This window comes from Phycisphaeraceae bacterium (genome assembly GCA_019454185.1).
In the GTDB taxonomy this organism is placed as follows: domain Bacteria; phylum Planctomycetota; class Phycisphaerae; order Phycisphaerales; family UBA1924; genus JAHBWV01.
This window is the reverse complement of sequence record CP075368.1, coordinates 1,383,218-1,440,888: the sequence shown is the minus strand read 5'-3', so window position 1 is coordinate 1,440,888 and position 57,671 is coordinate 1,383,218. Positions and strand designations below refer to the sequence as shown.

The 57,671-nt window shown below is 63.7% G+C and carries 43 protein-coding genes and 1 pseudogene (2 of these 44 running past the window's edge); 18 read left to right on the top strand and 26 right to left on the bottom strand.

What is annotated here, in order from left to right; genetic code table 11:
- The 22 genes from KF838_06060 to ispH form a co-directional block, all read right to left on the bottom strand.
- On the bottom strand, positions 1-605 hold the 5' portion of the coding sequence (locus KF838_06060; GenBank protein QYK49413.1) for a hypothetical protein. Its footprint begins 199 nt before the window's first position; the window shows 605 of its 804 coding nt (coding positions 1-605); the start codon lies at positions 603-605; its stop codon lies beyond the left edge, outside the window.
- A gap of 157 nt (positions 606-762) precedes the next feature.
- Positions 763-978 (bottom strand): helix-turn-helix domain-containing protein, encoded by a 216-nt coding sequence (locus tag KF838_06055; protein ID QYK49412.1) that lies wholly within the window; start codon positions 976-978, stop codon positions 763-765.
- Positions 979-1,041: 63 nt separating this feature from the next.
- Positions 1,042-1,995, bottom strand: coding sequence for a hypothetical protein (locus KF838_06050; GenBank protein QYK49411.1), 954 nt, complete (start codon positions 1,993-1,995; stop codon positions 1,042-1,044).
- A 30-nt stretch (positions 1,996-2,025) separates the two neighbouring features.
- Positions 2,026-3,735, bottom strand: coding sequence for a DUF262 domain-containing protein (locus KF838_06045; GenBank protein ID QYK49410.1), 1,710 nt, complete (start codon positions 3,733-3,735; stop codon positions 2,026-2,028).
- A gap of 48 nt (positions 3,736-3,783) precedes the next feature.
- On the bottom strand, positions 3,784-4,824 hold the full coding sequence (locus KF838_06040; protein ID QYK49409.1) for a hypothetical protein: 1,041 nt from the start codon (positions 4,822-4,824) through the stop codon (positions 3,784-3,786).
- 50 nt (positions 4,825-4,874) lie between these two features.
- Positions 4,875-6,329 carry a hypothetical protein gene (locus KF838_06035; protein ID QYK49408.1) on the bottom strand — a complete coding sequence of 485 codons (1,455 nt, stop codon included), beginning with the start codon at positions 6,327-6,329 and terminating at the stop codon, positions 4,875-4,877.
- A gap of 109 nt (positions 6,330-6,438) precedes the next feature.
- Positions 6,439-7,563 (bottom strand): hypothetical protein, encoded by a 1,125-nt coding sequence (locus KF838_06030; protein ID QYK49407.1) that lies wholly within the window; start codon positions 7,561-7,563, stop codon positions 6,439-6,441.
- A gap of 2 nt (positions 7,564-7,565) precedes the next feature.
- On the bottom strand, positions 7,566-9,188 hold the full coding sequence (locus KF838_06025) for a restriction endonuclease subunit S (protein QYK49406.1): 1,623 nt from the start codon (positions 9,186-9,188) through the stop codon (positions 7,566-7,568).
- Positions 9,185-10,702 carry an N-6 DNA methylase gene (locus KF838_06020; protein QYK49405.1) on the bottom strand — a complete coding sequence of 506 codons (1,518 nt, stop codon included), beginning with the start codon at positions 10,700-10,702 and terminating at the stop codon, positions 9,185-9,187. Before KF838_06020 ends, KF838_06025 begins: the two co-directional genes overlap by 4 nt.
- A gap of 63 nt (positions 10,703-10,765) precedes the next feature.
- Positions 10,766-13,129, bottom strand: coding sequence for a DEAD/DEAH box helicase family protein (locus KF838_06015; protein QYK49404.1), 2,364 nt, complete (start codon positions 13,127-13,129; stop codon positions 10,766-10,768).
- 236 nt (positions 13,130-13,365) lie between these two features.
- Positions 13,366-13,707 (bottom strand): hypothetical protein, encoded by a 342-nt coding sequence (locus KF838_06010; protein QYK49403.1) that lies wholly within the window; start codon positions 13,705-13,707, stop codon positions 13,366-13,368.
- Positions 13,708-13,787: 80 nt separating this feature from the next.
- Entirely contained in the window at positions 13,788-14,846 is a 1,059-nt protein-coding gene (locus KF838_06005) for a DUF368 domain-containing protein (protein QYK49402.1), read from the bottom strand.
- 131 nt (positions 14,847-14,977) lie between these two features.
- Positions 14,978-17,188: a hypothetical protein gene (locus KF838_06000; GenBank protein QYK49401.1), complete on the bottom strand. Its 2,211-nt coding sequence runs from the start codon at positions 17,186-17,188 to the stop codon at positions 14,978-14,980.
- A gap of 192 nt (positions 17,189-17,380) precedes the next feature.
- A complete protein-coding gene (locus KF838_05995; GenBank protein QYK49400.1) occupies positions 17,381-18,382 on the bottom strand; it encodes a DUF481 domain-containing protein in 1,002 nt (333 codons plus the stop codon).
- Between the two features lie 100 nt (positions 18,383-18,482).
- A complete protein-coding gene (locus KF838_05990; GenBank protein ID QYK49399.1) occupies positions 18,483-19,118 on the bottom strand; it encodes a nucleoside monophosphate kinase in 636 nt (211 codons plus the stop codon).
- 79 nt (positions 19,119-19,197) lie between these two features.
- On the bottom strand, positions 19,198-19,920 hold the full coding sequence (locus tag KF838_05985; GenBank protein QYK49398.1) for a helix-turn-helix transcriptional regulator: 723 nt from the start codon (positions 19,918-19,920) through the stop codon (positions 19,198-19,200).
- A gap of 158 nt (positions 19,921-20,078) precedes the next feature.
- The gene (gene fusA / locus KF838_05980; protein ID QYK49397.1) at positions 20,079-22,202 is read right to left on the bottom strand and encodes an elongation factor G; all 2,124 of its coding nucleotides are present in this window, start codon (positions 22,200-22,202) and stop codon (positions 20,079-20,081) included.
- A gap of 343 nt (positions 22,203-22,545) precedes the next feature.
- Positions 22,546-25,215 carry an O-antigen ligase family protein gene (locus KF838_05975; GenBank protein QYK49396.1) on the bottom strand — a complete coding sequence of 890 codons (2,670 nt, stop codon included), beginning with the start codon at positions 25,213-25,215 and terminating at the stop codon, positions 22,546-22,548.
- The gene (locus tag KF838_05970) at positions 25,212-26,357 is read right to left on the bottom strand and encodes an undecaprenyl/decaprenyl-phosphate alpha-N-acetylglucosaminyl 1-phosphate transferase (protein ID QYK49395.1); all 1,146 of its coding nucleotides are present in this window, start codon (positions 26,355-26,357) and stop codon (positions 25,212-25,214) included. The genes KF838_05975 and KF838_05970 overlap by 4 nt, the downstream gene beginning before the upstream one ends.
- A gap of 7 nt (positions 26,358-26,364) precedes the next feature.
- A complete protein-coding gene (locus KF838_05965; GenBank protein QYK49394.1) occupies positions 26,365-27,096 on the bottom strand; it encodes a TIGR02206 family membrane protein in 732 nt (243 codons plus the stop codon).
- Positions 27,097-27,133: 37 nt separating this feature from the next.
- Entirely contained in the window at positions 27,134-28,273 is a 1,140-nt protein-coding gene (gene rlmN, locus KF838_05960) for a 23S rRNA (adenine(2503)-C(2))-methyltransferase RlmN (protein ID QYK49393.1), read from the bottom strand.
- Complete coding sequence (gene ispH, locus KF838_05955) at positions 28,270-29,322, bottom strand: 4-hydroxy-3-methylbut-2-enyl diphosphate reductase (GenBank protein ID QYK49392.1); 1,053 nt, start codon at positions 29,320-29,322, stop codon at positions 28,270-28,272. The genes rlmN and ispH overlap by 4 nt, the downstream gene beginning before the upstream one ends.
- Before the next feature lie 93 nt (positions 29,323-29,415).
- On the opposite strand from ispH, the gene KF838_05950 reads away from it, so the two are divergent.
- The 5 genes and pseudogenes from KF838_05950 to KF838_05930 all read left to right on the top strand — a co-directional run bounded on the left by KF838_05950 (position 29,416) and on the right by KF838_05930 (position 35,047).
- The gene (locus KF838_05950) at positions 29,416-30,630 is read left to right on the top strand and encodes an endonuclease/exonuclease/phosphatase family protein (GenBank protein ID QYK49391.1); all 1,215 of its coding nucleotides are present in this window, start codon (positions 29,416-29,418) and stop codon (positions 30,628-30,630) included.
- A 117-nt stretch (positions 30,631-30,747) separates the two neighbouring features.
- Positions 30,748-30,903: pseudogene (locus tag KF838_05945) on the top strand (prepilin-type N-terminal cleavage/methylation domain-containing protein).
- A 985-nt stretch (positions 30,904-31,888) separates the two neighbouring features.
- Positions 31,889-32,398, top strand: a complete 510-nt coding sequence (locus KF838_05940; GenBank protein QYK49390.1) for a PepSY domain-containing protein — start codon at positions 31,889-31,891, stop codon at positions 32,396-32,398.
- Positions 32,399-32,822: 424 nt separating this feature from the next.
- On the top strand, positions 32,823-33,482 hold the full coding sequence (locus KF838_05935) for a PEP-CTERM sorting domain-containing protein (protein QYK49389.1): 660 nt from the start codon (positions 32,823-32,825) through the stop codon (positions 33,480-33,482).
- Between the two features lie 131 nt (positions 33,483-33,613).
- Complete coding sequence (locus KF838_05930) at positions 33,614-35,047, top strand: M20/M25/M40 family metallo-hydrolase (GenBank protein QYK49388.1); 1,434 nt, start codon at positions 33,614-33,616, stop codon at positions 35,045-35,047.
- 11 nt (positions 35,048-35,058) lie between these two features.
- Here the strand turns inward: KF838_05930 and KF838_05925 are convergent, their stop codons facing one another.
- Positions 35,059-35,292 carry a hypothetical protein gene (locus tag KF838_05925; protein ID QYK49387.1) on the bottom strand — a complete coding sequence of 78 codons (234 nt, stop codon included), beginning with the start codon at positions 35,290-35,292 and terminating at the stop codon, positions 35,059-35,061.
- A 49-nt stretch (positions 35,293-35,341) separates the two neighbouring features.
- Here KF838_05925 and KF838_05920 point away from each other — a divergent pair, with 49 nt between their 5' ends.
- The 3 genes from KF838_05920 to KF838_05910 all read left to right on the top strand — a co-directional run bounded on the left by KF838_05920 (position 35,342) and on the right by KF838_05910 (position 41,096).
- Complete coding sequence (locus KF838_05920; protein QYK49386.1) at positions 35,342-37,825, top strand: hypothetical protein; 2,484 nt, start codon at positions 35,342-35,344, stop codon at positions 37,823-37,825.
- A gap of 42 nt (positions 37,826-37,867) precedes the next feature.
- Entirely contained in the window at positions 37,868-38,830 is a 963-nt protein-coding gene (locus tag KF838_05915) for an ABC transporter ATP-binding protein (GenBank protein QYK49814.1), read from the top strand.
- A gap of 106 nt (positions 38,831-38,936) precedes the next feature.
- On the top strand, positions 38,937-41,096 hold the full coding sequence (locus KF838_05910; protein ID QYK49385.1) for a S9 family peptidase: 2,160 nt from the start codon (positions 38,937-38,939) through the stop codon (positions 41,094-41,096).
- Between the two features lie 78 nt (positions 41,097-41,174).
- On the opposite strand, the gene KF838_05905 is transcribed toward KF838_05910, so the two are convergent.
- Both KF838_05905 and KF838_05900 read right to left on the bottom strand, forming a co-directional pair.
- On the bottom strand, positions 41,175-42,809 hold the full coding sequence (locus KF838_05905; GenBank protein ID QYK49384.1) for an HD-GYP domain-containing protein: 1,635 nt from the start codon (positions 42,807-42,809) through the stop codon (positions 41,175-41,177).
- Positions 42,806-43,204, bottom strand: a complete 399-nt coding sequence (locus KF838_05900; protein QYK49383.1) for a response regulator — start codon at positions 43,202-43,204, stop codon at positions 42,806-42,808. The genes KF838_05905 and KF838_05900 overlap by 4 nt, the downstream gene beginning before the upstream one ends.
- Before the next feature lie 199 nt (positions 43,205-43,403).
- Between KF838_05900 and scpB the strand changes: the two genes are divergently transcribed.
- From scpB to KF838_05865, 7 genes are all read left to right on the top strand, one after another.
- On the top strand, positions 43,404-43,982 hold the full coding sequence (gene scpB, locus KF838_05895; GenBank protein ID QYK49382.1) for an SMC-Scp complex subunit ScpB: 579 nt from the start codon (positions 43,404-43,406) through the stop codon (positions 43,980-43,982).
- Positions 43,979-44,398, top strand: a complete 420-nt coding sequence (locus KF838_05890) for a hypothetical protein (GenBank protein QYK49381.1) — start codon at positions 43,979-43,981, stop codon at positions 44,396-44,398. The genes scpB and KF838_05890 overlap by 4 nt, the downstream gene beginning before the upstream one ends.
- On the top strand, positions 44,395-45,594 hold the full coding sequence (locus tag KF838_05885; protein ID QYK49380.1) for a DUF58 domain-containing protein: 1,200 nt from the start codon (positions 44,395-44,397) through the stop codon (positions 45,592-45,594). The genes KF838_05890 and KF838_05885 overlap by 4 nt, the downstream gene beginning before the upstream one ends.
- Entirely contained in the window at positions 45,591-47,777 is a 2,187-nt protein-coding gene (locus tag KF838_05880) for a DUF3488 domain-containing protein (GenBank protein ID QYK49379.1), read from the top strand. Before KF838_05885 ends, KF838_05880 begins: the two co-directional genes overlap by 4 nt.
- Before the next feature lie 103 nt (positions 47,778-47,880).
- A complete protein-coding gene (locus KF838_05875; GenBank protein ID QYK49378.1) occupies positions 47,881-48,744 on the top strand; it encodes a hypothetical protein in 864 nt (287 codons plus the stop codon).
- 404 nt (positions 48,745-49,148) lie between these two features.
- The gene (rny, locus tag KF838_05870) at positions 49,149-50,741 is read left to right on the top strand and encodes a ribonuclease Y (GenBank protein ID QYK49377.1); all 1,593 of its coding nucleotides are present in this window, start codon (positions 49,149-49,151) and stop codon (positions 50,739-50,741) included.
- A gap of 116 nt (positions 50,742-50,857) precedes the next feature.
- Positions 50,858-52,264, top strand: coding sequence for a hypothetical protein (locus tag KF838_05865; protein ID QYK49376.1), 1,407 nt, complete (start codon positions 50,858-50,860; stop codon positions 52,262-52,264).
- A gap of 7 nt (positions 52,265-52,271) precedes the next feature.
- Here KF838_05865 and KF838_05860 read toward each other — a convergent pair whose 3' ends face one another.
- Complete coding sequence (locus tag KF838_05860; GenBank protein QYK49375.1) at positions 52,272-52,610, bottom strand: L-rhamnose mutarotase; 339 nt, start codon at positions 52,608-52,610, stop codon at positions 52,272-52,274.
- A 71-nt stretch (positions 52,611-52,681) separates the two neighbouring features.
- Here KF838_05860 and KF838_05855 point away from each other — a divergent pair, with 71 nt between their 5' ends.
- The 3 genes in view from KF838_05855 to KF838_05845 are tightly spaced (at most 3 nt apart) and all read left to right on the top strand, a layout consistent with a single transcriptional unit that may run on beyond the window.
- Positions 52,682-53,758: a substrate-binding domain-containing protein gene (locus KF838_05855; protein QYK49374.1), complete on the top strand. Its 1,077-nt coding sequence runs from the start codon at positions 52,682-52,684 to the stop codon at positions 53,756-53,758.
- Entirely contained in the window at positions 53,755-54,744 is a 990-nt protein-coding gene (locus KF838_05850; protein ID QYK49373.1) for an ABC transporter permease, read from the top strand. Before KF838_05855 ends, KF838_05850 begins: the two co-directional genes overlap by 4 nt.
- Positions 54,745-54,747: 3 nt before the next feature.
- Positions 54,748-57,671, top strand: partial view of a hypothetical protein gene (locus tag KF838_05845; GenBank protein ID QYK49372.1) — the 5' portion only. It continues 28 nt past the right edge of the window; the window shows 2,924 of its 2,952 coding nt (coding positions 1-2,924); its start codon is at positions 54,748-54,750; its stop codon lies beyond the right edge, outside the window.

The following is a 57,671-nucleotide window of genomic DNA, read 5'->3' as shown; positions in this document are numbered from 1 at the left end:
AGTCGCCCGGAGGCCACGAGCGCGTCGAGGTTGGGACCGGCGATGCCTTGCCTCATGAGCTCCGCCCGGAGATCGGGCGAGTCATGCCCATCCATCCATGCCGCGCTAGCTGATTCCTTTCCGGGCTCGGGTGCTGCGGTGAATGGTCTGTTCGACTGGTGTGATGGATGGTCTGTTTGTTCGCACTGACCTCGGGGTTCATTCTCGTTCGGTTCTGGGTTCACGCGCCCACGTTTCGAGGTAAACCCCGCAATCCCTTCGGGGTTGATAAGCGACTCCAACATGTCGATGTCCAGCCGATAGACGTGCGTGATGCCGCGCCCGTCGCCAGCACGCCCGCCCCGAGACTTGCGATCGAAGTGCAGGATGTTCTTCTCGTGTAATCGGCGGACAATCTCTGAAGTCTGTCGCTCTGAATAGCCCGCGCTCTTCGCGATGGTCACGATGGAGGGAAAGCACGTCCAAGTTTCGAAGTTCACGTTGCGACCGATCGCGTGTAGGATCGCCTTCTCACCTCGCGCGAGTGTGGCGTTGCCGATCGCGGCGTCCAGTCGCAATGGGCCGGTGAGTTTGCGCTGCGTGTTGCCGCCGCTTCCGCGGCTCATGGCGCACGCTCCTCGATGTAGCCCCTATCACGAATGCAGCATTGAAGGGCGATCGTTCTCCAATCATGGGCTGGGGGCGTAGACTGGATACAGACGTTTTCGATCCTGACGCCTGCCCCGGTTGCCGCCGGGGCCGCGTCGTTGATAGGGGGCTCCCTCATGCCGCGCCTCCCTTTGTTCGGGCGGAGATCCACTTGTCGAGAGCTCGGGCGTTTATGAGCACGCGCCGGCCGATTCGAACTGTGGGGAGCGTGCCCTTCTTAGCCATCTCCCAAACCGTCCGGTGACTCAGGCCGAGGCGTTGCGCGGCCGTGTGCAGATCAAGCAGAGCTGGGTCGGTGGGGGAGGGACGTGCAGAGGTATCGCTTCGCATTCTGTGTCTCCAGCACGCGATCAGCCGCGTGTGCGAGACTTCAGACGCGAGTTCATGTCAGGTCTAGCCGGTGCGTTGGCCTTTCCGCATATGTCCGGAGTTGTCCGGGCACAATTTTTGCTTTCTCATTCCCGGTGTTGTGTCCGTCCTGAAGTTCTTGCCTGGCCATGCATTCTCAAGGTCCGAGAGTCGATAGCAGCGCATTCTGCCCGCCCCTCTGGTTGGCCATTCCTCGCGCTTGCTTCGCTTGAGGATGGTGTCGGCGGCTATCCCGGAGCGCCTTGCAGCGTCCTCGGAGCGAATCCACTGGCTCGCGTCTACGAGTGCCGCGGCGGAGTTGAGATAGTCCACGACGGCCTTCACATCCGCGCTCAGTTGTGCCCGAATCCCGGCGATCTCGCGATCGGCATCCGTGAGAGCAACCCAGTACCGGGACGCCACTTCCTTGGCCGATCTGGGACGTTTGGGTGGGCCGATGGATGTCTGGTATCTGGAGACTCGTCCTCCCGATTCGATCGCCTTTGCGAGAGCGCGGCGTCGTTGCGGCGTTCCACCAATCGGACCGTCAGGATCGAGTGCGACTCGCAAGGACTCGGCGGTGAAAAGGTATGTGCGCCGGCGACGCGACCGGACGCCAAGCCACTGCAGGACCAGCTTGTTGGCCTCACTGATCGCAGCCAATCTGCACGACTCGATCGCGTCCACAGCGGCATCGAATCGATTCCGAAGTCTCGTCTCGTGCTCTCGCAGCGAGGCGGTTACGGCTTGCAAATGCGCCGCGTCGATGCCTGCGGCCAGTCTCTGGAATGAATTGTCGGAAAGCGTGGCGAGACAAGCGTCGAGCGCGGGGCGAAGCGGGGGCAGCGGTTCATCGTCTCCTTCATGTCCGAGGCCCCTTTCGAAGTACCAACATCGTTCGGGATGCGTCGAGAATCGCTCGGCTGGCGGGTCGATCTCGTCTCGCCTGGCCGCGAGATCAGACGCCAACGACGAGAGTGCCTGAGTGATGCTCTCCATGGGTCGTCAAACCCTCCTCTGCGGTATCGATCACCGCAGTGTTCTGGCACTCTCAAGGAAGTCGTTGAGCCGTGCCGCAACGAGCTGGCGGCGTGCTTCGAGGAACTCCGGGAAGCGGTCAATGGCGTAGAGGGCCCGATCGGTGGGGATGCACTGCGCTTCGAGCTGTTTCGGGCCGTGCTTATCGAGCAGAGCGGCGAGATACACCGCAGGCTCCTTGCTGCTGATGCGCCGGTTTGTGCGGCCCCCTATGAACGCCAGATTGCAGATGTCGTTGATCTCGACGGGTTTATAAACGCCCTTCAGAACCGCGCGCGGGAAGATGTGGTGAAACTGGAGCCATTGCATCTTGCCCCGGTGAGCGAGCGAGATGCGAACCGCTTGTTCCCAGTCCATGGCGCCGGCGGCGTGGAAAGCCAGAAACATGGTCTTGAAGAGGGCGCTTCGTTGGTTCCGGCCAGCGAGGTCGGTGGGCAGGACGCTGAGGCGCCCGAACGCAGACTCGGCCCGCTCGATGAGCCCCAGTGGTCCGCGTCCGGACGCGATGGTCGCGAGATCCTGGTCGAGGATCGTCTCGGAGGAGCCCCGGGAATATCGGCCCTTGGCGTTCGCGGCGAGCAGCCAGTACCGGAGGGATGCCTCGTCGGCCTGCGAGAGTTGGTACTTCGACTTCTCTGCGAAGACGGCGAGCGCAATCAGAAGGTAGGGCGAGGAGAGCAGTGCGTGGCCGCTGATCCCGGCGTTGCTGCGGCTGAAGTTGATGGCGTACTCCATTCCCTGAGTGCTCGGCTTCCACGCGGACTTGATCCGATCGATCGAGAGGTTGCCGACGACCTTGAAGCGGCTTTGACCGGTGGCGAACGCGACCAGGTTCTTGAGGACGATGCCGAGTTCCAGTTCGAACCCGGCCTTTGCGCAGGACTCCTGGAACTCTTCAAGGACCTTGAGAGACTGGGGCCACTTTGCCGTGATCTGTGCCATGGCCAGGTCAGAGCTTCGGAGCTTCGCCCCGAGTGAGTTCACGCGGACGAAGATCTCGGTCACTTCCTCATAGGACATGGAGCGCTCGAGGATGTCGATGCGGTACATGTATTTGCGGATGGCGCGGAGCTTGTTCAGGCGATCGTTGTAGAGCGTGAATCGCGGGTCGTCGAAGTCCTTGACGCCGGCGCGTTTCAGGAATGAGGCGTTGTCCGCGGTCTTGAAGACATCCGTGACGCTCACCCAGTTCGGGCGAGCCGCGAGCTGGCGGGTTTCCACCACGAACGCCATCTCACTCAATCGCTTCTGGAGGTCGTCCTCGGTGGCGTCGGCACCGAACTCATCGTCGACTTCGGACTCGTCGTCGTCCTCCTCGTGGACTTCGGTGACGTAGGTCAACTTGTCGGAATGGTCGAGGTTGAAGAGGATGTCGATGGGGCGGCTGCGGCCGCGGACGGTCACCGGAACCCCTCGGACCACGGCCGAGAGTGACGTCAGGCGTTGCTGGCCGTCGAGAAGGAGCAGGCCGGACTGAACGGTGTTCTTGGACTGCTCAACCGCGAACGAACGCTCGGGCACCTGCCCCTCGGCCTCCCAGACGAGAATGGCGCCAGAGGGATAGCCACGGTAAAGAGAGTCCAGGAGGTCGCGCACGCGAGTCGCCTTCCAGACATAGCGGCGTTGCATCTCGGGGAGTCGGAGCTCCTTGCTCTCGATCATGCTCACGAGCTCTTCGACGGTCCGTTCGGCCTTTCCCATGGTGTGATCTCCCTGTCAGCGGTGTGCAATGGCTTGGTCGAGCATGCCTCAGGTCTGCTTGGAATCTGTCTCGGGCAAAAGGGCGCGAAGCCCCATTCGCAGTTGATCTCTGAACTCGCCCGCGATGTTCTCGATCGCTGTGGTGACAGCGTCATACGGCACGCCGATAAACTTCCAGAGACGCTGCGTTGACCAGTAGGTCGCCGTCGAGAAATAGTCGGGATGCTGGTCCTGCCACCCTGAGTCCGCACTCCGCGGAACGAGGGCAGCGACCGCCACTCGGAGCGATGAAGGGTCGCGCAGGATCTTCTCTTGTACGAGATAGGCGTAGAGGCGCAGCATGTTCACTCGCTCCTGCTTTCTCGTCGCATGGCTCGCGATGGTCTTGGGATTCACGAACCGGAACGCCCATGCGTGCGGGCCTCCGTCGAGGGTGTCCGGCTCGATGACGAGCAGATTGCACTGGATAGCTACATCCTGAAAGGGTGGCCCCTTGAAGGACTCGCAGATACGCATCATGCAGAGATGATCGGACTCGATGGCGGTGTGCATCGAGGGATTGTCCCAATCACGAGGTTGGGGCGGTCTTCGCTCTTTCCATCGTCTGTCTCGCTCCTGCTCGCCGATGATCACGTCGATCTCACGCAACGCGGATTGCTGGAGCTGCACGACCCACGCACGAGAACTGTCCGCCGTCTCAAGGTACTCCTCGCCGAGGGTCGCAATCGGCACGCCCTTGGACAGATCCCCACGGCTCAGCATTGCCTGGGAGTACAGCGCGGAAAGGTCGCGCTGCTTCTCACGCACCTGATGCAGCAGGATCTCTGCAACCGCCCGCTCAAGCCAGAAACGACTCTGTGTCGCCATCGTGTGGGCGATTGTCCAGTAGCTGACGAACGTTCGGGCCAGTGGCTCGTCGTCCATCCCGTTGAGAAGCGTTGCATAGATCGGATCCTCGCGGCGAACAAACGCGCGGTAGCGATCGGCGAGGAACTTCGTGCCGCAGATCTCTGCCAGCCCGTACCTGAAGTGCTTGCTGATGATGTCTATTGCCCATCCGTGCTTCTCGCGATCGATCGTGACTGGCATGGCGATCTCCTGCATGGCACGAGACGTATTGGACATCGACACGATGGCGGCTATTCCGGACCATCGCCCACCAGATGTGCACGCAACCGCTCATGCGATGGCAGATGCGGGTTGTCGAGTGCGATTCTGCCGACATAGTGCGCAACATGATCACGCTCTTCGCGCGACATGCCTGCGATCAGTATCCGAAGCGCGAGCTCTTCCATGCCATTCGGATACTTCTTGCTGCACCACGCCGTGAAGTGCATGCAGAGTGCCCCTGTGCATCCCATCTTCAATCGCTCCGGCAATCGGCTCGACTTGACGACGGCCGCTAAGCACAGCCCCAAGGTGTAGATCGCGCCCTTCAGTGTCGTGTGCGTCTCTTCGTCGTCGGGATCAAGTGCAGTATGTGCGGCCTGGGAGTCGGCCAAACGAGCGCTTGCGGTGACGACGTCGGAGCAGCATTGCAAGCAGTCATAAATCCAGTAGCAATACGGATTGGCGAACTCGTTAGCGTTCGACTTCGCGGGAATCTCCACCATTGGCTCGATCTCGTCAACAAAGTGCGAGAGGTACTCGATCGACATGTGGTCGATGTGGTTCTGAGTCGCTGCACTCGAAGCCATGACACGGAAGAACCAGATGCCCGCACCAACAGGCGATGTCCAGCGAACCGCCTCGTACTGATCTGAGAAGGTTCGCTGGTCAGGATCGGCACTGCTCTTGCCTGCCATGGATGCGAGGTGATTCATGACGCCGTTGCCGATTGGTTGCCAAGCCTTCAGCCGATCAGCGACGATGATGTTGTCGAACAGTGCATGGAGGATGATGCAGCGCTCTGGAATCCAGTAGTGGTGTCGTGGATCGTCGCGATCGGAGAAGTTGGTGGTGGCCGATAGTTCGAGGGGCAATAGCCGATCCGGCCCGAACATCAACTCATGCAGGATTCGGGCGGAAGCGTTCAGCCCGGCACGGGACTCATGGGTGAAGAGCCGCGCCAGAAAGGAGCGTTTGTGTCGGGCGGCGGCGCGGATGAACTCGACGTGAACGAGGGCGTCCTCCAGCACCGCGTCGTATGCCTCTTCGAACTCGGTTGGCGTTCTCGCCGGATCGTGTTCGGCCGCGCGTGGGGGGAGGTCGGGAAACGCCGCATCCAGGACATCGACCACGATGTCGGCCCGGCCGGTGAGGATGAGCGACTCCACCCGCTGGTGGAACGACTGAATCTCGGCCTCGGTCCATTTACCGAGGGGCCAAACGAGCCACGATGCCAGACCAAAGCACACGACGACGAGAAGCTGTCCCATGGCGAGCGCCCAGTCTCGCCAAGACTGGCACGCGGGATCGATGGCGGCATGCACGAACGGATGAACCACGGTCAGCCCCAGGGCCGTAAGGCCGAGCGCAATGAGCCAGCCCGGGCGGAGGCGCATCTTCGCCCGGATCTTCTCCGTGTACTTGGGTCCCAGGAGACCCCAAGCGGCAAAGGCCGCGGCGAGGATGGAGAGAACTACCTCAAACATGTCGCCTTCCTCATGGTTGCTCGCCGGGTCGCTGATGCACTGCAGCAGCAGGGGCTGTGTACGTTGTTGGCCAGTTGCCCCGCGTAGCCCACGACATCCAGTACTTCCGTTATGCCAAGCCGACGCTGACGATCTCGCGACCGGCGAACAGCGACGCCATCTCAAACAGGAACTGCCCCGGTTCGGATGCCAAGAACTCGCTCAGGAACGGGCCGAACTCGCTCGACATCATGGCGTCGAAGTCGGCCGGGTGATACCGCGTCACGGATCCGAGGTAGTAGATGAGCGCGTAGCGGGCTTCCATCTGATGATGGGCCTTGAACCGCTTGGGGGGAACATAGACGTAGTAGACCCGGAACGGCTCCGAGACCCGCATCGATCGGTGGAGGACCGAGCGGGCCTGTTGAGCGAGGGCTGCCAGTGCGTCGGTCGGTCGGCCCGTGTAGGTCGTGGGAGTGATCTGCTCCCAGAGCACGGTGTCGTCGGATTCGGACAGATTGGTGGGTTTGACCTGACGCCACTGGCCGTTGAAACCGCGCTTGCTCACCTCGGCAAGTGTCGCGCCCGCGTGGGTGGCGGCACTCTTCTTCATCCAGGCACGCATCCAGATCTGCTTGTTCTTGGCATCGTGGCGGAACTCGACCGGATTGAGTCGGAAGAAGCGGTCGTTGCGGTCGTCGGCCGTGCACCAGAGGCGGTGGCCGACAAGAGATCCCGCTGCCAGGTCGCGCACGCGGTACTTGGAGCCATCCTTGAGACGGTCCAGTCCCAAAGCCGCCCGGAACTCATCAATCATGTTGACGACTTTGGCGTTGGTGGGGTGTGCCGACATTGCGGCGTTGCGGATTGTGACGCCGTTCTTGGCCTTCTCCGATATGCCGTGCTGAGCGCTGCCGATGACCGACTCATTCCCTTGGACAAGGCAAAGAGCCTTGGTCAGATTCAGGAATGCGTAGTAGAGCAGTAGCGGCCTTGCCCGGGTCGTCGTCGCGGCCGTGGCGGCCTGGTAGAACTCTTCGGCCTGCTCGGCGAACGCGACGGCGCTCTTTGCCCGTTTGATTGGGCGGACCCGCCGCACGGTCGAATGGATGATCGACCATGCGTCGGTGGTGAAGACTTTGGTCTGGAGTTTGTCCCGCCGGCTGGTGTTCACGGTTGGGAAGTAGGAGAACTCGACCTTGGCCCCCTTGACGCTTAGTGGCTCGCCTGCCCGCTCGGCTGGGATGCGTGGCATGGTCAGATCTCCAGGTAATGCACCGCCGCGGCAGCGAAGGCGGACTGATGGGCCTTGGCCTCGGCCAGTTGCTGTTCGAGTTCGTCGCAGACCGCCATCAACTCATCAACTTTGGCGACGATGCGGTGTTGCTCGGCCACGGGTGGAACTGGTACGCGAATTAAGCGGAGTTTGGCTGCCTTGATTCCTGTCGCGGTCATCCCAGTCGCCCGGGAGGCAAGTTCAGCCCTGAACCAGGGCGACAGCATCATGTTCATGAGGTACCTGCCGTCCATGCCGCCAACGGGATGAATGCAAATTGTCCGCTGGGCAAGTGCAAAAACAGGTTCGACTGTCTCGTCAATCACTGCCGCATTGCCCATGGGTGCTTCTGTGGTAAACAAGACGTCGCCGCGGATCGGAAACCCGCGAGTCATCCAAGTCTTGTAAGTCGCTGGAGATACAAACTCAGCAGGTTCAGAGACTATCCGACCTGGGCGAATATTCTTTGCGGTGTAGAGACGGACGCCGGACTTCGTCTTCTTCGGAGTTTTCCCGCGATAGTCGATGAACTGTGCAATCTGCTGGAGAGCAACCCAAGCCCAGCCGTTTGGTAATGGATCATCGCGTTCGTACTCGGGCCGATCGGCAACCGTCTTAGTCCGCTTCTGAGCGTTTATTGCTTTGAGTTCTTTCGCAGCGGAAGCAGTGAGGTTCTCGACGGGATCATCCCCGGGATCCTGCGGCACCAGCCGGCCGCGGACGGCCAGTTGGAGGATGGTCTGGCGGAGGGGGGCGATGTCGGCGGGGTCGGTCAGGCAGTCGGCCAGGTTGGTGGCGATGCGGGTCCACGCGGCGTGGGCGGCTTGGGCGTCCTCGGCGTTCTGCAGGGCCGCGAGGGCCGAGTCGCGGAAGGCCGCCCGCCGCGCCTCGCGCCAGTCCCGCGCTCGCTCCAACTCGTCGAGCAGCCCCATCAACTCGTCCACCTTCGCGACGATGCGGCGCTGCTCGGCGAGGGGAGGGATTGCGACCGGCAACATGTGAGCCGCTTCCCGATTCAGGCCGGGCTTGATGCCATTTGAGAGACTAGGAAGATCTAGATTCTCGAGAGTAAGTAGCCAGTATCTGATCTCTATACCATCTGGTGCATGAACGAAATAGGTTACATCGCTCGGCCAGCATTCGGTCTCTTGGAGCGTTAGAGCCCCTGCAGAGCCTTTGCGACCGACAACGATAACTGGTCCTGGAACAAGTGCTTCGCTGTGATACCCAAGGACACCATTAGACCCCATCACTGGGACAGAGCCATTATCGTCGCGTTCAGACTTGTCTATGCCGTCACCATACTGGAGTTGGGTCACAAGTCCGAGTCGAGTGACGGCCCAGTTGCGTGGGAGTCGGTCAGGAATCTCCTCGGTGGACAGCGATGGTAATGGTTTAGGATCTCGGATTTGCTTTGGCCGAAGTCTACGATCTTTTGATGGATCAACCGTCTTGAGAACATCATTGCCGTGCCCTTCGGAGAGATCTTGAGGGACAAGCACACCCTGAACAGCAAGTTTGATAGCGAGTTTACGGAGTCGCGCAATTCCGTCGGTTGATTCTCCGATCATGGCTAGCGATTCAAGTAGGGCCTCCCGATTCATAGAGACTTCTCCAGCGACTCTGCGAGGATGCTTCGCAGGCGTTCCCGGATGGCGTCGGCTTGCTCCCGGGCGGCGTGGTACTGGGCCAGCAGTTCGTCCGGGTCGTCGTGGCTTGCTTCGGGCGCGTTGGGGTTCTTGATGTCCAGGTTGTAGCCGCGGGCCTTGATGTCCTCGATCGACACCTTCCAGGCCCGCTCGGTCTCGGTCCGCTTGGTCCACCACGCCTTCTCCGGCTCAAACTCTTCGATCCGCATGGGCTTGGTCTTGGAGTAGGACTTGTATCCGTCGGGGTAAGGATGTTCGTAGTACCACACGGCCTTGGTGGGGCGGCCCTTGGTGAAGAACAGCACATTGGTGTTGATGGGGGTGTAGGGCGCGAAGACGCCCTTGGGCAGGCGGACGATGGTGTGCAGGTCGCACTCCTTGAGCAGGCGTTCCTTCAGGCGCGTCTTGACGCCCTCGCCGAACAGCGTGCCGTCGGGCAGGACCACTGCGGCCCGGCCCCCGTCCTTGAGCAGTTCCATGATGAGGACCAGGAAGAGGTCGGCGGTCTCGCGGGTGCGGAAGTCGGCGGGGAAGTTCTGCTCGATGCCGGGCTCTTCCATGCCGCCGAAGGGGGGATTGGTGATGATGACATCGACGCGGTCTTTGAGGGTGATGTCTCTGAGGGGACGCTCGAGGGTGTTGTCGCGAAGGATGCCCGTTGGGACATCGATGCCGTGGACGATCATGTTCGTGGTGCAGAGAAGGTGGGGGAGTGGTTTCTTCTCGACTCCTCGGATGCAGGACTGGAGCGTCGCCTCGTCCTCGGGCGTGCGGACCTGCTTCGAGCGGATGTGCTCGATGGCGCAGGCGAGGAAGCCGCCCGTGCCGCAGGCGGGGTCGAGGATGATCTCGCCGAGCTTGGGATCGACCATGTCAACGGCGAACTGCGTGACGGCGCGAGGGGTGTAATACTCGCCCGCGTTGCCGGCGCCCTGAAGGTCTTTCAGTATCTGCTCGTAGATCTCGCCGAAGAGGTGGCGGGACTTGCTGCTGTTGAAGTCCACCGATTCGTGGACCTTGTTGACGACCTGGCGAAGGACGGTGCCGGACTTCATGTACTGGTAGGCGTCTTCGAAGACGGACCGGATGAGCGCGCGGCGGCGGCGGAGGGCGGCCTTGGCGGGATCGCTGGAGTTTGGCCCGATGTCCAGGTTCTTGAGGGCAGGGAAGAGGGTCTCGTTGACGAAGGTGAGGAGTTTGTCGCCGGTCTCGCCCTCGGGATCGGCGGCCCAGGTGCGCCAGCGCAGATCGGGGGCGGTGCGGGTGGAGCCGGACGTGTCCGTCCAGCGGACCTTGAGAAGAGGGGAGACGAAGTCGCTGTCGAGGGCTTCGGATTCGCGCTCGCGATCGTCCCAGATCTTGAGGAACAAGAGCCAGACCAACTGGCCGATGCGCTGGGCGTCGCCATCGACGCCGACGTCGGTTCGCATGGCGTCTTGAATCGACTTGATGCTGGTGCTGAGGGACATGGGGCTTCCGGGGGGTGTGGTGGCGAGGGGAGTGGGGAGGGGAGCGACCGGCGGGAGGACCGGCTATCCGGCGTCGCGATAGAGCTCGCGCTCGAGTTCCTTGATGGCGGCGAGGAAGCCGTCCTTGCCGCCGAACTGCTGGATGATCTCCAGCGGGGTGCCGATCTCGTTGAACGGGATGTTCCTGAGGACCGCTATGTCCTCGGGGAAGACGCCCTCGTCGGCGTACTTGTCGAGCAGGGCGTTGAGGACGGCACGGGCCTGCTCGCCGTACTTGGTGAAGACGTCCCGCTTTCGGACCTGCATAGCGCGTTCCTTGCGGGTCAGGGCGGGACGGTCGTAGACCACGCGGCAGATCAGATCGAAGGGGTCGTAGCCCTCGCCCACGAGTTTCTGAAGCTCGTGGAACAGGACGCCCTTCTCAGCGAGTTCATCGACGATCGCCTGCTTCTTCTCCGCGCTGGTCCAGCGGTTGAGGAAGTCGTGCATGGACTCGAAGTTGCGATTGACGGCGGAGCGTGTGTAGTCGGTGATGGACTCGGTGATGAGGCGGCCGTCGGGGCCGTAGTACTGGACGCGCTCGGCCAGGACAGCGACCGCCACGCCGCTGACGATGTACTTCACGCGGCCTTCGCCTTCACCGTCGTCCCCATCGAGTTCGCTATCGGTGAGGTCCTCGTCTTCGCCGGGCTCGCCCTCGTCCGAGCCGGGGCCGCGGCCGCGCGGGGGCCGTTCGCCATTCTCGTCGATGATGACGATGGGATCACCGTCGAAGTCCGGGTCGGCGAAAAGCTCTGTCGCCTTCTTGAAGTCCATGATGGTGAACCAGAGCTTGTTGGTGTCCTCGTGGATGCGCGTGCCGCGGCCGATGATCTGCTTGAACTCGATCATGGACTCGATGGTCTGGTCGATGACGATGAGGCGACAGGTCTGGGCATCGACGCCGGTGGTGAGGAGCTTCGAGGTCGTGGCGATGACGGGGTAGCGCTTCTCCGGGTGGATGAAGTCGTCGAGGGCTCGCTTGCCCTCGTCGTTGTCGCCGGTGATGCGCATGACGAAGCGATGGAGGTTGTCCCGTTCCTCGGGCATTCGCTCGCCGATCTCGTTGACGAGGGCGGAGCGCATGCGCTCGGCGTGGTCGATGTCCTCGCAGAAAACAATGGTCTTGCCGTAGGGGTCGGTCTCGGCGAGGTAGTCACAGATCTTTCGGGCGACGACGCGGGTGCGGGCGTTCAGGACGAGGGCGCGGTCCATGTCCTTGAGGTTGTAGATCCGGTCCTCGATCAACTGGCCGGTGTCGTCGAGCATGCCTTTGGGCGGGCGCCAGCCCTGAAGGTCGCGGTCAAGATCGATTCGGATGACCTTGTACGGCGCGAGGAAGCCGTCGGCGATGCCTTCCTTCAGCGAGTAGGTGTAGACGGGCTCTCCGAAGTAGGTGAGCGTGGAGACTTCGTTGGTCTCCTTGGGAGTGGCTGTCAGTCCCAGATGGATGGCGGGGTGGAAGTAGTCGAGGATCTCCCGCCAGGCGGAGTCCTCGCGGGCGGAACCGCGGTGGCACTCGTCGATCACGATGAGGTCGAAGAAGTCGCGCGAGAACTCCTTGTAGACGTTCTGGGCCTCTTCGGTGCCGCTGACGGCCTGGTAGAGGGCGAGGTAGATCTCGAAGGACTTGTCGATGGTCCGATTCTGGACCTTCGTCATCACCTGACCGAAGGGCTTAAAGTCCTTGGTCTTGGTCTGGTCAACGAGGATGTTGCGGTCCGCGAGGAAGAGGACACGCTTCACCCGTCCGGCCTTCCAGAGCCGCCAGATGATCTGGAACGCGGTGTAGGTCTTGCCGGTGCCGGTTGCCATGACGAGGAGGACGCGCCGGCTCTGGTTCGCGATGGCTTCGATGGTCCGCTGGATGGCGATGCGCTGGTAGTACCGGGGCTCCTTGCCGGTGCCGTCGTCGTGGAAGGGGTGGCGGACGAGGCGTTCGGCGTCGTCGGTGATGCCCTTCCAAGCCCGGTATCTCGCCCACAACTCGTCGGGGGTGGGGAACTCGCTCAGGGAGATCTGGCGCTCGACCGGGTTGGAGAGTCCGGTTCGGTCGTGAAAGACGAAAGCGTCCCCGTTGGAACTAAACGCGAAGGGGATGTCGAGGGCCTTGGCGTAGGCCAGGGCCTGCTGGAGTCCCGAACCGACGGAGTGGGTGTTGTCCTTGGCTTCGATGACGGCCAAGGGGATTCGGGCGTGGTGTTGGAGGATGTAGTCGGCCCGTTTGCGGTCGCCGCGTTTGGCCAGCTTGCCGCGGACGATGACCTGGCCATCGGTGAACGTGTACTCGCGGCGGATCTGCACCCCGTGTTCCCAGCCCGCCTTGACGAGGGCGGGGGTGATGAACTGGTCGCAGATCTCGGTCTCGGTAAGGGTTCGTTTCAGCATGCTCCGGAAGACAGTCTAGCCGATAATCAGACCGCACCAAACGGAGCCGAGTGGAAGTCAGGCCAGAGCAAGTCAACTGGATGGTAGGGTGTCGCGACCCGTTGGGTCTGTGCGTGCATTGGGTGCTGCTTCTTGCGCAAGCGCAAACGCGCGAGCTCGCTGGTGTGGGGCGTGTGCGCGCGTTGCAGCGCTGCCTTGCCCGAGTATCAGACTGGAACATTGGGCAGGGATTCCCTTCAGTTCAGGCGAGCCGCTTCGATCATCGCCAGGATGCCAGCGCGGAGTGCGGGGGGGAGGTCGGCCCACGCTCCGACCACGCGGGCGAGGTCCGGGTCGGTGGGGGTTGAAGGGGCGAGCGTGGAGTCGGGCCGGTGGGCGTCGAACTGGCGGAGGGTGTCAGCGGCTGGGGCGGGGGCGTCGGACGCGCCAGCGGGGATCCTTGGGGCGTGGTCTCGGGCGTGCGGGGTGGAGCCGGTCGAGCGTGCCGCACGATGGGCGTCGGGGTGTCTCTCGGGGCTGGACGGGGCGGAATCGGGTCCAAGTGCGCCGGATTCTGCGCCGCCGGACGTCCGAGCCATCGCTTTTCCGCGTGAATCTTGGGGTTCTTCGAGTCCTGTTGCGCCCATTGGTTGCGCGCTGGATCGTGCCGCGAAGCACGTCAATGCTTCTTGCGGTCGAGGAGCGTCAGGGCCATGGTCATCGCGAAGCCAAGGCCGACCAGCGCGACGCTGCCAGTGATCTGCGTGGGTGCGGGCTTGAATGTCCGAAGTGTCCAGTTCTTGGCGTAGGCGGGCGCTGCGAATGTCTCGACGTTTGCTTCCGTGACGGCCTCGCCCTTGAAGACTTCACCGACCTTCGGCGGCACGCCCTCTTGGAACGGGTAGAGCCCGGCGGGGGCGGCGAGCAACAGGCCGAGCAAGAATCCGAGTGTGGCACGCTCGGCCTTGGCGAGCAGGATTTTCAAGATGTTTGAGACGGCAACAATCCCGAAGAGCACGCCGATGCCGACCGGGATCAGGACGTTCATCTGCGCCATGACGCCTGAGATGTCGCCCTTCAGACCCGCACTGATGAAGTCCTTGACAGCCGTGATGATCTGGTCGTACTGACCGAGCAGGAGGAGCAGGTACGCGCCGCTGACGCCTGGGAGGATCATTGCGCTTGCGCCAGCCGCGGAGGCGAGCACGAGCATGAGCACGCCGCTGGATGTTGATGCGTTTGCTGCGGGTTCCCCGGCCTGGATCCACACGAGTGCGATCATGGAAGTGAGGCCGAGGATGAGCCCTATCCACGCGGCCGTGTTCCATGGGCGTGTGAGTCTGATCAGCAGGGGCGCTCCGCCGAGTGTGAGTCCTATGAACATGCTGTACATGCCCCAGCGAAAGGTGCTCAGACTGAACGCGATCAGCGAGGCGAATGCGCCGATCGAGATGATCGCCATCGTTGCGACGATGCCCAGCGTCAACACGACACGCTGAGTAAGCCGCCCTCTTGAGACACTCGCCACGGCGTCGATGAAGTTTCGGTAGACGCCGACTGCGACGAGCATCGTCCCACCGGAGATACCGGGTACGAGGTTGGCGAGCCCCATCATCATGCCGCCGACGCCGAGTCGAATCGCTTCGGATGCCGTCGGGCGTCGGTCTTGTGCATCTCCGGCAGTGGCTGAGCCCTGTGACGAGGTGGTTGGCTCCTGGGGTTCAGCATGGCCGGGCATGGTCAAGGTCCTTTCGGGATCAACGGGAGAAACGGGTCATCCCGTTGAGGATCAACCATATCGGCCATATCGCGGGAGCCGCACAAGACGAGCGATGACCGTCCGTGTGTCGAGCGGGCATCCGTTCGGGATTACTCGACGGTCGAGATCGAGCTGAGGTTCTGGATCTGCCATGAGCCGGTGATCGACCCGTTGACGGAGTAGCGGAGCGTCGATGCGCCGGCGTTTCGACCGAAGACGTTCACGGAGCCGTCCGAGCCCTCCAAGCCATGGAGTGAATCGGCGATGCGCCCGGCACCGGTCGCGTTGGTCGCGGATGTGAGGTTTGTGTATGTCCACCCGAGACCTGTGCGTGAGACGTTCCACCAGTAGAGGATGACATCTCCGGTTGTGGCGTCGAGGGCGGCGATGTTGAGTCCTTGCGTGGGGCTGATGTAGAAGCCGCTCAGCGTTGTGTTGCTCACAGTGGGGCCGAGCGTGCTGCTCGTGAAGTTTGCTCGCTTCCATGTGCCGCCCGAGCCGGGTGACCACCACGTCGAGACCAGCTGGCCGAGCGAGTTGACGCCGACGATGTTGATTCCGTTCCACGGGGAGACGAAGGCGGTGATGTCGCCCGAGAGTGGGGCAGTCTTGGCGATTGCGCTCAGATTGGAGACAAACCAGCGTGTCTGGCCCGGAGCCCACCAGACCGTCCAGATGCGTCCGGTTGTGTCGATTCCTGCGACGTTGAGCCCGCCCCATGGTGTTGTGTATGCCTCGAGCCCGCCTGTGTAGGCCGGTGTTGGGAGTGATCTGGGTTCGAGTTGATTCGCGGAGAGGTTGCTCGCGGAATAGAGGTAAGCGCCGGAACTGTTCGTGTTTCCGTTCTGCCAGTAGCGGATGACCTGGCCCTGGTCATTCAGGCCGAAGAGGTTGACCTGTCCGGAAGGCGTGATGAGGTACGTCAGAGACCGCGTGAGCGCTGGTCCGTTCGAGAGATCGTTTGCGAGCAGGCGGTATGTCCACTGGCCGTTTGAGAGTTCGCTGTAGAGGACGAGGCCGCTTGCGGAGGTTGCCGCGGCGTATGGGCGGCTGTTCTTCGGATCGATCCAGACCTTGAGTTCGCCCGTCGGTGTCGGACCTCCGGACTTGGCAACGATGTCGGCGACGTACCAGGCCTGGTCGGTGCGCGAGGTGAAGACGACGGGGCGGCCGAGCGAGTCCATGCTGGGGATGGAGATCACGGGCGTGGGAGGCGGCGGGAGGTTTGAGGTGTCGCGTGAGGCGATGCCGCCGATGGCGGTGAGAGATGTGCCGCTCAGGATCGAGAGCCCGATGAGGGTGTCACCGCCGGTTCCGATTCTGAACCTGTAGTAGAAGGTGGTGCTTGTGCCGCGTCGTTCGAGGACGAGGTTCCCGCTGTCGATGCGCCAGAACCCGCGTTCGAGGACGTTGCGCTTTCCATCGTCGTATTCGTCGAGATCGTAGATCTTGTAATCGCCGTCGGGTTCGAGTGTGAGCGCACGCTGGAGGTACTGGACGCTTCCGTTCGAGGAGACATTGCCGCCGAGGGTCCAAGCGAGCAGGTAGTTGCCGTGGAGGTCGCTGGTGCTGATCTCGGCGGGTGTTCTGATCGCGATGCCGATATAGACGAGATTGTCGCTGGTGCGCATGTCCGCGAAGACGAGCGTGTTGGCATCGGCGGAAAGGTAGAAGTATTCGCCCTGGTCTGTGACGATCAGGCCCCGGCTGGAGATCGAGTCGATGTCGCTGCGTGTGCGAGGCACGGTGCCGACGTTTCCGGTCCAGGTGATGCGATCGATCTCGGAGTCGATGTTGAGTGTGCCGCTGATGTTCGAGGTCTCACCGTTTGATCCGTTGATGGCGAGCATGGAGAAACGCCACGAGCCGTCGAGCTTCGTTTCGGGATTGACGCCGTCCGCGTGTCTCTGGATGAGGTACTCGGCCTCTTGCCCTCGGTTTGAGCCGTAGTCTCCGAACCACCATCCGACCGGAAACCCGTCTCGGGTGAGGAACTGGGAGCCGTTCGTTTCTTCGAAGGAGTCACGCAGGACGCCACTCGCGCCGGGCCGCTCGTATCGACCATCGTTGAGTCGTCGGATGCTGTTGAAGTAGAGGCCGCCGTCGGAGACTCTTCCGGTGGTTCCGGCTCTCCAGAATGAGCCGGTCGCCGCGTCGTTCGGAGAGACCGTGCCCTCGATGATGTACGGCGTGAATGTCGGTGAGTTGCTTCCGGTGCGTTGCCACGCGAGGCCGATGCCGGCGAAGTCTGCGGCGGTGGAGAAGAGTGTGCGCGGCTCGAGGGTGGCGAAGAAATCCTGCGCAGTGGCAGCGTCGGCCATTGTTTGGCTCGGGTGTGCTTGGCGAATCATGGCTGTCATCCTCTCACGCGGGCGGGCGTGAGCCCGTGAACCCACACTCCCCGCCCTCTCGTTCAGTATACCCGTGACAGCGGATGGAGTGGCGTGAGGAGGCAGTCGGGCGATCGCCCTATCTGCGATGTGCTCATGCACAGGCAGCGGAGATGCTGCGAATCAGAACGACCAGCCGAGCGTGATGAAGTACTCGATGTCGTTCTTCTTGATTCCCTCGCCGGGATCAGAGTCGTAGCGATCAACAACGCCGAGTTTGAGATTCATGCCCGACTTCTCGTCGACGATGATCTCCCATCCGGCCTTGGAGTTCACGCGATAGTCTGGGAAGTTTGAGAGACTGGGGAGGTACTCGCCGGAGGCGAAGATGCGATTCCGGGCGTTGAAGGCGTGCTCGAAATCGAGGCCGATGAGGAGTTCCGGCTCGAAGCCGTTGTCTTCGCCGCCGAGTTCGTAGGAACCACCGGCGCCGACGCGTCCTCTGAGGAGTGTCTTGTCGTTGCGGATGAAGGCGTACGAGGGGCCGACGAACCCGGAGAGTCGCCAGTCCCAATCCTGGAACTCGTCGTACTCGATCTTGCCCTCTGCGAAGAATCCCCAGCGCGAGTCTTTGCCGAAGAGCCAGTCGTTGCGTGCCGTGAGTTCGCCGCGGCTCTTGGTTTTCTCGCCGTTGTCGGTGTTGTAGACGTATGAGAGCCCGACGGTGGTCTCCATGTAGTCAGTCTTCCGCTGTGCGCCGAGCGCGGCACGGGCGCCGAAGGTCTCGGAGTTTCCGTCGGAGCCGATCACGCCGAGATCAACCGATCGTTTCCAGCCGCTCCAGAACGAGAGCTTCGGCGCGGGTGCTGTCTCGGGATCAGCAGCGGGTGCGCCTGAATCTTCGGTTGGGGCCTCGGCTGGCGCGGGAACGTCGGGCTGTGCAGCTTCCGGCGTTGGCGCGTCGGGCGAAGGGAGGATCGTGGCCTGGTCTTTCGGAATCAGGAACTCGCCGAGGACGGGGTGGGAGCAGCGGATGTGCGTCTCCGTCTGTTCGATGATCGAGACCCTGAGCGTCTCACCGCTGGCGAGCCGGATGAGGGTGTCGCTCGCGTGCGCGGCCGACCCGGCGAGGAGAAGCAGGGTTGTCGCGGTCACGAGACGTGGGAGGTTTCGGCGGCGGGTCATTCGGGGCTCCTGGCGATGGAGAATCGGGCGAGAGCGTATGAACACGCTCACGCTGAGTAAAGGAGCACCGGGGGTCACTTCGACGGCTGTTGCGCCGAGGTCAGGGCTTCATTTCCTCGTCCGCGAGGGAGTTTCGGAAGTGTGACTCCTGGACGGGCACGACATGCTCGAGCAGGTGCTGGAGCACACGAGCGGGCGAGCCGACAGCGCTCACCTCCCGGACGATATCGTCTTTGTAGTACTGCAAGACGGGATAGGTCTCCCGCTCGTAGACGTCCCATCTGCGGCGAATGACCTCTTCCTTCGCATCATCGACGCGGTTCTCTTTCAGAGCTCGTCGGCGGAGACGTTTGATCATCTCTTCCTTGTCGGGGCAGACGAGGTGAACGATGAGGAGCACGTTGATGTGCTTCTCCATCAGTTGGGCCTGATGGACGTTTCTCGGGATTCCGTCGAGGACCAGGAGATCCTGGGTCGGCTTGTAGTCGCTCAGCACGGTGCGGGCGTGCATGTTCTGCTGCCACATCTTGATCGTCACGTCGTCCGGGACGAGCTCGCCCCTGGACGAGTACTGCATGAAGGTGCGGCCGATCTCTGAGGTGAGGTCGAGTGTGCGGAAGACCTCGCCGCACGAGAGGTGATAGAACCCGGGCACCTGGCCGAGGATTTTGCCTTGTGTGCCCTTGCCCGCACCGGGGGCTCCGAAAAGTAGAACGGTTTGGTAGCGGTGCGGCATGGGATGCTCCGGGGTTCGACCAGTAGATTAACCGCCCCGGACGCGATGGCAACCCCTCCACGAGACACGATCTACCTGGTTATTCGGCCCCGTTGCGGGCACTCAAGGGGGCCTTTCTCGACTTTGGGGCAGAACCATGGGCAAGCCGGAACCACGCCTCTCTGGTAAAGCCGAGGAGCCCACGCTCCGCAGCCATTCTGGCGAGTTCGGTTCGGCTGCGGAGCGAGAGCGTGTGGAGGATGCGGGCCGTGTGGAACTCGACCGTCTTCGGGGAGCGGTGGAGGATGCCGGCTATTTCGACCCCGGTCAGACCTTCGGCAAGAAGGCGGAACACTTCGAGCTCACGGCGCGTCAGCGAGGAGAGTTCGCCGAGATCGCCGTGCAACGTTGAGATGAGATCGTGGCCATCGCCGAGTGGTGAGGCGTTGGTGCACGGTTCGGCAAGGACGAAGTACCCCCGCTGGCCGAACGCCTTCGTGTCGAGGGGGAAGATGCGAGTCAGGTAGCGGCTGCCTCGGACGAGTTGCTCATAATTGACCAATGAGCCGGATTCGATCGTCGGGGCGATCAACTCCGCGCGCTCGTCAGCGAACGCAGTGCCGAAGAGTGATCGGATGTCGGAACCCTTGAGGGTGTCGGGATCTGCGCCGATTGTGAGCGCGTACGCGTTGTTGCACCAGAGCAGGCGGTGGCGGTCGTCACGAGCCGCGGCGGCGACGTCGGCGCGCGTATCCAGAGGTGAGAAACGACTCGGGCACATCAGGCGTGTCGGTGTAGGGCCCGAAGAATGTTCAGTGATCACTCATTCGCTCCTTCGTTCCATCGTGGAACGATCCTCCCCGCGAGCGAAAACAAACCAGATGCTCAGTGTAGCGTGGTGCGGCCCGCAAATGAAGCGCAATGAAAGGGGCCGACCCTTTCGGATCGGCCCCTGAACTTGAATGCGGACAATGTGGGCTGTTACTTCTTACCCTTCGCGCCGCCCTCGACGAGCTCCTTCATGAGTCCAGCGGGCATCGGGCGGTACTCGAGGAACTCCATCGTCGCCGAAGCGCGGCCCTGGGACATGCCTCGGAGGGTTGTCGTGTAGCCGAAGAGTTCGGAGAGCGGGATCTCGCACGTGACCATCTTGACGACGCCTCGGTCTTCGGTGTCGATGATCATGCCTCTGCGCGAGGAGACGTCACCCGTGACGTTTCCGAGGTAATCGTTGGGAACGGTGATGACGACCTTCATGATCGGCTCAAGGAGCACGGGGCCGGCCTTCTCGGTGGCCTCGAGAACGGCGAGGCGTCCTGCCTGCTCGAACGCGACCTGAGACGAGTCGACCGGGTGGTACGAGCCGTCGACGATTGTCGCCTTCACGTTGATCATCTGGTAACCGAACTTGACGCCTGAGAGGCAGGTCTGTCGGATACCGTGCTCGACGGAGGGGACGTACTCCTTGGGGATCGCGCCGCCCACGACCTTGATCTCAACGGCGACGTTCTCGGTGAAGTCGAGCTCCTCTTCCTTGGCCTGGGCCGCGGTGTATGGCTCGAAGTGGATCTGGCAGTCGCCGAACTGGCCGCGGCCGCCGGTCTGCTTGACGAACTTGCCGCGCACGTACTCGACACGCTTGGTGACAGTCTCGCGGTAGGCGACGCGGGGCTTGCCGACCTCGACGCTGATCTTCATGTCGCGGACGAGCTTGGTGCGGATGATATCGAGGTGGAGCTCGCCCATGCCGGAGATGATTGTCTGAGCGGTCTCCTCGTCGTAGGTGAAGCGGAAGGACGGGTCCTCACGTCGGATCGTCATGAGGGCCTCGGAGAGGCGCCGCTTGTCGTCTGCCGTCTTGGGCTCGATCGACATGGAGATGACCGGCTCGGGGAAGGTCATGCGCTCGAGGATGATGGGATCCTCGGGGTCGCAGAGCGTGTCGCCGGTGTAAGAGTCCTTGATGCCGACGACAGCGACGATGTTGCCCGCGCCGACTTCATCCAGCGGGATGCGGTTGTTGGCGTGCATCTCGAAGATTCGGCTCGCGTTCTCTTTCTTGTTGTTTCCGGGATTGAGCAGGCGTGTGCCCTTTGCGAGTTTGCCTGAGTAGATCCGGATATAGGTGAGATCGCCGTGGGTGTCCGAGACGACCTTGAAGACCAGAGCGGAGAAGGGGGCCGTGTCGTCGTGGGGACGGCTGAGCGCCTCATCCTTGTCGCGGGGGTTCGTGCCTTGGACGTCCTCACGCTCGGTGGGTGAGGGGAGATAGTCGATGACCGCGTCGAGGAGCGCCTGGACGCCCATGTTGCGGAGTGCCGCGCCGCAGAGCACGCCGTTGCACTTGCGATCACGGATGCCCTTGCGGAGTGCGCCCTTCAGTTCCGCCTCGGTTGGGATCTGGTCGGAGAGGTACTTCTCCATGAGGGAGTCGTCGAGCTCGCAGATCTTCTCGACCATCTCGTGACGCCACTTCTCAGCAGTCTCTTTGTAGTCGTCGGGGATGGGCTTCTCGACCATCGTCTCGCCCTTGTCGCCCTCGAAGTAGTACGCGACCATGCGCATCAGATCGATGATGCCGTGGAACTCGTTGCCCTGGCCGATCGGGTACTGGATCGCGATGGCGTTGGCGCCGAGGCGGGTCTTGAGTGTGCCAAACGAGAAATCAAAGGACGCGCCGAGCTTGTCCATCTTGTTGATGAAGCAGAGGCGGGGGACGCGGTAGCGATCGGCCTGACGCCAGACGGTCTCGGACTGGGCCTCGACGCCCTCCTTGCCGTCGAAGACGGCGACCGCGCCGTCGAGCACGCGGAGCGAACGCTCGACCTCGATCGTGAAGTCGACGTGGCCGGGGGTGTCGATCAGGTTGATCTTGTATTCGCGTCCCTGGTGGGTCCACGGGCAGGTCGTCGCGGCGGACTGGATCGTGATGCCGCGCTCCTGCTCGTCCTGCAGGAAGTCCATGGTGGCGGTGCCCTCATGCACCTCGCCGATCTTGTAATTCTTTCCTGTGTAGTACAGGATGCGCTCGGAAACGGTTGTCTTGCCTGCGTCGATGTGAGCGCAGATGCCGATGTTGCGGATATGTGAAAGGTCAGTGCCCATGGGTGTTCCGTGATCGATCTGAGGAGCGGGTCGCCGGCGTGAGTGCGGGCGGAGCTCCGGGGTGCGGCTGTGATGTTGTCAGGACTGGTCGAACCGCGAGGCCCGGCCAACTAGGTCTCGGGCGTGTGCGGCGTTGATTGAATGATGTGGCGCGACGGGGGAGTGGATGAACCCAATGTCAGTCGGGTTCGTTGTCGGGATCCTCGTCCATCGGTCGTCGCCTTGCGCAAGCCCGGCGAGAGGTGAGACCGGTCACGGGGCGGCACGTGCCGCCGGGGACGTCTGACCCCTTTCGGGCGAGTCGGAATGCTAGCGCAGGTCGTTGCCGAATCAAGAGTTCCTGTCAGGGGCTTGGACGGAGGGCGGCTTCGGCCCGCGAGACCTGCTCGGGGGTCAGGGCTCGAACAGGGTCGAGCCGCATGTTTTCGTTTCTGCGCAGGAGTTCCTCGGCCCACTTTCGGGCCAGGTCCCGATCCCCCGTCTGGCGGCCAAGTTCAAAGAGTTGCAGGGGATAGGTGATGCCGTGGGGGTCGAGGGAGGCGGCACGCTCGAAGGCAGAGATGGCGGCGCTCATGGCCTCTTTCCCACCTGGTGAATCGAGCCCGCGGATAGTGGCAGCTCGTAAATGAGCCCTTGCGAGAGACCCGTAGGAGCTGGAAGATGGGGGCTCGATGTGGGCCGCGACCTTTGCGATAAAGACAGACCTTGAAACGCCTTGGTCGAGTGCCTCTTTGTCCACTGTACTGAGCGTGATCGACCTTGCTTGCATTGCTGCTTCGACGGCGATGAGTGCTGTCTCGCAAGCCGCGTTGAGCGTGCGTTCGTGGGTGAACTTCCTTGGTCCGCCGACAAGTGGAAAGTCTGCACCAGGAATAATCTCAAAGTCACCCGAGAGTCGGGCGTGGGAGTTCAGCAGCACGCCTGCTGCATCGGATGCAGAGCGGTTGATTTTGCGATTGAGCAGTTCTCGATTGGACCTCGACCTGTCAGGCGAGGATGGATCGTCGGCATCCAGCCGCCAGAGCTCGAGCGAATCGCCCCGCAATGGGCTCTGATTATTGATCGCATCGAGTCGGATTGAGAGCATTCCGATGTGCCTCGCGTCCGTTCCTGCATCGATGATCTCTCGCTCCCACTCGATCACCCGCGGTCCGGCCCACACCATCGGCGTCGCTGTCAGAAGCAGGATGCTGGCAGCGAACATCCCCGTCGCCCGCTCGCGACGCGTGGGCCGGTCCTCCGGCGCGACATTCTCGCTCGCCGCGAGCCCGAGCATGACGAAGAAGAGGGCCGCGCTGTTGGGCCACACCGGTGCAACATCGATGCAGGCGGAAGCGAGCAGCGAGATCCCGACGCACCCCAGTGTGCGTTTGAGCAGCAGGTCGTCAATGGGACGAGCGATGAGCAACGCCGTCGCCAGAAGCCACAGGATCATCCCGGGCAGACGCGACTGCGAGATCACGATCGCCATGTCTGAGAGGCGCGTGCCCATGGGGAGCACGTCGGCGTAACCGCCGAGTTCGATGATGAAGGCGGTGAGGCATGAGAGGCCGATGATGGCGAATGCCCATCCGGTCATCCCGAGTGACGACCTGGCACGCAGTCCAGATTGCGTCGTGGTTTGGGCTGCGGGCTCGCGCGAGCGTGCAACAGCGAACACCCCATACCCCAGCGCCATCGTCCAGCCCAACAGGATCACCGTCCACGCGATCCCGCCGACGCCCAGCATTGAGGCCCAGTCGAACACGACCGAGTGGGGGCTTGTGACTTCCTCGGGCGAGAGCGGGTTCTTCGCGAGTTCGTAGGCCGGGCGAAAGTCGGCGGGGCCGACACCGAGCAGCGGCTGCTCGCCGAAGATCCGCGTCGCGGCGGAGATATAGAACCAGCGGAAGAGGAGCGACAGCTCGCCGATCGATGTGCCGATCATGCCGCGCAGCGCGATCAACCCGATCATGCCCGCCGCCACCGCCGGCCCGAGCAGCGGGGGGATGAGTTCGATCACTCTCGACTTGCGGTCGCTCCCACACACGCGCCAATGCGCGAGCACGCGGGGCACAACAGCCCACCCGATGCCGAGCAACGCGAGCCCGAGCACGCATGCGGCGAACCCGCCCTTGGACCGAGTGAGCAGCAACATGACGATCGCCAGCATGACCATAAGGCCGATCAGGATCGGTTCGCCTCGGATCGCGTGGCTCGCACCGGCCGCACTGCCCTTCGTGCGCGTAGCGGAGTTTCTAGGTTGGCTCCTTGCCGAGAGCCGCCTCTCGATCGCCGGCGCGACGACAACTCCGACCCATCCGATGACGAACGCCGCAGCGAAGGTCGCGTGGACGTTGGCCATTCCGAACCACCCAGTCGCTTCCGGCTGCATCAGCCGCCGCTCGTAGTTTCTCGCCATCGCGGAGCCGGGTGTCCAGCCCCGTGCGTCGAGGAATGACGAGGGGTTCGCGCGATAGGAAGCGACGGTGGCGGGGTGCTCGACAAAGACCTGCACGAGTGAATGAACCGCGAGCGGCATGGATGCGCCGAGAACGAGCGTGAAGACCCAGCGGCGGATGATCGGGTCGGAGGCGAGGTGGCGGATGCCGATTCCCGCGGCGAGAGCCGAGACCCAGCACGAACCGATGCGGAGGTTGTCGAGCGAGCCGCCGTCAATGAACAGCGCGTGCAGGGCAACAGCGATCGCGCCAGCAGCAAGAAGCAGCGGCTCGATCAATCGCACGCGAGCGCCGGAGACGATGAGGGCGAGGGCCGCGCCGATGATCGCCATGACGTCGAGCGTCATCGCCAGCGTGGGCGGCACACCGACTGATGGTGCTGGAAACTTGAATGGGCTCACATCCCAGATCGGGAACGGATCGTTGATGAGAAGAACGCGCAGCAGTGTTGGAAAGAGAATGAGCAGCAAGGCGATGACGCGGGGCGTCGTCAGCCCGATCCGGACGCCGTTCTCACAGTCCGGTGGCAGCGGTGCCGCGGGAGCAGCTGTCGCGACGGTGCTGCCGCTCATGCGTTCCCCTTCTCTGCACCAAGACCGCGCACGTGCGGCGCGAACTCCAGCAGCGCGAGGAGCCCGAGCACAAGCGCCACCTGCACGCCGGCGAGCACCGCCTGCCAGGGTTCGAGCCGAGCCAGAAAGATGCCTGTGATCGCGGTCGATGCCGTCGCGATGTGAATGATCGTGACGGTGTGCCGTTTGGAGAGCCCTCGCGAAGCGATGCGGTGCGAGAGGTGCTGCATGTCGCCCACAAATGGGCTCTTGCCTTGAGAGAGTCGGAGCAAAGTGACGCTCACAAGGTCGTACAGGGGCACTGCGAGAACAACGAGCGGCATGAGAGCCGCGTACCAGTTCCCACCCCGCACGTCCGCTGCATCGCCCACATACGTGATCCGCACGGCAAGGAATGCGAGGAGGAAGCCGACGACGAGAGAGCCGCCATCGCCCATGAAGATCCGGGCCGGATTGCGGGCGGGGTGGTTGAAGACGAGGAATCCCAGCGTCGCCCCGATCAGGAGCGTGAGCACGGACGCGATGAACCACTGCCCGTTGATGAGGGATGCGCCGAGAAAGCAGCCCCCGGCGATCACGACGATGCCGCCTGCGAGCCCATCCATGTTGTCGATGAAGTTCATCGCGTTCGTGACCGCGACGAGCCAGACGGCCGTGAGGGTGATCGAGAGCCACGGGCCGCCGACGTGCGATTCAAGAAACGTGAGAAGGCGCGTATCGGTGAGGAGCGGGATTGCCACGCCGGGCGCGAGCATCACGACCAGTTTGCCGAATGGCCCGAGCGGCTTGCGATCATCGATCATGCCCATCGCGTGCAGGAGCGCGAGGCATCCGAGCAACACACTCGCGGTTCCTACCTGAGATTTCGCGCCCGTGATGTATGGCCTCATCGCCTCGGGCACCCACGTGCCGTCCCCCGCGACCGAGATCGCGGCGAGCCCCGCCACGAGCGGCAGCACCGTCCCCCAGAAAATCGCTACGCCTCCTGTGTTCGGCACCCGCCGTCGCTCTGCCTTGATCTGGCCGGGCACGCCCGCCGAATCGAACGTGCCGAGTCGATGGCCGAGCCGGATGAGTGCGGCTGTGAGCACGAGGGAAATGGCGAAGGCCGGCGCGAGGAGCGACAGCACGAGAGGTGTCATGCGTTGGTCAGTTTAGTGAGGAATCCGCCCGGCCACCTGCGCGACGCCGCCGGATTGCTTCGCCGAGCGGCCAGACCAGCCACAACGCCAGCATGATTGAGTGAACCAGGAGGAAGATCCAGACGACCCGGAGGGGCCAGGGGCCGAGTTTATCGATGAGTGTCGGGTGCACGGGGGTCACGTTGCCGACGAATCCGTAGTTCACGCCCCATATCAGGTTCACGGGCATGACGATCGCAAAGAACGCCGCGTTTGCCAGGACGCCATAGAAAAAGTCCTTGGCTCGTGGTCGGAAGCCGAGCGCCGCCACGTCGTAGATCGCCGATCCGACAATCTGTGTATGTCCGATCCAGAAGAACCAGAACCGAGGGTGTGCCGGACCCTCGTCGAGCACGGGTGTGAAGAACGCTTGTGTCGAGAGACCGATCGCCCAGAAGTAAAGCACAGAGCGGAGCCAGCGTTTCTGCGTCAACAGGGCGAGAGGGGCGATCCAGGCAGCGATGTCGCAGAGATGCAGGGGGAGACTCTCTGCAAGGTCGAAGTGGGTCGGCCAGGCCCAGAACCCGACCGATGCGATCTGCCAGGCGATGGTGGACCACGCCCAGACGCGTCGGAAGAGGAGTTCACGAGGCGTGTCTTTCCATCGTCTGCCGAGCACGGACGCGACACCCATCGAGACAAAGAGCAGTCCCGCGGTCGCGATATGGAGCGGGCTATTGGTCTCGAAGGTGCTCAGCATCGTGTGGAATCGGTGGATGCGTGTGGAAATGAACGGATCAGGCCGTCTGGTGCTGGTGACGCAACTGCCCGCACGCCGCGGCAATGTCCCGCCCGCGCGACGCACGAATGTGCGCATTCACCCGTCCCTGCACCAGGATCTGCTGGAACGCCAGCACGTCATCCGTCCGGGGCCGCTTGAACTCCAGCCCCTCGACCTCGTTGTACCGGATCAGATTCACGTTCGCGCGCAGCGTCTTGGCCAGTTCCGCCAGCTGCTTGGCGTGCTGAGGCCTGTCGTTCACTCCTCGAAGCAGCGTGTACTCCAGCGTGATCTCGCGACCCGTCTTCTGGAACCACTTCTGGCACGCGCCGAGCAGCTCCTCGATCGTCGTGTACTCCGCCCACGGGATCAGCTGCCGCCGGATCGCGTCGTCCGGCGCGTGCAGCGAGAGCGCCAGCGTCACCGGCAGGTCGAGCTGCTCCGCCAGCTTCTCGATCGCCTTGGGAAGTCCGACGGTGGAGATGGTGATGCGCCGCGCGGAGATCCCCATCCCCCACGGCGCCGCCAGCGTCCGAACCGCCGGCACCACCGCTCCCAAGTTCGACAGCGGCTCGCCCATCCCCATGAACACCACATTCGTGACCCGCCCGACCTCGTCCGTCCCGCGGAGGATCCGGCTCAGCCGCCACACCTGCTCCACGATCCGCCCAGCCGAGAGGTTCCCGTCCAGCCCGGAGAGCCCCGATGCACAGAAGCGGCACCCCACCGGGCATCCGACCTGCGACGAGATGCACGCCGTCCGCCGGTCATCCGCCGGGATCATCACGCACTCGGTCTGACGCTTCATGTCCGGCTCGACGTGCGACCCGAGAACCGGCAGCGCCAGCGTCCCCGCCTCAGGCGCGCCCGACACCGGTTTCGCATCCCCGTCCGTCCACTGCACGAGCAGCTTCTGGGTCCCGTCCGATGCTTGCTGGTGCGCGAGCACATCGCCCGAGAGAAAGACCATCTCCTCCCGAAGCATCTCACGCTCGCGCTTCGAGAGGTTCGACATCGCTTCGGGATCAACGACGCCCTTCGCGTACACCCAGTCGAGGATCTGCTTCGCCCGGAACGCGGGCAGGCGCCGTTCATCGCACCACGTCCCCAGCGTCTCGGGTGTGTGCCCGAAGATGTGATTCGTCGGATGCTTCACGCGCCGCGCTCCCGCTGGCCCGCCGAGACCGTCAGCGGCACCGCGCCGTACAACTCCGCCGTCACCTCCGGCTTGCCGACCCTGATCGCGCGGTTCGAGTCGATTCCTTTCTCCGTCATCACCCGACGCAGCGCCGCAGGGAGTGCGAACTCGATGTCCTCCTCGAACACGTCCCGCTGCTCGATCGTCCCGCCGAACCTCGTCAAAAGCACGCGGCAGACCTCCGCCACCAGGTTCTCCGGCGCCGACGCCCCCGCCGTCACCAGCACCGTCTCATCACCCCTCGGAAACCACGCGAAATCCAGCCCCGACGCATCATCGATCAATCGACCCGGCGTCCCCACATTCTGCGCAATCTCTGTCAGCCGCACCGAGTTCGACGAGTTCTTCGATCCCACGACCAGCACAAGATCACACTCCGGCGCGATCTGCCGCACCGCGTGCTGGCGGTTCGTCGTCGCGTAGCAGATATCCGAGCTTGGCGGCTCCTTGATCTGCGGAAACGCCCGCTTGAGCGCGTCGATGATGATGTTCGCATCGTCCGTGCTGAGCGTGGTCTGCGTGAGATAGACGAGCCGCTCCGGATCGTGCACCATCAGCGACGGAATGTCCTCGGGCGTCTCCACCACCTGGATCGCCTCCGGCGCCTCGCCCCGCGTCCCGATTACCTCCTGGTGGTCGGCGTGGCCGATGAGCAGGATCTGGTACCCCTGTCTGGCGTAGCGGATCGCCTCCGAGTGCACCTTTGTGACCAGCGGGCACGTCGCGTCGATCGCGGTCAGCCCGCGCGACTTTGCCAGCTCACGCACCGCGGGCGAGATGCCGTGCGCGGAGAAGACCACGATGGAGCCCGCCGGGATTTCCTCGATGGTCTCCACGAACCGAACGCCACGCGACCGGAACCGCCCGACGACGTGCTTGTTGTGAACAATCTCGTGGTAGACATAGATCGCCTCGTCAGGAAAGACATCCAGCACCTGGTCCACGACCTCCACGGCCATCTGGACCCCGGCGCAGAACCCCCTCGGATTGGCGAGAAGCAATCGCATGTCAGAGCGGATCGTAGGAGAGGGGGTGCCATTGTCTGAGCGACACCCCTCCGCGAACCGCCATACGCTTCCACTCTCACTGGAGATCGATGAATGAGAAAGCACGCGGCGTGGCTCCTGGGCATAGGGCTGGTCGGGATCGGCACCGTTCTCGGCGGCGCGGCATTGCTCGCAGAGTCCTCGCTCCGGGATCAGCCGGCGCGATCTCAGCCCCCGCAGGAACGCCCTGAGACACCCCCTCGCCGAGAGATCCCGGCTCTGCCCCCTGCCAAGCCGGTTGTCGGTGAGATCCGGTTCGGAACCACCGAGGTACCGGCGAGGACGCCCGGCGCGTTCCGCATGGCGACATACAACGTCGAGAATCTCTTTGACGAGCACGACGACCCTGCCCTCTCAGGTGATCAGGACGATCTGCCCATGACCAAGCCGATCGAGCATCGCGAGGCGCTCGCCGCGGCGATTCGCGCGATCAATGCCGATGTCATCGCGCTGCAGGAAGTCGAGTCACACGACGCTCTCATCTGGTTCCGCAATCTCTACCTTTCGGATATGGGGTACGAGCACGTGGCATCGATCGACGCCGGCGATTCGCGCGGCATTGAGAACAGCGTGCTGTCGAGGTATCCGCTCTCGAACGCGCGGGTGTGGCCCGGCGCGCCGCTGGGCGGTGTCCACCCGGCGACCTACGGAACCCGGGGCCAGCCGAACTGGTTTGCCGGTGAGCCCCTTGAGTTCCGGCGGTCACCCCTCGCGGTGGATCTCACGATCCCCTCGGGCACAGAGATCGGCGGGGTCGCGATCGACGCCCCCTTCGAGATGACGCTGTTCGTGGTTCACCATAAATCCGGTTCCGGGAGTGGCTACTGGCGCGAGGCGGAGGCGACGAAAATAGTCGCCCTGATGGGCGAGGTTGCCTCGGTCTCACCCGGCCGGCCGATCGCCGTGCTTGGGGACTTCAATTCCGTGCCGACCGACAAGGTGCTGGAGATCTACCGCGAGAAGGGGATGATCGACACCCTCGCGGGACGCTCCACCACCGACCCCGACCGCGCGAAGCACATCACGCACGCCTCCGAGCGGACGATCGACTTTGTCCTTGTCAATCAAGCGCTTGCGGCCAAGATCGTGCCCGGCTCCCCGTTCGTCTTCGGAACGATCGTCCTCCCGCGTGGGGCTGATTACAGGAGTGTGGACCCTCCCGCGGGATACGCCTCGGACCACTTTCCGGTCGTTGTGGATGTCTTTGCGGGGGGTTCGGGAACACCTGACAAAGGTGAAGAGGGCGTGAAGGTCCGGGCACCCGAGTAGACGGGTGACGGTCGGGTGAGGTATCCTCCCCGGTCTGTTGGGAGTTTGGTTTCAACCGAAGGGCGCTCGGAACGGCTCGGGCTTCCATCTCTGTTTCGGCACAACGGCGGGTGCAACATGCCAAAGAACTGCGGTGTTATTCCAGCAATGTCTCGCCGCGTGGGCCGCGCATTCACGCTTATCGAACTCCTGGTGGTGATCGCGATCATCGCGCTCCTGATCGGGATCCTGCTCCCGTCGCTGGGTCAGGCCCGCCGCGTGGCGCGAACGGTGCTCTGTGCCGCGAATCTGAGCTCGATCACCAAGGGGATCAACGCCTACGCCAACGACTACAAGGAGGCGATCGTCGGCGGGTCGACCACCAGCGGATACGACGCGCTCCCCGCCAGCCCCGGCTTCAAGGACACACCGGCACGATTCAACGGCGTCGCGGTCCAGCAGTGGGACTTCCTCGGCCCGCTCGCGGCGTTCCTCGGCTATCAGGGGCCGGGCGAGACATCATCCAGCGATCTGATTCCGGAAGAGGTCCGGGCCCAGCGATTCAACTGGATCCGCGAGTTCCCCGCCTTCACCTGCCCCGAGAACAACATCACGGCGGTTCCGTGGCCGAGCACCGGCGGCGGCCTCTGGTCGCAGGGACGGATGATCTCGTACAACATGTCCACGCAGTTCACATCCACGGAGAAAGCGACCGCCCTCGGCGGAACCGGCCCCCGCGCACAGAATCGACGCGGGTACACGCCGTATCTCTTCCGCGTCGGCTCTACATCGATGAAGATCTCGGTGTTCGAAGGGCATCGGTATGCCGATCAAGGCACGGAGCCTGATTTCGATCATCAGCTGACAGCATCCTTCGGTGGTATGTTCGGAGGCACGGGGCCGTGGTTCAGCGACAACAAGGAGCTGAATCGCGCGATCGCACCCGGTGAGGCGTTGGGAGGTTTCCCGATCCCCATCTACTTTGATGCAAGGAGATGGGCTTTCCGCCATGGATCAAAGGCCACCGATGTACGAAGGGGCCTGAAGGGTGGCGACCAGGTGAAGGGCAACATGGCTTCGTTTGATGCGTCGGTGAAGCTGTACTCCGATGGCGACGCGACGAATCCGGATTTCTGGTTCCCGACCGGCACAGTCTTCAACGAAGCGACGCTGAGCACCTGGAACTACACCAAGACGAACTTCGCGGACAAGGTGAAGCGCGGTTATCGTGTGCCTTGAGCGGTGTTTCTGAACGACGCGGGGAATGAGGGAGTTTCGCATGCAAACGGGCGGTTCATCGTCGCTCTTGGATGGGATCGAATCATCGCCCGCGGCAGGCCGTCGGGCGAGCGGCGCGTCCGCTTCGCCCTCCCGTGATCCCAAAGCGATCGCCATGGCCGTCGGCGGTGCGATCATTTTCATTGTCGCGATCGTGCTGATTGTGCGGGCGGTCTCGAGCGTCACGGCCGGTGTCGGCGATGGATCTCGTATTCGCGTGGCGATCGACGCCGAGACCGGAAAGGTCTTTAGGGATTTCCGCATCAAGGATGGCGAGACCTGGCCGTGGAAGCACCCTTCGACCGGACGGGCGACCCTCTACCCGACCGAGCAGTGCTACTGGACCGCGGATGGCCAGGCGAAGCTCGAACCGACCCATGTGCTGCTGAACAGCATCATCGGCAAAGACGAGAAGACCATCTGTCCGGACTGCGGACGCGAGGTTGTTGCTCATAATCCGATGCCGCCGACGGACCTGATGCTCAAGGCCGCGGAAAGTCTCAAACGCTGACCCGCTTCCGGCTCGATCTCTCCTGACCCTGTGCGTCTGCACGGCCACCCATGCATGTGTGCGTGGTCGCTCTGCGTGCGGACCTCGACCGAGCCTTCGAATCGTCAGAGCATGCCATGCTGAGAGGGTGGCTACGTCTGGCCCATCTGGGCGTGGATTACCCATCTTCCCACATCCAAACTTCGCGCGATCCGCATCGTTCTCCGGTTTCCCGGCGGGGCGGGTGTCACTATCATCTTGGACCGGCTCGAATGGGCTGTTCGAGACCGGTACGACCGTGCATCACCCGTTCCTGACCCGTCGGCCTTGCACGTTCGAGAGAGAGACGGCCCAACACTGGTTGCGTATGTCGTTCGGCGGCTTCATACACCGCTCGTTCGGCAGCCGCGTGTGACAAGACTTTGTACCCATAGGAGAGATTGACATGAAGAAGACCCTTGCTCTGGTTGCGTTCGCCGGCATCGCTGCCGTCGCCAACGCTGATGTTCTCGCGCAGTTCACGTTCGAGACTTCGCTCCCATTGAACGCTGGCCCGCACGCCGCGGAAGTCGGCACCGGCAACGCCTCCGCGTTCCACGCCACGTCTTCGACCTACGGCAGCGTCGTCGGCAACGGCTCCTCACGCTCCTTCAGCTCCAATGGCTGGAGCGTCGGTGACTACTACCAGTTCACCACCAGCACTGTCGGCTACACCGGCATCACCTTCGGCTGGGACCACACCTCCAGCGGCACCGGCCCCCGCGATTTCGTCGTCCTCGTCAGCAACGACGGCGTCAACTTCACCAACATCGGTTCCGCTCTTGTTCTGGTCAACGGCGCCCCCAACACCCCGTGGAGCGGCGTCACCTACAACCCTGTGTTCACCTTCTCCCCGATCTCCGCTCCGGCTCTCGCTGACAACCAGGGCAACGTCACCTTCCGTATCCAGATGAGCAGCAACGTTTCCGCCAACGGCGGCACCGTTGCCTCCGCCGGCACCAGCCGCGTTGACAACATCATCATCGAGGGCACCCTCATCCCGGCTCCGGGCGCTCTCGCCCTCGTCGGCCTCGGCGGTCTCGTCGCTGGCCGTCGCCGTCGCTGAGTCTCGAGAATGGCGGCCGCCTGAGCCGCTGACAATCTGATTCGTCGCAACGCCCCGGCATCTGTCGGGGCGTTGTTCTTTGCGCGGCCTACGCTCGCACAGTCGGTCCCGTAGGGATCCAGGAGGTCGCCATGTCCGTTGATCGCGTGCTTTCGTGGCTTGAGTCGAACGAGCAGGCCGGAGTCGATCGCCTCTGCGATTGGCTGCGCATTCCCAGCATCAGCACCGATCCGAAGTTCGCGGGCGATGTGAGGCGAGCCGCGGAGTGGTGCGCCGCCCATCTGCGTGAGTCCGGCGTCGACGCCGAGGTTCGCCAGACGACGACCAAGGATGGGGAGCCCGGGCACCCGATCGTCTACGCCCACGTTGAGGGCGATGCTTCGTACACCGGTCCTCACGTGCTTTTCTACGGGCACTATGACGTGCAGCCCGTTGATCCGATCCATCTGTGGGAGAGCGATCCGTTCCAGCCCGTCGTCAGAGACGCCAGGCCCGGCGAGCCGGGCGGAAAGCGCATCGTCGCGCGCGGCGCTGTGGACGACAAGGGGCAGGTGATGATGTTCCTCGAGGCGATGCGTGCCTGGAAGGAGGTCACCGGCAAGCCCGCGGGCGGGGCGAGGATGACGATCCTGATCGAGGGCGAGGAAGAATCGGGATCGGTCTCGCTCGAGCCGTTTGTGAAGGCCAACGCCTCCGACCTCAAGAAGTGCGACATCTGCCTGATCTCTGACACGGGGATGCTGGGGCGAGGCAAGCCCGCGATCACCTACGGCGTCAGGGGGCTGGCGTACACCGAGGTCGTGCTGCACGCATCGAACCAGGATCTTCACTCGGGGTTGTGGGGCGGGCGTTGCCCGAATCCGATCACCGAGCTCTCGCGCGTGCTCGCGCAGTTGCACGACAAGAAGCGGCGCGTCACGATCCCCGGTTTCTATGACGACGTGGTCCCGCTGACAAAGAAGGAGCGGGAGAACTGGAAGAAACTGAAGTTCAACGCGCGGGCCGCGTTGAAGCAGATCGGCCTGCCGCCCGCTGCGGATATCGGCGAGCAGGGCTACACGGCGATGGAGCGTGAGTGGGGGCGTCCGACGGCGGAGATCAACGGCATGCTCGGCGGGTACACCGGCCCCGGGGCCAAGACGGTGATTCCCAGCCACGCGAGCGCGAAGGTCTCGTTCCGTCTGGTTGCGAACCAGGACCCGGTGAAGGTCACCAAGGCGTTCTTCAAGTGGTGCAAGGAGCGCACGCCGCCGGGCTGCCGGTGGGAGTTCATCGACCACCACGGCGGGCTTGGCGTGACGACGCCGATCGAGTCGCCGACGATGAAACGCGTCGAGCGTGCGATCAAGAAGGCGACGGGCAAGTCACCCGCCCTGATCAAGAGCGGCGGCTCGATCCCCGTGGCGGGCATGCTGAAGGGGCGCCTCGGGATCGACACGATCTTCATGGGCTTCGGGCTGGACGATGATCGGGTCCACAGCCCGAACGAGAAGTTCGAGCTCGATTGCTACCGCCTCGGTGCCCGCTCTCACGCGGTGCTCCTGCATGAACTGATCGGGGGCTGACCGTCGCTCACTCAACGGGCCGAGAGGAGTGTCACGTCCGAGTCGATCGGGGCGTGGTTTGCCCCGGCTCGCCCCTTGGCGACGGATTCGAGGTACGCCGCACGGATGCGTCGGCACTCCTGCGTGTGCTCTGCGATCCGGATGTGGTTGTCCAGGGCGGAGGCCATGATGGTGAGCATGCCCAGGATGCCGGCGGAGCCGATCGTGAGCAGGAGCATCCAACCGGCGGTGGCGAAGTCGATCATGGAACCAAGATCGGACGCCGAACACGCCCTGTTGAGTTCCGGTAGAATCATGGCGGCGTTATCGCCACAGACAGGAGCCGTCCACCTGCTTCCCCGATCGCTGCTGGCACTGATTCTCGGGCTCGTCCTTCTGCCGCTCTTTGCGTCGGCTCAGGGGCCGTCGGAGGTATCCGTCTCGATTGATCGCTGGGGCGCGGGCGGGGCGATTCGCCGGGGCGAGATGGCCGCCCTCCGCATGGTGATCACGGATCTCGGCACGCGCCAGCGCGAGTTGCTTGTGCGTCTGGAGTTTCGAGATTCTGACGGCGACAGCCCTCAGTACCAGGCCGTGCTCGCGGGAAATCCGGGTATCGAGCAGCGTGTCTGGATGTACGCGAGAGTGCCCTCATGGGCACGGGGCGGCGATCCGCTGACCGTCGTGGTCTATGAGGCGGAGGAGGATCCTGCCGCGCCGGCCGAGGTCGATCCGGCGGGGCGCGGCGTTCGGCCCGGGCGTGTTGTCGCCCGGGTGCCTATCGCGATGCCGGCCCGTCTCGCGGAGCCCTACGAGGCGTTCATCGGCGTCGTCGCTCGCCAGCCAAGCCCGAGTCTCTCGCTGTACGGCACCACTGCAAGCGGCGGGGGCATCGGCGAAGAGTGGGCCCCGATGGCCCATGAGCGTGCCTCTCAGGTCATGCTCACGCCGAGCGAGATCCCCGATCGATGGTTCGGATTGCTCACCATGGGCTGGATGGTCTGGCTCGACGGCTCACCCGCCGACCTCTCGCCCGATGCAGCCGCCGCGCTTCGCGAATGGGTGTCTCGCGGCGGCCACCTCGTGATCGTGCTCCCCACGGCGGGCCAGTCGTGGGTCTCACGCGAGGGATCGGGCTTCGCGGAATTGCTCCCCCGCGCCAGAATCACTCGGCGCGAGGGTGTGGCGATGGAGCCGTATCGCCCCATGCTGACGGACTCAGCGACGATTCAGTTGCCGACTTCAACTGTCCTGCACGAGTTCACACCCCTCGCGGACGCCTCGGTCGCTGAGGCGATCCGTGTGCTCTCCGGTCCGGATGGAGAGTGCGTGGTCGCGAGGCGGCTGGTCGGAACGGGCGCGGTCACGGTGATCGGGCTCGATGTCAATCATGTCGCTCTGCGCGGCGCGGGGCTGCCTCAGCCCGAGCGGTTCTGGCATCGGATCCTCGGCATGCGAGGTCTGCGGCCGAGTTCCGCAGAGTTGCAGCGTCTGGTCGATGTCGGCGGGTCATCGGTGCGTCAGCGTTCGCCGGTGTGGGTTGACGAGGACATCCCGACGATCATCGCGCGGCGCGGCCGCGCGACCGCGGGCGTGCTGCTCGGGTTCTTGGTCTTTGTCTCGTACTGGATCGTCGCGGGGCCGCTCGGGTTCGCGCTGATGAAGCGATACGGCATGCAGCAGCACGCCTGGCTCGGTTTCTTCGGGGTTGGGGTGCTTTTCACGGGCATCGCCTGGGGCGGCGCGACATTCCTGAGACCGAGAGAAGTCTCTGCGACGCATCTGACGCTGGTCGATCACGTCTACGGACAGCCCGTGCAGCGGGCTCGGTCGTGGATGAGCGTGTTGCTGCCCGAGTATGGGCGAGCGCTCGTGAGCGTTGCAGAGCCGAGCGTTGGGAATCTGCCCGGCCAGTCGCGGAACACCATCCTGCCGTGGGAGGCGAGATCGGTTGACACCGGGCTCTCGTTCACGTTCCCGGATTCGAGCTCGTACGCCGTCGAGTCTCGCCAGCCCTCGCAGATGGCGGTTCCGTCGCGTGCGACGATCAAGCAGTTCCAGGCCGAATGGTCGGGCGGACCCAAGTGGGGGATGCCTCGCCCGGTCGCGCCCGAGGGTGCGGCCCCCGAGTCGGCGCGGCTCTCTCCCTCGTTCATCCAGGGAGCCGCGGGAGCGCGAGGCAGGGACATCGTGGTGGGAACGCTCGTGCATGAGCTCCCCGCCTCGCTTGAGAACGTGGTCGTGATCTACGTCGCCGGGCAAGAGGCACTGGTGCAGCCGGGTGGCACGACCCCGGGCCCGTTCATGGTCGGCAATGCGTATGCCTTCCGGCTCACATCGCCGTGGGCTCCGGGGCAGCCGCTCGATCTTGAGCGTGTGACATCCGAGGGGGCAACGATCTCGGTCGGCGCGTCGGAGTTCATCCGTGATCTGCTGAAGAACCAGGTCTCAGCAGCGGGGTATCGCATGGCCCCGGAGGCGATCTGGGACCGACAGGTGGCCCAGGCGTTGTTCCCCATGCTCGCGCCGCCCGAGTTCACCACCGGAATCACGACGCAGACCCAGGAGCTCGCCCGGCGTGGCGCGACCCACGGGTGGGACCTCGGGATCTGGTTCACGCAGCCGTGCGTGATCGTCCTCGGGCAGATGGGCGCGACGACCCGTGATGCGCCGACCCCCGTTCCGCTCTCGGTCGATGGGCGGGCCATCGCCGCGCAGGGACGCACGGTCGTTCGCTGGGTGTATCCTTTGCCCGACCGACCGCCCCGACAGCCGGCCAGCATCACCGAGCGCGACTGAGACTGACGACCCCGAGCCCCGCGGAGCCACCCGTCCATGGCGATGATCGAGACCGTCAACCTAACCAAGCGATACGGCGATCTCATCGCGCTCAATAACCTCAACCTCACGATCAACGAGGGCGATTGCTTCGGCTTCATCGGCCCGAACGGCGCGGGCAAGACTACAACGATCAAGATCCTCTCGACGCTTCTGAAGCCCTCGAGCGGGCAGGCCCAGGTCGCGGGGCTCACTGTCGGCTATCAGAATCGACAGATCCGCCCCCTCATCGGCTATGTGCCCGATTTCATGGGCGCGTACGAGGACATGGTGGTCCAGGAGTATCTGGAGTTCTTCGCCGCGGCGTACAACATCAACGGCCCCCAGCGGAAGAAGATCGTTCACGATGTTCTCGAACTGACGGATCTCGGGTACAAGGCGACGGCGGAGGTGAACTCTCTGTCGCGGGGCATGCAGCAGCGGCTGAGCATCGCGCGGGTGCTACTGCACGATCCGAAGGTGCTGCTGATGGACGAGCCCGCGTCGGGGCTCGATCCGCGGGCCCGCATCGAGATCCGCGAACTCTTGAAGGAACTCAAGCGGATGGGGAAGACGATCCTCATCAGTTCTCACATCCTGCCGGAACTCTCGGAGTTGTGCAACGTGGTCGGCATCATCGAGCGAGGCACGCTGCTGTTCTCGGGTACAGTCGCGGAGATCCTGCAGAAGGCGCGTCTGGGGCATGTGGTGCATGTGAACGTGGTGGATCGTCACGAGGAGGCCGCCTCGCTCTTGAGAAAGATGCCCGGCGTGCAGAAGGTGGCGATCACGAACCTCGACACGGGGGCACGCAACGGGCCGGTGCTGCACGTGACCTACGAGGACGGTTCGGCCGGGGCGGGCAGGAACTACGCGGATATCCCGAGCGTGCTGGTCAACGGGGGGTTCCGCGTCAGCATGTTCACGGAAGAGGCAGTCAACCTCGAGACGGCGTTCATGCGCCTGACCAAGGGGTTGGTGCAGTGACGCGAGACGCTTCGGGACGGAACCCTCGCGGCCTGTCGCGGTACACTTCTCGCCCGGCACGTGCCCCGCGTGCCGTGGTAGCAAAACGGAGGGGTGGAGCGTTCACATGTCACACAGAACGTTTGCGTTGCATCTCGCGGCGGTCTTCTCGGCCTCGTGCCTGGTTGTCAGCACCGCCATGTCGCAGGTGGTCTATCCCGACTCGGCCCGCGTCGACCACGTGGACACGTACCACGGGAAACAGATCCCCGACCCTTACAAGTGGCTGGAGGATCCCGATACCCCCGAGTCCCGCAGGTGGATCAACGCCCAGAACGAGGTCACATTCGGTGTTCTGAACGGCATCGCCTCACGCGACCGCATCAAGTCGCGCATGACCGAGCTCTGGAACTACGAGCGATTCGGTGTGCCCTTCAAGGAGGGCGGGCGGTACTTCTACTCCCGTAACGATGGGCTCCAGCCCCAGTCCGTGCTCTACGTCGCGGACTCACTCACGTCGGAGCCGCGAGTGCTCCTCGATCCCAACACCTTCTCCGCTGACGGCACCGTCGCGCTCTCCGGGTATTCCGTGAGCGAGGACGGTCGGTACATCGCGTACGGCGTCTCCGAAGGTGGCTCCGACTGGCAGACGTGGCGGGTCCGCGATATCGCGACCGGCCAGGATCTTGAGGATGTGGTCCGGTGGGTCAAGTTCTCATCGGCCTCCTGGCGCAAGGACGGGAGCGGCTTCTACTACACCCGGTACGACGAGCCCACGGGCAACGATCTGACGGATGTCAACCAGTTCCCGAAGGTCTACCTGCACACCATCGGTGAAGACCAGTCGCGAGACCGCCTTGTCTACAAGCGTGACGACCAGCCCGAGTGGGGATTCGCCTCCGGCGTCACCGATGACGGGAGATATCTGGCGATCAGTGTCTGGTGGGGGACTCGCCAGGAGAACAACTTCTTCTACCAGGATCTTGCTGATCCCGCCTCATCGGTTGTGGAACTCCTGACTGGCTTCGATGCATCGTACACGTTTGTCGGCAACGATGGACCCGAGTTCTACTTCGTGACGACACTCGACGCACCTCGGGGCCGTCTCATCGCGATTGATACCACTCGTCCTTCGCGGGATGCGTGGAGAGAGATCATCCCCCAGCAACCCGAGAACCTTCGAGGCGTCTCGTACGTCGGGGGGCATTTCCTGGCACAGTACCTCAAGGACGCAAAGACCCTCGTGCGTGTCCACGATGTCGCGGGCCGCTTCGCCCGAGAGGTCTCACTGCCCGGTATCGGCAGCGCGGGCGGGTTCGGCGGCAAGCCCGGCGATCCCGAGACGTTCTACGCGTTCACAAGCTACACCAATCCGGGCGCGGTCTATCGCTACGACGTCAAGAGCGGCGCGAGCGAGGTCTTCCGCCAGCCGAAGTTCAACGCCGATCTATCCGGCTACGAGACCCGCCAGGTCTTCTACACCAGCAAGGACGGCACACGCGTCCCGATGTTCATCACCTCGAAGAAGGGCCTGAAGCTCGACGGAAACAACCCGACACTCCTCTACGGCTACGGCGGCTTCAACATCCCGCTGACGCCCGGATTCTCTCCCGCGACGGTTGTCTGGCTCGAGATGGGCGGCATCTACGCCGTCGCCAACATCCGGGGCGGAGGCGAGTACGGCAAGGAGTGGCACGAGGCCGGCATCAAGCTCAAGAAGCAGAACGTCTTCGACGACTTCATCGCCGCCGCCGAGTACCTCGTCGATCAGAAGTACACCAGCCCGAAGCGTCTGGCGATCCAGGGCGGGAGCAACGGCGGCCTGCTCGTCGGCGCGTGCATGACGCAGCGGCCCGACCTCTTCGGCGCGTGCATCCCGCAGGTCGGCGTGCTCGACATGCTCCGGTTCGAGTCGTTCACGATCGGCTGGGCATGGACGAGCGACTTCGGCTCGGTGAAGAACGAAGACGAGTTCCACGCCATGCTCGCGTACTCGCCGTACCACAACACGAAGCCCGGCACCTCATACCCGGCGACCCTGATCACAACCGGGGATCACGATGACCGGGTCGTCCCCGCCCACTCGTTCAAGTTCGCCGCCGCACTCCAGAACGCGCAGGGCGGCGATGCGCCAGTGCTGATCCGCATCGAGACGCGGGGAGGCCACGGCGCAGGCAAGCCGACGGCGATGATCATCGAGGAGCGTTCCGACATCCTCGGATTCATTTCCTGGGCGCTGGGCATGGAAGAGTCTGAGCAGCCGCGCTCGACGCCGTTCGCTCAGTGAAGTGAGCAGACTCGCGTGTCGCATCCGAGGGCCGTCTCCGCGTGCGGGGACGGCCTCTTTCGTGGCGCACATCGAACGTTAAGCCGCGAGACGGGGCTCCTCGCTCGGTGCCTGCGGCGTGTGCATGGCGAGCATCTGGTCGTACTCGCTGAGATCCAGTGTGAGGAATCTCTCCGCCAGTTCCGGATCAAACTGAGCTCCAGCGCACTTCCTGATCTCGGCGAGCGTGTGCTCTCTCGGAAGAGCGGGGCGGTATGCGCGTGTGGAGCTCATGGCGTCGAACGTGTCAGCAATGCCGATGAAGCGAGCGATCAGCGGGATGTCTTCGCCAGCCAGGCAGTGGGGGTAGCCCTTGCCGTCCCAGCGCTCGTGGTGGTACATCACGCCGGGAAGGACATCCTGAAAGAGTGGGATGTCCTTCAGGATGTTCTGGCCGATCTCCGGGTGGAGCTTGATCATCCCGAACTCATCATCCGTGAGCCGACCGGCCTTTGTCAGCACGGATTCCGGCACGCCGATCTTGCCCACGTCATGGACCAGCCCGGCGATATGGACTCGGTCGGCCCTCGCCTCATCAAACCCCGATGCGATCGCGAGTTGACGAGCCAGCAGCGCGACGCGCTCGGAATGACCGCATGTGTACCTGTCCTTCGCGTCGATCGCTGCCGTCATCGCCCGCAAGGTGCCGATGAATGTGGAGTTCTGTTCGGCGTACAGAGCCGCGTTCTCGAGAAACGCCGAGAGGTATCCCGACGCTGATTCCAGCAATCGCGTGTCGTAGGAACTCACCTGCGGATCGTCCCCGCCCTTGGCACCCGCCATCAGGAGCCCGACCGGGCGTCCCTTCCTCGTGATGGGTTGGAGCACAACCTGAGGCCCCGCAGCGGGCGGCAGCCCGTCCACATACCCGGCGATCACGGGTGCACAGCTCGGCAGGTTCTGAGCGAGGTACTTCCGAGCGGCTTCGATGACGGCCTCGTCGTCGCAGAGTCGCCCGCCACACCAGATCACCGGCGTAGATGCGAGCGGATGCTCGGTCCCATCGCTCGGGAACGATGCCGCGATCCAGCCGAAATCGGTGATGCGGTGGAGCCGCTCGATCGTCATGACACCGAACTGTGATGGCTGCCTGAGCGTGCTCATCGAACGTCCGAGTTCGTAGAGCAGCTCGACGGTCTCATACGCCTCGGTCAGGTGCGTCGTGAAGCCGCTGATCGTTCGCTCCTGCTCGCTCGAACTCGCGAGATCGGCCTGCATCATCCGGAGAGACGCGCCGATTGCGTTGGCACTCTCGGATGTCCAGTGCGCATGCTTCGAGATGGCGTTGCGTGCGGCGGACGGATCGGCGGGGGTTGCGAGACAGATACGCTCGAAATCGCTGCCGTGGAGCCCGACCTGTCCGACAAGGATCCCGACCACATACCCGCTCCGGCGCCTCCTGCGTGTGATCACCATCGGGACGACCCAGCACCCCGGGAAGATCTCGGCCGGCACGGGTTCCTCCTGCTCGTTCCACGCGCCGACAGCAGCGGCAACCAGGTCCGTCATGGGCTGGGAACGCAGAAAGAGCCCGACGAGTCCGTGCTCGTCCGGCTCCTGGATGACAAGCCCCGCTCGGTCCACCTGCCAGCTGGGAATTCCCATCGCGCGGCACCGGACGCGGATGCGATCCTCAGGAGCCAGATCTTGCTCTGTGCGGGTGTCGTCGATCATGCGGCCTTCCGCTCCTCCGCTGAGCCCCCGATCATGCCGTGGACAACCTCGAGCAACGCGAGCGCGCTGAACGGCTTGGCCATGATCTGGCGGATGTTTGTGAGCGCAAGCTCGGAGGAATCGACAACATATCCCCGAGCGGTCAGAAGCAGAACCGGTGTCTGCGAGGTCGGCGGCTCAGACTTCAGCCGCATCGCGAGCTCGAACCCGCTCAGGTAGGGCATCTGCAGATCGGTGATGAGCATGTCGGGCTTGCAGTCGAGCGCAGCCCGCAGGGCCTCTTCGCCATCGTTCGCGACCACGACATCGAAACCGGCCTTCCGAAGTTTGGAACCGACCACATGGGTCACGTGCATCTCGTCATCTGCGATCAGGATGCGTTTCGTGGTGCTCACGGTCACTCTCTTGTTCGGAAGGGGATCGGAGGGGCGCGTGTCCGATCATCGGGTCTCGGTGCGAGTCTCTTCACTCCGGACAGGCACTGGCGGTGCCACCCCCGTTCAGACTGTGCGGTCTGGGAGGGGACGCGATTATCTGGACCGTCTCGGCAACCCCCAGATCGCCTCCTCGGCCCGGCTCGGGTAGCATGGTCCCATGCAGGAAACACACGATCAGATGTCGGCGGAGCCGCTGTCCACAGGGGTTTCAGAACTGGATGCCCAGGTCGAGGCGGTGCTCCTCGCCTCGCCCCGCCCGATCTCTGCATCCGCGATTTCCGCTGCGATCGCAGGAACCGGCAAAGTGACCGAAGCAGGACAGGTGGAAGCCGCCATCGCTCGCATCAACGAATCGCTCGACTCGACCGGCCGTGCGGCACGCATCGAGCGCGTCGCGGGCGGCTATCGCCTCATGACACGCTCGGAGTTCGCGCCGGTTCTCGCCTCGATTCGACTCCAACAGGTCCAGGCAAAGCTCAGCCGCGCGGCGATCGAAACGCTCGCCATCATCGCCTACAAGCAGCCGATCGCACGTGCGGATCTCGAATCGATCCGTGGTGTGGCGTGCGGCGAGGTTCTGCGGTCGCTGATGGATCGCCGCATGGTCGCCATCGTCGGACGCGCCGAAGAGCCCGGGCGCCCGATGCTGTACGGCACCACGCGTGAGTTTCTTGACCAGTTCGGCCTCGGATCGTTGAAGGATCTTCCGGCCGTCGATGCTGGAGCCAACCCATGAATCAAAGCTTCAACGCCGGATCACTCGGTCGTATCGCGATCATGCTCTTGGGCCTTGTCGGGGCAGTTTGCCTCACCGGGTGTGGCAGCGTGGGTTACTCCGGGCGCGTCGTCGTGGGTCCGGCCGACATCGCGGTTGTCGTGCCCGCCGAAGATCCGCGTCTGACGACGAGCGAGGGTGTCCCTGGGACGCTCGTCGAGTTCCTCGACGACAAGGGCAATCGAATCGGCTCGGCCACATCGGGCAGCAAGGGCGAGTTCGGCATCTCGGTGCCCGTCACGAACGCGCCGACTCGAGCCGTGACCGTGCGAGCGTCCGGTGCCGCTGTTCGGGCTTCTGAGACTTCGCTCTATCTCCCAAGGGACGGAGGTCGGGTGCTGGTCAATGTCACCAAGAACCCGAGCAACGCAAGGTGAGACTCGCATCGAACGATGACGCGGCAGCGATCGTCCGCCGCCGGTACCACGCCAGCGCAGGCAGTCTGCTCTACGTTCTCACCACGGTCTTTCTCGCGATCGGCGCGATCAACAGCCAGAACAACCTGCTCTTCTTTGCGTTCGGCATCGCTGCGGGGGCGATGGTCGTCTCCGGCTTCGTGAGCGGCCCGGCACTGATGGGCGTGAGGGCACGGCGCGACATCCCCGCGCACGGCGAGGTCGGACGAGAGATCCGTATCCGCTACACAGTCAGGAACCGCAGCCGCTTCTGGCCGGCGTTCGGGCTGAGCATCGCGGAGCGTTCGGACGGCGCATCGCCGGATCGCTCTCTCGGCACCGTGGCATCCTGCGTGCAACATGTCGGCGCGCGTGAAGAGGTCCGCGCAACCATCGCGGTCGTGCCCCGCCATCGGGGGCTTGTCACGCTGGAGCGTTTCTCGATCTCGACGACGTTTCCGCTCGGTCTGACTCGCAAATCCGTCGAACTCTCGCAGCGTGCGACGCTCATCATCAGGCCCCGCACCCTCCGGCTTCGCTCGGGCATCCTCGATCGTCTGGATGGCGGGCAAGCACGCCTGAGCAGCGCGAGGAACATCGCGGGCCATGGAGAAGAGATCTTCGGGATCAGGGCATATGCCCCCGGAGACTCGATGCGATCGATCGCGTGGCGTGCCTCCGCACGCGCCGGATCGCTCGTGGTCCGCCAGAACGCCCTGCCCGCACCCGCGCGAATCTGGATCGATCTTCGCCCCTCGCTCTCCGGGCTCTCGCCCCACGAGCAGGAGATCGCAGTCTCTATCGCTGCATCTATCTCGAAGCTCGCCGACTCGAAGGGGTACGCTGTCGGCGTCGTCGGATTCGGGTCGCTCGTGCTGCCCAAGCCCGGCAAAAGGCACATCGAGACGGTGCTCGATCTCCTCGCCAGACTCCGCATCTCCGCAGACTCGCACGCCGTCGCGCCGTCGATACGCCCGCGTGACGCCGTCGTCGTCATCGCGGCCGATCGCGAGCCGGTTCCCTCGGGCTCGCTGCTTCTCTCCGTGAGCGAGGCGAGTTCGATTCTTGCTCCGGAAGAGTCGCTGCCCGAGCCCCCTCCCATTCCCCCGAGCCGCCTGCGCCGCGCGTTGGCCGGGTTCCTGGGGCTCTCCGACTCTGGTGGAAGGGCCGCCACATGACGCGTGCCTTCAAGCCCCTTTCGTTCGGTCTCGCGCTGCTGGCGATCCTCTGCTACGCGCTCGCTGATGGCCGCCCATTCTTCGGGCTGATCATGGTCGGGCTCGGTCTTATCGGGATCTGGCTGACAGAGTCTCGGAACGGCCGTCCACTGCCCCGTGCGGTGGTTCTTGCTCTGGTCGCGATCGCGCTGGCGAACGCCGCGTGGGCCACCGTGTCGGGCCGACTCTCGGTCTCGGCGTTCTCTGAGTTCGTGACCTATCTGCAGGTCATCAAGCTCTTCGATCGTCGCCGCGCCCGAGACTTTGCGCAGCTGCTCTCGCTCGCGATCTTCCAGCTGATCGGCTCGGTGCTGACGAGCAACGCGCTCTTCGTCGGCGTGATCATGCTCGCGTTCATTCCGTTGGCAGCGTTGTGCGCCGGCCTGCTCCAGGTTGTCTCGGCGCGAGAGGCATCGAGCCCGGAGCGTGGGGGAGTCGCCAGAGGGCGACGAGCAACCAGAGACATTCTCGCCGTGTCCGTCATCTGTGCCGTCGGCGCATACGTGGGCGGAGCCGCCGCGTTCCTCTTCATCCCGCGCGGCCTCGGCACCCAGCGCCTCGGTGAGTGGGGCAATGCCAATCTCGGACAGACCACGTCGTTCACAGACTCGGTCACGCTCGGGGTCGGCGGGCTCATCACCGAGTCGCAGGCGGAAGTGCTGGACGTCGAGATCACCGATCGATTCGGGCGGAACCTCGGAGGTGTCGAACGGATCTTCTATCTCAGAGGCGCCGCGCTCGAACGCTACGACCGAGGCCGCTGGACGACTTCGCCCGATGATCGGGCGACGCGCCATCCGATCGATCCCGACCGTGCCTATCCCGTCGGCGGCAATCCCAGCGACGTGACGCACATCGCCCGGGTCACGCTGCGGAACGCCTCCGATCGGAGCGGCTACCTCTTCACGCTCTGGCAACCCTCGCGGATCACATATGTCGGCACCCGAGGCGTGCTCGAGATCGGCGCGTCCGGAGTGCTGCGTCGTGAGACCCCGCCCGGCAGGTTCGATTACATCGCACACTCGATCGTCGACGCGGGCTTTCGCGCACGCGAGCAGCAGCAGGATCGGTCCAGAGAGATCATCTCGGAGCGTGCCTCGGATCTCGCGGAAGAGATCCTGCGGGATGCAGGTATCGAGTCCGATCCCGGCCTGCGTCCGATCGAACTGGATCTGCTGGCGGCCCAAGCCATCGAGAGCTATCTGAGGATCACATACGGGTACACGCTCGACATTCTCGCGCCCCGGCCCGGACGCGATCCGATCGAGTTCTTCCTGTTCGATTCCCAGCAGGGACATTGCGAGTACTTCGCTTCCGCCCTCGCCGCGATGTGCCGCTCGGTCGGCATCCGTGCCCGAGTGGTCACCGGCTACGTCGCCGCAGAGTTCAACGAGGGTGTCGGTCGTTACATCGTCCGCGAGAGCAACGCGCACGCATGGGTCGAAGCGCAGACAGCGGGCGGTCGATGGGTGACGCTCGACGCGACGCCTCCCGCCGACCTGACGCGCATCCACTCACCCACGCTCGGAACGCTCGCGAAGTTCCGCAGGTTCATCGACGCCATCGAACTGGCTTGGATCGACGGCATCGTCGGCTTCGACGAGAAGCGGCGTGCCGACATGGTCGGTGCGCAACCGATCAATCCGGGACGGGTGGAAGATCGCATGGCCGATCTCAACATGCGAGTGAGCGCCGGAGGCGTCTCGCTCGTTCTGCGAGCAATCAGAAACGGGCTTGTCGTAAGTGTCGGACTCGCGCTCCTCGGGTCCGGACTGCTCATCATCATCCGAACGATGCAGGCAAGGCGGGCGCTGCGCCGGATGCTCAGGGCCGCGGCTCTGGCCGAGCCGGAACTCGTCAGTTCGCTCCAAGGGGCAGAGTTCTTTGCGGATCTGCAATCGCTGCTCGCACGGCGAGGCCACGGACGCCCGGTCTGGGCCGGTGCGTTGGAGCACGCCGCCGACGTTGAGAGCCGCAACCCCGAGCCAGTCCCGCTTCAGGGGCTTGTTCGGCTCTACTACCGGGCTCGCTTCGGCAGACACGCAATCACCCGCGAAGAACTCGGGCAGGCGAACGCCACCGTCGATGAGATCTCGCGGCTGTTGAAGCGGCCCCCTCGCCGAAAGAAATCCCGACGGACCTGATGTCGCCGGTGATTCCGCGGGGTCGGCTCAAGGCGAGGTTCGATCGGGTCGATCTCCGGCTCGGAGGTCGATCCGCTCCTGCTGCGTCTACCGAGGATCCGCCGTGCCCGCCAATCGATCACGTACAGAGCGATGGAAAGAGTGCCTGGCTGAGATCTCTCAGCGAGGCGGCGGTATCGAGCTTTCGGTCGATCGCGGGCCGATCGATGCCGACGACCGGAGGCCAGACATCGTCTGGCGCGTTCGCCTGGTCTCTGTTTCAGATACCGAGCTCGTGACAGAGCATCCGACATCACTCCACGCGCCGATCGACCTCCCGCCGGGGACACAGCTCATTGGTGCCATGACGATCGGGCAGAACCGTTGGATGTTCAAGACGAAGGCGGTTGCCTCGTCGGGCGTCTCAGGGCGTGGGCCGTCGATGCTCAGGATCACCGCTCCGGACCACGTCGAGCGTTGCTCGCGCCGGTCCTTCTACCGTGTGCCGCTGGGAAGCGTCGAGCTGCCGAAGGTCGAGGTCTGGCCGATCCTCGATCCCACATCCGCCGTTGCTGCGGAAGTCGCGGACCGGGCGTCGGCCCACGAGATTGAGCGTTGCGGCGGGATCGATTCCAGCGAGACATTCACGCCGGTCCTTCCGGATGTCGGCCCTGGTTTCATCGGCCAGCTTGCAAACCTGGGCGGAGGTGGCGCGGGCCTCCTGATCGATCGCGATGACTCAGGCCCGTTGGATCGGTCGCGATACCTCTGGCTCCGAATCGACCTCCGGCCGGAACTCGTCGCCCCGATCGGTATGGTCGCGAAAGTGGCCCATACCCATGCCGACAGTTCGGGACGCATCTATGTCGGCGTCGCCTTTGAGTTTGGTTTCAGTCAGGGTCATCGTGAGTATGTGCTGGAGCAACTGACCCGGTACGTCAACGGCGTGACCGCCAAAGGGCGAGTGGCGAGCCCGAAAGCGGCCTGACTGCCGCTTGTAAAGGGTTCGGTAATTCCCATATCATGTGGCAGGTCCGGGGATGTTCCCGGGCGGTGTAAACACTCCGGCCGCTGTGCCGCGTGTGCCTATTGGCTGAGTCTCCGTTCGCCGAGCGGGGTGTGGCGTTTGGCCATGTACCTTGCGAAGCGAGCGATTCGAACGCGATGAGGAATCGCGACAGTGTCAGGACATGGATGTGCGATCACGAAGTCTGTATGGGGTTCGGGGAGAGATCGTGCGGTAAGAGCCGCAGCGTGAGGGAGGTTCGTGAGCGTTCGTTCTGATGCGTTGCCATTGGGCACGCAGTCTTGGCGCATGAGACACACCTGAGGTGCCGCACATCGGCCTTGATCGTCCCGGTTGTAGCCGCAACCGGGGGGAAGGGCTGTTCCATGCTGACTCAAACGCTGCTTCTCGCCGAAATCGGCGTCACCCATGTAGTACTCGCGGGTGTGATCGCTGCAATCGCCGGAGTTGGTCTTGGTTTCCTGTTGTGCCAGAGACTCGCAGGCAAGTCGCTCTCTCGCGCCAAAGCTGAAGCCGCACAGATCGTCGAGCGTGCAGCTGCCGAAGCCCGGACCCAGGCAGAGTCTGTCCGTCTGGAAGCCGAACGCCAGACCCTCGCGCGCAAAGAGCAGTTCGAGCGTGAGACCGAATCCGCCCGTGCCGAGCTCCGTGAGGTCGAGCGACGTCTTGCCAAGCGAGAGGATCTGCTCGACCGCAAGGAAGAGACGCTGGCACAACGCGACTCATCGAACTCGAAGCAGGCGGAGACCCTCCGAGCCAGGGAAGAGAAACTCGGCGCCAAGGAGGCCCAGATTGCAGCACTGGTCGAGCAGCAGACCCAGAAACTGCACCAGATCGCCGACCTCTCCCGAGACCAAGCGAGGGAAGAGCTTCTGCTCCGCATCGAGCAGGACTGCCGCCAGGATGTCGCGAAGCTCACACGCCGGATCACCGAGCAGGCCGAGGAAGACGCCGCCAAGCAGGCCAGAGAGATCACGCTGATGGCGATCCAGCGGTACGCCACGGAGCACACCTCCGAGTCGACTGTGCGGACGGTCGCGATTCCCTCGGATGACATGAAGGGGCGGATCATCGGGCGCGAGGGCCGCAACATCCGCGCCTTCGAACAGGCCGCAGGCGTGAACATCATCGTTGACGACACCCCCGGCGTGATCGTCGTCTCCTGCTTCGACAAGGTGCGTCAGGCGATCGCCGTAGAGGCCCTTGAACGCCTCGTCGCAGACGGGCGCATGCACCCCGCTCGCATCGAAGAGATCATCGAGAAGGTCAAGAAAGAGATCAACGAGAGCATCGTCAAGTTCGGCAAGGACTCAATCGTCGAGACCAATCTGCGGGGCGTTCACCCCAAGATCATCGAGGCGATGGGCAAGCTCCACTATCGAACCTCGTACGGCCAGAACGTCCTCCGTCACTCCGTTGAGGTCGCCTTCCTCTCGCAGATCATCGCCGAGCAACTCGGGCTCGACGGCGCACTGGCCCGACGCTGCGGCTTCCTCCACGACATCGGCAAGGCGATGGACCACGAGATGGAGGGTGGCCACCCCAAGATCGGCATGGACTTCGCCAAGCAGTACGGCGAGAAGGAGCCGGTGCTCAACGTCATCGGAGGCCACCACGGCGACATCCCCTCGACCACGTTCTACACACCCATCATCATGGCGGCCGACGCCGTCTCCTCCGCACGCCCGGGCGCACGCCGCGAGAGCATGGAGCGGTACGTTCAGCGACTCACCCAATTGCAGGACATCGCTCTGGGCTTCAAGGGCGTGACCGAGGCGTACGCGATCCAGGCCGGCCGCGAGGTCCGGGTGATGCTCGACGCCGCGAAGGTCGGCGATGACGAGGCCTTCCTGATCGCCCACCAGATCGCCCGGCGTGTCAGCGACGAGATGACCTTCCCCGGAGAGATCAAGGTAACGGTCCTCCGTGAGACCCGAGCCATCGAAGTCGCCCGCTGATTCCTGGCTGTGGATCTGGACACATAGGCGTCATTCTGCGACACTGCTCCTGTTCGGCCATGAGCCGAACCGGAGACGTAGCGATGCGTGTGTCGTGCCTTACCGTGGTCCTGATCATGACCCTTTTCGCAATGCGATCCTTCGCCCAGCCCGATGCACGCCCGGGCGAGCCCGTGGTCCGCTATGACGGCTACCGCGTCGTCAGCATTGTCATTCGGGACTTCCGAGATGTCCGCACGCTCGAGTCGATCGGCATCGAGCCGTTCGGTTGCGAGGTCCGTCACGATCACGCCAATGACTTTCTCGTCCCCCCTGATCGGTTCGATGCACTGGTCGCGACAGGCATGCCCCACGTGGTCACGATCCACGATCTGCAGCCGCTCATCGATGCCGAGCGTGCGCGGCTCTCGGCTCCGATTGCCCGTGATGCGTCCTGGTTCCAGGACTACAAGAACCTCAGCGCGGTCGAGGACTACATGGCCCAACTCGCGGCCCTCAGGCCGGATCTCGTCACCCAGATCGACCTCGGCATCTCTCTCGAAGGACGTCCGATCAAGGGCCTTCGCATCAGCAACGACGCCGTAGACCTCGGACGCTGCAAGCCCGCGATTCTGCTCAACAGCATCCAGCACGCCCGAGAGTGGATCACCGTCATGAACGCCATGTTCGTCGCGGACCACCTCGTTAGGAACTACGACGACGACGCCTATGTCCGCTTCCTCACCGACCACGCGGTCTTCTACATCGTGCCCATCATGAACCCTGACGGCTACGTCCACACATGGACGGTCAACCGCTTTTGGCGAAAGAACCGCCGACCCAATCCCGGCGGCTCGTTCGGCGTCGATCTCAATCGAAACTGGGGCTACCAGTGGGGGCTCTCTCTCCCAGGCGGCGCGGGCGGCAGCCCCTTCGGCTCCAGCGACGTCTACTGGGGAACCGGCCCATTCTCCGAGCCCGAGACCCAGCGCATCAGAGATTTCGTGCTCACGCATCCTGAGATCAAAGCCCACAACGACATCCACTCATACGGCCAGATGATCCTCTGGTCCTGGGGGTGGAGCCCCACGCCGATCTTCAACGCCCCGGAGTGGAACGACATCGGCCAGGAGATGAACGCACGCATCAACGCCGTACATGGAAAGACGTACACCTACGGCCCGATCTATACCGTGATCTACCCCGTCTCGGGCAGCAGCGTCGACTGGTTCTACGGCACAAGAAGCGGCATTCTCTCCATGAGTTACGAGCTCCGCGGGCCGAACTTCGCGCCGCCTCCCTCAGAGATTCTTCTCTGCGCACAAGAAACACTCCCCGCCACCCTCTTCCAAGCCGAGGCGATGATCGATCGCTACCGCTTCATCGCCGACTGGAACCGTGACTGCTCGCACGACATCGTCGATCTTCTCGACTTCATCGCTGACTTCGATGCACAAGACCCACGCTGCGACCTCGTCCCCGACGGCGATCTCGACATCCTTGACATTCTTGAGTTCATCCAAATCTTCTCCGAAGCGAGATGACCCGCCTTCACTCCCGCCTCAACTCGTAGATCTGCCTCATCGACGCCCACCATTCCCCCGGCCCCGCGCCCGGAGCAGGTCGCTGGAATTGGCGCATCAACTCGTCCCACTCGCGGCATCGCGGATCAGCCGCATACCGCTGGTAATCCCTCGCCGGGTCAAAGCCGTCGCTCGTCTCGAACACCATGAACAAGCGACTCCCCAGCCGAAAGATCCGCATCTCGCGGATCCCGATCTCCCTGAGCGAGCCCTCAACCTCAGGCCACACGGCCATGTGACGCCGCTCATACTCCTCGATCATCGCCGGATCATCGACAAGGTCGATCGTTTGCGCGAACATGGCCATGCACGTGCTCCCTTTGTGCCCGTTATACTCGATTCTGAGTCCCGGAACCGATTGTTCAGGAGTCAATCCACGTGCTCAGTCTCCTTCGCCTCCGACCGCCGCGTCACGCTCGCGGTCTACTTGCCATCGGCTGCATCGTCGTCGCCGCTGCGTTCGTGCTCTCGGCCTGCGATCGCAAGCAGCCCCCCGGCTCGAACGCCGACCAACCAAAGCCACTGCGTATCGCAGTCGTGCCCAAGGGCACCACTCACGAGTTCTGGCGCACTGTTCACGCAGGCGCGTCCCGTGCAGCCGCTGATCTCGGTGTTGAGATGGTCTTTCGCGGCCCGGAGAGGGAAGACGACAGGGCCCAGCAGATCTCGCTGGTCCAGAACCTCATCGGCTCACGCAGGTACGACGCGATCGTGCTCGCCCCGCTCGACGACCGCGCCCTAGTCGCTCCGGTGCGTGAAGCGACCGCCGCAGGCGTGCCTGTTGTGATCTTCGATTCGGGTCTGGATGAATCGATCGTTCGCCCCGGCTCCGACTTTGTCTGCTTCGTCGCGACCGACAACAAGCAGGGTGGTCGACTTGCCGGCGATGCGCTCGCCGCCGCGATGGGCAACACCGGCAAGGTGCTGCTGCTTCGCTACGCCGAGGGTTCGGCAAGCACGCTCCTCCGCGAGCAGGGATTCATAGATGCAATCTCGGCTCACGAGGGCATGACCCTCGTCGATCCGCGCCGATACGCCGGAGCCACCCGCGCAACAGCGCAGGAAGCCGCCGAGAACCTGCTCAACGCCCACCCGGATATCGACGGCGTCTTCTGCTCGAACGAGTCGTCAACCTTCGGCATGCTCCTCGCCCTCCGCTCGCGCGGACTCGCCGGCAAGGTCAAGTTTGTCGGCTTCGACTCCAGCGAGACATTCATCGACGCCCTCCGCGAAGGGCACATGCAGTCGTTCGTCGTCCAGAACCCCATGCGTATGGGTGAACTCGCTCTACGCGCAGCCGTCGATCACCTCCGAGGCACTCCCGTAGAGCCGGTGATCGATACCGGTGTCGCCATTGTCTCGCTTGAGAATCTCGATTCTCCTGAGATCGTCGGCATCATCCGCCCAACGCTCGCACCGAGCGGGGGCACACCATCGGCTCCCGGATCGCCATGATCATCCCGACACGGTCGAACGCTCTCGCCCTGCTCCGCGTGCTCGGGCCGATCCTCGGCCTCGGTGTTGTGGTTCTCGCGTTCATCGTCCTGGCACCCGGCCACCCCGTCACGAGCGCGGACATTCGCAACATCACGCTCCAATCCTCCATCACCGGGATCGGTGCGCTCGGTGTCGCGATCGTCATCGTCACCGGCGGCATCGATCTTGCCGTCGGTTCGGTCGTCGCCGTCTCGTGCGTCGCGACCGCGCTCGCGCTCAAGGAAGGAGCGAGCGGCCCCGTCGCCGCGTTGCTCGCAATCTCGGTCGCAACGCTTGCTGGCTCATACACCGGGCTCCTCACCGCTGCGTTTCGTCTCCCCGCGTTCATCGTGACCCTCGGCGCCATGGGGCTCTGGAGGGGCGTCGCCAAGTGGATCTCAGGAAGCACAACCGTCGTTCCGTCCACAGATGGCGGCCTCGGCTCGCTCGTCCGCCTCCGCCACGCGGGTCCGTGGTGGCAACTCTCGCCCGCGTCATTCATCTGGCTCCTGCTCGCGATCACTGTCGCCCTCTTTCTCGCAAGAACCGTCGCGGGTCGAAGATTCGTCGCCGTCGGCTCGAACGCCGAAGCCGCCAGAAGGTGTGGCATCCCCGTGCGACGCACACGCGCAGCCGCCTACACCCTCTGCGGCGTATTCGTCGGCATCGCGGGCGTCATCCAGTTCGCACGCCTCACCGTCGGCGATCCGACCGTCGCGTCCGGCGAAGAACTCCGCATGATCGCGGCCGTCGTGATCGGCGGGGGCTCCCTCCGGGGCGGACGCGTCTCGATATCGGGCACCGTCGCGGGCGTGCTGCTGATGTCATTCCTCTCCAACCGATCCGATGTGCTCGGCTGGCCCAACTACATCCAGGAGATCATCACCGGCCACATCATCATCGCCGCCGTGATCATCGATCGTTTCCGCTCGCGGAGCGTCGCAACAGACGCGGAGGGGATCTGAACGATGCCCCGCCGACGAGAGAGCAACCAGATCGACTGGCTCGTCATCACCGCATCCTCACGCGCTCAGGCGGCAGGGTACCGCCGAAACCTCCGAGAGCGCGCCTCACGCGGCGCGATGGCCTCGGTCCGTCGCTGGCTCGTCGTTCCCGATCCGCACGACAAGCGTGCCGGATCCGGCAACGCCACGCTGGTGGCAATCGCCCGCGTCCTCGCTGCAAGACTCGCCGAACTCCGTCGCGAGCGCAAGCGGCCATCCTCTCTCGATGCGATCCTTGAAGGACAGCGACTTCTCATCATCCACTCCGGTGGCGATAGCCGCCGGCTCCCCGCTTACGCAGCGTGCGGGAAGCTCTTCCTGCCACTCGATCGCCGAGATCCGAGCGGAACGCCCCTCTCGATGTTCGATCTCATTCTCCGCGATCTTGTCAACGTCCATCTCCGCGGCACGAATCCCGGCTCCACTCTCATCGCATCGGGCGATGTGCTGCTCAACGCATCCGCGCACACGATCGATCTGACGAGCCCCGGCATCACGGGCGTCGCCTTCCCCGCACCAGTCGAAACCGCGATGCGTCACGGCGTGTACGTGCACGACGCCTCGGGCCGCGTCACAACGTTTCTCCAGAAGCCGGACCATGAGGCGATGAGGCGTGAAGGGGCACTGACTCGTGATGGCCACGCACTCGTCGATTCAGGCATCGTGGTAATCGATAAGCCGACAGTCCTGCGTCTCGTCCGGTCGTTCGGGCTCACACTCGATGCAGGACGCGAACGGCTCCGCTTCAAGCCGCCTTTCGCTCGCATCATCGACGCCTCGTCGCCGCCGATGGACTTGTACGCTGACGTGCTGCTCGCCGCTGCCGGTGAGTCTTCGGACTTCCCGATGCTAACCAAGATGCTTCGGTCGGTCCACTTCAATGTGCGGATCATCCCCTCGTGCGACTTTCTCCACGTCGGCACGACAGCGGAGTTGCTCTCGTTGGCAATCAGCGACCGACGGCTGCGGGACACAAGAAACGCCGCGCCGGGACCTGTTGTTCTGGCGACCGTTGGTCGGTCACGGATCTCGGCGGACGCGAACTGCTGGATCGACGCCTGCTCCTTTCAGAAAGCGGCGAGATTCCAAGGGGACAACGTCGCCGTCGGCCTCGAGACCGATCGTCCATTCAGCATGCCGCACGGGTGGGGTGTTGTCATCCTCCCCCTCACCGGCGGCGGCTTCGCAAGCATCGCGTTCGGCAAGTCCGACGACTTCAAGACGCCCATCGATCACGGAGGAACCCTCGGCGGCAAGCCACTGATCGAGCAGGTCCGGCGTGTGGAGCGCGTGTCGATCACAGATCGAGAGTGCTCGCTCTATGACGCACCCCTCTGGCCCGTCGCCAAAACTCGCAAGGATGCCCTCAGGTCCATCGAGTGGATGTGGAGCGCACATGCATTGCCATCATCCGCATGGCTGCGCGCACCGCGTATCTCAGTCGCCGAAGCCGTGCGCACCTGCGACCATGCCTCGATGATCGAACATCGATGCACACTCGCAAGCCAGGACGCGGCGGAGGCGATCACGCGCGGCACCATGCCAGATGGACCTCCGGCAGCATTCCAAGACCTCTTGCCCCGCGACGCAGCCGGCGCGCTCGCCGCCTGCTCAGAGCGAGCGAAGAAACAGACAGAGCCGACCGCCCGGGCCTCCACGCTCTGGATCGCCTCTGATCTCGCTCGTCTCGCCGGGCGCGATCCCGCGCCGCTTCGAGACCGCGCGATGGCATGCGTTGCCGAAGCAGTCGAACGCTCCGCGGCACACGCACAACGCGTCGATCGAAAGCCCACACGTGCGGAGCCCATCCTGCCCAGTCAGGCGTCTTGGGCATCGTCCCCGGCCCGCATCGATCTCGCGGGGGGCTGGTCGGACACGCCACCGATCTGCCACGAACTCGGCGGAACAGTTGTGAACGCAGCAGTCAGGGTGGGTGGCCACGCCGCGGTCCATGCCATCGTGATGCGGACCGAACGCCCCGGCATCACCATCACGAGCACGGATCTCGGCCGGACCACAAGTATCCGAGCTATCACGGAGCTTCGCCTCCCGTTCGATCCCACACGCTGGGCATCCCTTGCGTGCGCAGCCATCGCCCTGAACGCCGAATCGGACTCTCCGCCGCGTAGCGTCGACGAGGTCTGCCGGAGAATGTGGGATGGACCGGGCGGGCTCCATGTGACGACATACTCCACGCTCCCCAAGGGCTCCGGTCTTGGCACCAGCTCGATTCTCGGCGCGACGCTCCTGGCCGCACTGGCGGATGCATGCGGCCGCCGAATGTCCGTCGAGCGACTCTTTGCGCAGACGCTCCGCCTCGAGCAGATGCTCGGAACCGGCGGCGGCTGGCAGGATCAAGCCGGCGGCCTGACGCCCGGCGTCAAGCTGCTCACCACATCTCCTGGTTTCGATCAGGTCCCCCGCGTCTCGACGCTCTCCGATCGGCTCTTCAGCGATCCCGACGGCCCTCGGATGCTCCTCTACTTCACAGGCGAGCGTCGCATGGCGAGAGGAATCCTGCGTGGCGTCGTCGGCCGTTACCTCGCTCGTGATCCTCGCATGCTTCATGCTGTGGTCGCACTCAAAGACGGTGCGATCGCCATGGCCGATGCCGTCAAAGCCGGAAATCAATCGGAGATTACCGTCCGCCTCGCCGAGTACTGGTCCCTCAAGAGAGCCGCCGATTCCGGCGCATCGCTCCCAAGTGTTGAATCGATCACACACACGCTGAGAGACCATCTGGCCGCATGGGAACTCCCCGGTGCCGGAGGCGGGGGATACCTCTTTATGATCGCCCGCGATGCCGATGCCGAACATCGCATCCGCAACTATCTCAGAAGGAATCCGCTCAACGCCGAATCACGATTTGCAGACGTAGAAATCGACGT

What these genes read in the sequence shown, in the direction of transcription:
- KF838_06055 (QYK49412.1), bottom strand. Translation starts at nt 978, where the DNA reads ATGCGAAGCGATACCTCTGCACGTCCCTCCCCCACCGACCCAGCTCTG.
- KF838_06050 (QYK49411.1), bottom strand. Translation starts at nt 1,995, where the DNA reads ATGGAGAGCATCACTCAGGCACTCTCGTCGTTGGCGTCTGATCTCGCG.
- KF838_06045 (QYK49410.1), bottom strand. Translation starts at nt 3,735, where the DNA reads ATGGGAAAGGCCGAACGGACCGTCGAAGAGCTCGTGAGCATGATCGAG.
- KF838_06040 (QYK49409.1), bottom strand. Translation starts at nt 4,824, where the DNA reads ATGCCAGTCACGATCGATCGCGAGAAGCACGGATGGGCAATAGACATC.
- KF838_06035 (QYK49408.1), bottom strand. Translation starts at nt 6,329, where the DNA reads ATGTTTGAGGTAGTTCTCTCCATCCTCGCCGCGGCCTTTGCCGCTTGG.
- KF838_06030 (QYK49407.1), bottom strand. Translation starts at nt 7,563, where the DNA reads ATGCCACGCATCCCAGCCGAGCGGGCAGGCGAGCCACTAAGCGTCAAG.
- KF838_06025 (QYK49406.1), bottom strand. Translation starts at nt 9,188, where the DNA reads ATGAATCGGGAGGCCCTACTTGAATCGCTAGCCATGATCGGAGAATCA.
- KF838_06020 (QYK49405.1), bottom strand. Translation starts at nt 10,702, where the DNA reads ATGTCCCTCAGCACCAGCATCAAGTCGATTCAAGACGCCATGCGAACC.
- KF838_06015 (QYK49404.1), bottom strand. Translation starts at nt 13,129, where the DNA reads ATGCTGAAACGAACCCTTACCGAGACCGAGATCTGCGACCAGTTCATC.
- KF838_06010 (QYK49403.1), bottom strand. Translation starts at nt 13,707, where the DNA reads ATGGCTCGGACGTCCGGCGGCGCAGAATCCGGCGCACTTGGACCCGAT.
- KF838_06005 (QYK49402.1), bottom strand. Translation starts at nt 14,846, where the DNA reads ATGCCCGGCCATGCTGAACCCCAGGAGCCAACCACCTCGTCACAGGGC.
- KF838_06000 (QYK49401.1), bottom strand. Translation starts at nt 17,188, where the DNA reads ATGGCCGACGCTGCCACTGCGCAGGATTTCTTCGCCACCCTCGAGCCG.
- KF838_05995 (QYK49400.1), bottom strand. Translation starts at nt 18,382, where the DNA reads ATGACCCGCCGCCGAAACCTCCCACGTCTCGTGACCGCGACAACCCTG.
- KF838_05990 (QYK49399.1), bottom strand. Translation starts at nt 19,118, where the DNA reads ATGCCGCACCGCTACCAAACCGTTCTACTTTTCGGAGCCCCCGGTGCG.
- fusA (QYK49397.1), bottom strand. Translation starts at nt 22,202, where the DNA reads ATGGGCACTGACCTTTCACATATCCGCAACATCGGCATCTGCGCTCAC.
- KF838_05975 (QYK49396.1), bottom strand. Translation starts at nt 25,215, where the DNA reads ATGAGCGGCAGCACCGTCGCGACAGCTGCTCCCGCGGCACCGCTGCCA.
- KF838_05970 (QYK49395.1), bottom strand. Translation starts at nt 26,357, where the DNA reads ATGACACCTCTCGTGCTGTCGCTCCTCGCGCCGGCCTTCGCCATTTCC.
- KF838_05965 (QYK49394.1), bottom strand. Translation starts at nt 27,096, where the DNA reads ATGCTGAGCACCTTCGAGACCAATAGCCCGCTCCATATCGCGACCGCG.
- ispH (QYK49392.1), bottom strand. Translation starts at nt 29,322, where the DNA reads ATGCGATTGCTTCTCGCCAATCCGAGGGGGTTCTGCGCCGGGGTCCAG.
- KF838_05950 (QYK49391.1), top strand. Translation starts at nt 29,416, where the DNA reads ATGAGAAAGCACGCGGCGTGGCTCCTGGGCATAGGGCTGGTCGGGATC.
- KF838_05940 (QYK49390.1), top strand. Translation starts at nt 31,889, where the DNA reads ATGCAAACGGGCGGTTCATCGTCGCTCTTGGATGGGATCGAATCATCG.
- KF838_05935 (QYK49389.1), top strand. Translation starts at nt 32,823, where the DNA reads ATGAAGAAGACCCTTGCTCTGGTTGCGTTCGCCGGCATCGCTGCCGTC.
- KF838_05930 (QYK49388.1), top strand. Translation starts at nt 33,614, where the DNA reads ATGTCCGTTGATCGCGTGCTTTCGTGGCTTGAGTCGAACGAGCAGGCC.
- KF838_05925 (QYK49387.1), bottom strand. Translation starts at nt 35,292, where the DNA reads ATGATCGACTTCGCCACCGCCGGTTGGATGCTCCTGCTCACGATCGGC.
- KF838_05920 (QYK49386.1), top strand. Translation starts at nt 35,342, where the DNA reads ATGGCGGCGTTATCGCCACAGACAGGAGCCGTCCACCTGCTTCCCCGA.
- KF838_05915 (QYK49814.1), top strand. Translation starts at nt 37,868, where the DNA reads ATGATCGAGACCGTCAACCTAACCAAGCGATACGGCGATCTCATCGCG.
- KF838_05910 (QYK49385.1), top strand. Translation starts at nt 38,937, where the DNA reads ATGTCACACAGAACGTTTGCGTTGCATCTCGCGGCGGTCTTCTCGGCC.
- KF838_05905 (QYK49384.1), bottom strand. Translation starts at nt 42,809, where the DNA reads ATGATCGACGACACCCGCACAGAGCAAGATCTGGCTCCTGAGGATCGC.
- scpB (QYK49382.1), top strand. Translation starts at nt 43,404, where the DNA reads ATGCAGGAAACACACGATCAGATGTCGGCGGAGCCGCTGTCCACAGGG.
- KF838_05890 (QYK49381.1), top strand. Translation starts at nt 43,979, where the DNA reads ATGAATCAAAGCTTCAACGCCGGATCACTCGGTCGTATCGCGATCATG.
- KF838_05880 (QYK49379.1), top strand. Translation starts at nt 45,591, where the DNA reads ATGACGCGTGCCTTCAAGCCCCTTTCGTTCGGTCTCGCGCTGCTGGCG.
- rny (QYK49377.1), top strand. Translation starts at nt 49,149, where the DNA reads ATGCTGACTCAAACGCTGCTTCTCGCCGAAATCGGCGTCACCCATGTA.
- KF838_05865 (QYK49376.1), top strand. Translation starts at nt 50,858, where the DNA reads ATGACCCTTTTCGCAATGCGATCCTTCGCCCAGCCCGATGCACGCCCG.
- KF838_05860 (QYK49375.1), bottom strand. Translation starts at nt 52,610, where the DNA reads ATGGCCATGTTCGCGCAAACGATCGACCTTGTCGATGATCCGGCGATG.
- KF838_05850 (QYK49373.1), top strand. Translation starts at nt 53,755, where the DNA reads ATGATCATCCCGACACGGTCGAACGCTCTCGCCCTGCTCCGCGTGCTC.